The sequence below is a fragment of the Paenibacillus pasadenensis genome (assembly GCF_023715725.1).
GTDB lineage: Bacteria > Bacillota > Bacilli > Paenibacillales > Paenibacillaceae > Paenibacillus_O > Paenibacillus_O pasadenensis_A.
Genome location: NZ_JAMBOT010000001.1, coordinates 230,686 through 288,356 on the forward strand (window position 1 = coordinate 230,686; position 57,671 = coordinate 288,356).

General features: G+C 54.3%; 56 protein-coding genes (2 of these 56 only partly in view). All 56 read right to left on the bottom strand.

The genetic code is table 11. From position 1 onward, the window contains the following. Positions 1–244, bottom strand: the 5' end (the start) of a protein-coding gene (locus tag M3223_RS01060; protein ID WP_251558089.1) for a TIGR00282 family metallophosphoesterase. The gene continues 551 nt to the left of window position 1, outside the view; 244 of the gene's 795 nt are visible here — the first part of the coding sequence; its start codon is at positions 242–244; the stop codon falls past the left edge of the window. Positions 245–315: 71 nt separating this feature from the next. Then, positions 316–1,857: a ribonuclease Y gene (gene rny / locus M3223_RS01065; protein ID WP_251558090.1), complete on the bottom strand. Its 1,542-nt coding sequence runs from the start codon at positions 1,855–1,857 to the stop codon at positions 316–318. Positions 1,858–2,037: 180 nt separating this feature from the next. Next, entirely contained in the window at positions 2,038–2,715 is a 678-nt protein-coding gene (locus tag M3223_RS01070; RefSeq protein WP_251558091.1) for a regulatory protein RecX, read from the bottom strand. 164 nt (positions 2,716–2,879) lie between these two features. After that, positions 2,880–3,947 carry a recombinase RecA gene (gene recA, locus M3223_RS01075; protein WP_353057658.1) on the bottom strand — a complete coding sequence of 356 codons (1,068 nt, stop codon included), beginning with the start codon at positions 3,945–3,947 and terminating at the stop codon, positions 2,880–2,882. 261 nt (positions 3,948–4,208) lie between these two features. Further along, positions 4,209–5,459, bottom strand: coding sequence for a competence/damage-inducible protein A (locus tag M3223_RS01080; protein ID WP_251558093.1), 1,251 nt, complete (start codon positions 5,457–5,459; stop codon positions 4,209–4,211). 106 nt (positions 5,460–5,565) lie between these two features. Continuing rightward, complete coding sequence (pgsA, locus tag M3223_RS01085; protein WP_251558094.1) at positions 5,566–6,141, bottom strand: CDP-diacylglycerol--glycerol-3-phosphate 3-phosphatidyltransferase; 576 nt, start codon at positions 6,139–6,141, stop codon at positions 5,566–5,568. An 82-nt stretch (positions 6,142–6,223) separates the two neighbouring features. Next, complete coding sequence (locus M3223_RS01090) at positions 6,224–6,715, bottom strand: YajQ family cyclic di-GMP-binding protein (protein WP_251558095.1); 492 nt, start codon at positions 6,713–6,715, stop codon at positions 6,224–6,226. 148 nt (positions 6,716–6,863) lie between these two features. Beyond that, complete coding sequence (locus M3223_RS01095; protein WP_251558096.1) at positions 6,864–7,787, bottom strand: helix-turn-helix domain-containing protein; 924 nt, start codon at positions 7,785–7,787, stop codon at positions 6,864–6,866. Positions 7,788–7,810: 23 nt separating this feature from the next. After that, entirely contained in the window at positions 7,811–8,575 is a 765-nt protein-coding gene (locus M3223_RS01100) for a YmfK family protein (RefSeq protein ID WP_251558097.1), read from the bottom strand. 182 nt (positions 8,576–8,757) lie between these two features. Further along, entirely contained in the window at positions 8,758–9,009 is a 252-nt protein-coding gene (locus tag M3223_RS01105; protein ID WP_251558100.1) for a DUF3243 domain-containing protein, read from the bottom strand. 109 nt (positions 9,010–9,118) lie between these two features. Continuing rightward, complete coding sequence (gene ymfI / locus M3223_RS01110) at positions 9,119–9,850, bottom strand: elongation factor P 5-aminopentanone reductase (protein ID WP_251558102.1); 732 nt, start codon at positions 9,848–9,850, stop codon at positions 9,119–9,121. Between the two features lie 14 nt (positions 9,851–9,864). Continuing rightward, entirely contained in the window at positions 9,865–11,169 is a 1,305-nt protein-coding gene (gene yfmH, locus M3223_RS01115; RefSeq protein WP_251558104.1) for an EF-P 5-aminopentanol modification-associated protein YfmH, read from the bottom strand. 3 nt (positions 11,170–11,172) lie between these two features. Next, positions 11,173–12,444, bottom strand: coding sequence for an EF-P 5-aminopentanol modification-associated protein YfmF (yfmF, locus tag M3223_RS01120; RefSeq protein ID WP_251558107.1), 1,272 nt, complete (start codon positions 12,442–12,444; stop codon positions 11,173–11,175). Positions 12,445–12,627: 183 nt separating this feature from the next. Next, positions 12,628–13,446, bottom strand: coding sequence for a spore cortex-lytic enzyme (gene sleB / locus M3223_RS01125; protein ID WP_251558108.1), 819 nt, complete (start codon positions 13,444–13,446; stop codon positions 12,628–12,630). Positions 13,447–13,509: 63 nt separating this feature from the next. Further along, entirely contained in the window at positions 13,510–16,218 is a 2,709-nt protein-coding gene (locus M3223_RS01130; RefSeq protein WP_251558110.1) for an FtsK/SpoIIIE family DNA translocase, read from the bottom strand. A gap of 80 nt (positions 16,219–16,298) precedes the next feature. Then, a complete protein-coding gene (locus tag M3223_RS01135; RefSeq protein ID WP_251558112.1) occupies positions 16,299–16,511 on the bottom strand; it encodes a YlzJ-like family protein in 213 nt (70 codons plus the stop codon). Then, positions 16,508–17,305: a ClpP family protease gene (locus M3223_RS01140; protein ID WP_251559766.1), complete on the bottom strand. Its 798-nt coding sequence runs from the start codon at positions 17,303–17,305 to the stop codon at positions 16,508–16,510. Before M3223_RS01140 ends, M3223_RS01135 begins: the two co-directional genes overlap by 4 nt. A gap of 234 nt (positions 17,306–17,539) precedes the next feature. Then, complete coding sequence (locus tag M3223_RS01145) at positions 17,540–19,219, bottom strand: ribonuclease J (protein ID WP_251558114.1); 1,680 nt, start codon at positions 19,217–19,219, stop codon at positions 17,540–17,542. Positions 19,220–19,518: 299 nt separating this feature from the next. Next, positions 19,519–20,391: a 4-hydroxy-tetrahydrodipicolinate synthase gene (dapA, locus tag M3223_RS01150; protein ID WP_251558116.1), complete on the bottom strand. Its 873-nt coding sequence runs from the start codon at positions 20,389–20,391 to the stop codon at positions 19,519–19,521. A 120-nt stretch (positions 20,392–20,511) separates the two neighbouring features. Then, a complete protein-coding gene (dapG, locus tag M3223_RS01155; RefSeq protein ID WP_251558118.1) occupies positions 20,512–21,729 on the bottom strand; it encodes an aspartate kinase in 1,218 nt (405 codons plus the stop codon). 195 nt (positions 21,730–21,924) lie between these two features. Next, positions 21,925–22,512 carry a dipicolinate synthase subunit B gene (locus tag M3223_RS01160; RefSeq protein ID WP_251558120.1) on the bottom strand — a complete coding sequence of 196 codons (588 nt, stop codon included), beginning with the start codon at positions 22,510–22,512 and terminating at the stop codon, positions 21,925–21,927. After that, the gene (dpsA, locus tag M3223_RS01165; protein WP_251558122.1) at positions 22,509–23,408 is read right to left on the bottom strand and encodes a dipicolinate synthase subunit DpsA; all 900 of its coding nucleotides are present in this window, start codon (positions 23,406–23,408) and stop codon (positions 22,509–22,511) included. Before dpsA ends, M3223_RS01160 begins: the two co-directional genes overlap by 4 nt. Before the next feature lie 425 nt (positions 23,409–23,833). Continuing rightward, complete coding sequence (dut, locus tag M3223_RS01170; RefSeq protein WP_251558124.1) at positions 23,834–24,277, bottom strand: dUTP diphosphatase; 444 nt, start codon at positions 24,275–24,277, stop codon at positions 23,834–23,836. Then, positions 24,258–25,523 (bottom strand): M16 family metallopeptidase, encoded by a 1,266-nt coding sequence (locus M3223_RS01175; RefSeq protein ID WP_251558125.1) that lies wholly within the window; start codon positions 25,521–25,523, stop codon positions 24,258–24,260. The genes dut and M3223_RS01175 overlap by 20 nt, the downstream gene beginning before the upstream one ends. A gap of 40 nt (positions 25,524–25,563) precedes the next feature. Further along, positions 25,564–26,550, bottom strand: coding sequence for a polysaccharide deacetylase family protein (locus M3223_RS01180; RefSeq protein WP_251558126.1), 987 nt, complete (start codon positions 26,548–26,550; stop codon positions 25,564–25,566). A gap of 181 nt (positions 26,551–26,731) precedes the next feature. Then, positions 26,732–28,831 carry a polyribonucleotide nucleotidyltransferase gene (gene pnp / locus M3223_RS01185; RefSeq protein WP_285891085.1) on the bottom strand — a complete coding sequence of 700 codons (2,100 nt, stop codon included), beginning with the start codon at positions 28,829–28,831 and terminating at the stop codon, positions 26,732–26,734. Positions 28,832–29,029: 198 nt separating this feature from the next. Continuing rightward, positions 29,030–29,299, bottom strand: a complete 270-nt coding sequence (gene rpsO / locus M3223_RS01190) for a 30S ribosomal protein S15 (RefSeq protein WP_251558127.1) — start codon at positions 29,297–29,299, stop codon at positions 29,030–29,032. A 166-nt stretch (positions 29,300–29,465) separates the two neighbouring features. Beyond that, positions 29,466–30,422 (bottom strand): bifunctional riboflavin kinase/FAD synthetase, encoded by a 957-nt coding sequence (locus tag M3223_RS01195; protein WP_251558129.1) that lies wholly within the window; start codon positions 30,420–30,422, stop codon positions 29,466–29,468. A 39-nt stretch (positions 30,423–30,461) separates the two neighbouring features. Next, positions 30,462–31,385: a tRNA pseudouridine(55) synthase TruB gene (gene truB / locus M3223_RS01200; protein ID WP_251558131.1), complete on the bottom strand. Its 924-nt coding sequence runs from the start codon at positions 31,383–31,385 to the stop codon at positions 30,462–30,464. Next, positions 31,382–32,365 carry a DHH family phosphoesterase gene (locus M3223_RS01205; RefSeq protein WP_251558133.1) on the bottom strand — a complete coding sequence of 328 codons (984 nt, stop codon included), beginning with the start codon at positions 32,363–32,365 and terminating at the stop codon, positions 31,382–31,384. Before M3223_RS01205 ends, truB begins: the two co-directional genes overlap by 4 nt. After that, positions 32,362–32,718 (bottom strand): 30S ribosome-binding factor RbfA, encoded by a 357-nt coding sequence (gene rbfA, locus M3223_RS01210; protein WP_028597391.1) that lies wholly within the window; start codon positions 32,716–32,718, stop codon positions 32,362–32,364. Before rbfA ends, M3223_RS01205 begins: the two co-directional genes overlap by 4 nt. 15 nt (positions 32,719–32,733) lie before the next feature. After that, positions 32,734–35,511 carry a translation initiation factor IF-2 gene (gene infB, locus M3223_RS01215; RefSeq protein ID WP_251558135.1) on the bottom strand — a complete coding sequence of 926 codons (2,778 nt, stop codon included), beginning with the start codon at positions 35,509–35,511 and terminating at the stop codon, positions 32,734–32,736. Continuing rightward, positions 35,504–35,830: a L7Ae/L30e/S12e/Gadd45 family ribosomal protein gene (locus M3223_RS01220; RefSeq protein ID WP_251558137.1), complete on the bottom strand. Its 327-nt coding sequence runs from the start codon at positions 35,828–35,830 to the stop codon at positions 35,504–35,506. Before M3223_RS01220 ends, infB begins: the two co-directional genes overlap by 8 nt. Beyond that, on the bottom strand, positions 35,820–36,137 hold the full coding sequence (gene rnpM / locus M3223_RS01225; protein WP_251558139.1) for an RNase P modulator RnpM: 318 nt from the start codon (positions 36,135–36,137) through the stop codon (positions 35,820–35,822). The genes M3223_RS01220 and rnpM overlap by 11 nt, the downstream gene beginning before the upstream one ends. Positions 36,138–36,154: 17 nt before the next feature. Next, the gene (nusA, locus tag M3223_RS01230) at positions 36,155–37,252 is read right to left on the bottom strand and encodes a transcription termination factor NusA (protein WP_251558141.1); all 1,098 of its coding nucleotides are present in this window, start codon (positions 37,250–37,252) and stop codon (positions 36,155–36,157) included. A 26-nt stretch (positions 37,253–37,278) separates the two neighbouring features. After that, the gene (gene rimP, locus M3223_RS01235) at positions 37,279–37,740 is read right to left on the bottom strand and encodes a ribosome maturation factor RimP (RefSeq protein ID WP_251558143.1); all 462 of its coding nucleotides are present in this window, start codon (positions 37,738–37,740) and stop codon (positions 37,279–37,281) included. A gap of 203 nt (positions 37,741–37,943) precedes the next feature. Next, positions 37,944–42,248 carry a PolC-type DNA polymerase III gene (locus M3223_RS01240; RefSeq protein ID WP_251558145.1) on the bottom strand — a complete coding sequence of 1,435 codons (4,305 nt, stop codon included), beginning with the start codon at positions 42,246–42,248 and terminating at the stop codon, positions 37,944–37,946. A gap of 147 nt (positions 42,249–42,395) precedes the next feature. After that, positions 42,396–43,844: a proline--tRNA ligase gene (gene proS, locus M3223_RS01245; protein ID WP_251558147.1), complete on the bottom strand. Its 1,449-nt coding sequence runs from the start codon at positions 43,842–43,844 to the stop codon at positions 42,396–42,398. Positions 43,845–43,865: 21 nt separating this feature from the next. After that, the gene (gene rseP / locus M3223_RS01250; protein ID WP_251558150.1) at positions 43,866–45,140 is read right to left on the bottom strand and encodes an RIP metalloprotease RseP; all 1,275 of its coding nucleotides are present in this window, start codon (positions 45,138–45,140) and stop codon (positions 43,866–43,868) included. A gap of 75 nt (positions 45,141–45,215) precedes the next feature. Further along, on the bottom strand, positions 45,216–46,355 hold the full coding sequence (locus tag M3223_RS01255) for a 1-deoxy-D-xylulose-5-phosphate reductoisomerase (RefSeq protein ID WP_251558152.1): 1,140 nt from the start codon (positions 46,353–46,355) through the stop codon (positions 45,216–45,218). A 47-nt stretch (positions 46,356–46,402) separates the two neighbouring features. Beyond that, a complete protein-coding gene (locus tag M3223_RS01260; RefSeq protein ID WP_251558155.1) occupies positions 46,403–47,197 on the bottom strand; it encodes a phosphatidate cytidylyltransferase in 795 nt (264 codons plus the stop codon). 32 nt (positions 47,198–47,229) lie between these two features. Then, complete coding sequence (locus M3223_RS01265; RefSeq protein WP_435367986.1) at positions 47,230–47,994, bottom strand: isoprenyl transferase; 765 nt, start codon at positions 47,992–47,994, stop codon at positions 47,230–47,232. Between the two features lie 138 nt (positions 47,995–48,132). Further along, complete coding sequence (frr, locus tag M3223_RS01270; protein WP_251558157.1) at positions 48,133–48,687, bottom strand: ribosome recycling factor; 555 nt, start codon at positions 48,685–48,687, stop codon at positions 48,133–48,135. 1 nt (position 48,688) lies between these two features. After that, positions 48,689–49,417, bottom strand: a complete 729-nt coding sequence (gene pyrH, locus M3223_RS01275) for a UMP kinase (RefSeq protein WP_251558159.1) — start codon at positions 49,415–49,417, stop codon at positions 48,689–48,691. A gap of 136 nt (positions 49,418–49,553) precedes the next feature. Beyond that, a complete protein-coding gene (gene tsf / locus M3223_RS01280; protein WP_251558161.1) occupies positions 49,554–50,204 on the bottom strand; it encodes a translation elongation factor Ts in 651 nt (216 codons plus the stop codon). 154 nt (positions 50,205–50,358) lie between these two features. After that, positions 50,359–51,057 (bottom strand): 30S ribosomal protein S2, encoded by a 699-nt coding sequence (gene rpsB / locus M3223_RS01285; RefSeq protein ID WP_251558163.1) that lies wholly within the window; start codon positions 51,055–51,057, stop codon positions 50,359–50,361. A 182-nt stretch (positions 51,058–51,239) separates the two neighbouring features. After that, positions 51,240–51,878 carry a hypothetical protein gene (locus M3223_RS01290; protein WP_251558165.1) on the bottom strand — a complete coding sequence of 213 codons (639 nt, stop codon included), beginning with the start codon at positions 51,876–51,878 and terminating at the stop codon, positions 51,240–51,242. After that, positions 51,865–52,455, bottom strand: a complete 591-nt coding sequence (locus tag M3223_RS01295; protein ID WP_251558167.1) for a hypothetical protein — start codon at positions 52,453–52,455, stop codon at positions 51,865–51,867. Before M3223_RS01295 ends, M3223_RS01290 begins: the two co-directional genes overlap by 14 nt. A gap of 53 nt (positions 52,456–52,508) precedes the next feature. Next, a complete protein-coding gene (locus M3223_RS01300; RefSeq protein ID WP_251558169.1) occupies positions 52,509–52,826 on the bottom strand; it encodes a hypothetical protein in 318 nt (105 codons plus the stop codon). An 18-nt stretch (positions 52,827–52,844) separates the two neighbouring features. After that, positions 52,845–54,248: a DUF342 domain-containing protein gene (locus M3223_RS01305; RefSeq protein ID WP_251558170.1), complete on the bottom strand. Its 1,404-nt coding sequence runs from the start codon at positions 54,246–54,248 to the stop codon at positions 52,845–52,847. Between the two features lie 15 nt (positions 54,249–54,263). Then, complete coding sequence (locus M3223_RS01310) at positions 54,264–55,052, bottom strand: FliA/WhiG family RNA polymerase sigma factor (protein WP_251558172.1); 789 nt, start codon at positions 55,050–55,052, stop codon at positions 54,264–54,266. Positions 55,053–55,158: 106 nt separating this feature from the next. Continuing rightward, positions 55,159–55,614, bottom strand: a complete 456-nt coding sequence (locus M3223_RS01315) for a hypothetical protein (RefSeq protein WP_251558174.1) — start codon at positions 55,612–55,614, stop codon at positions 55,159–55,161. Positions 55,615–55,619: 5 nt separating this feature from the next. Next, positions 55,620–56,114 carry a chemotaxis protein CheD gene (locus M3223_RS01320; protein WP_251558176.1) on the bottom strand — a complete coding sequence of 165 codons (495 nt, stop codon included), beginning with the start codon at positions 56,112–56,114 and terminating at the stop codon, positions 55,620–55,622. Further along, entirely contained in the window at positions 56,111–56,731 is a 621-nt protein-coding gene (locus M3223_RS01325; RefSeq protein WP_251558178.1) for a chemotaxis protein CheC, read from the bottom strand. Before M3223_RS01325 ends, M3223_RS01320 begins: the two co-directional genes overlap by 4 nt. A gap of 2 nt (positions 56,732–56,733) precedes the next feature. Then, entirely contained in the window at positions 56,734–57,195 is a 462-nt protein-coding gene (locus M3223_RS01330; protein ID WP_251558180.1) for a chemotaxis protein CheW, read from the bottom strand. 23 nt (positions 57,196–57,218) lie between these two features. After that, on the bottom strand, positions 57,219–57,671 hold the 3' end of the coding sequence (locus M3223_RS01335; RefSeq protein WP_251558182.1) for a chemotaxis protein CheA. Its footprint extends 1,599 nt past the window's final position; the window shows 453 of its 2,052 coding nt (coding positions 1,600–2,052); the start codon falls outside the window, past its right edge; its stop codon occupies positions 57,219–57,221.

Consider the following 57,671-nt stretch of genomic DNA (forward strand, 5'->3'; position numbering starts at 1 on the left):
CATCATCGATCCACTCGAACAAGTCCCGGTTATCCCACGTGTGGTTGCCCATTGTAATTCCGTTTACGCCCAGGTCAAAAAACTCCTTGGCGATAGCTGCTGTAATGCCGCGTCCCGCCGCAGCGTTCTCACCGTTAACAATAATGATGTCGGGATTGTATTTGCCGCGCAAAGCCGGCAGCGCTTTGCGAAGCGCGGAACGGCCCACGGAGCCGACTATGTCTCCAATAAACATTACTTTCATAACCAAATATCCTCCTGAATGACAAAATCCCGCTCCAGCGGGAGCGGGATCTGCCTGGCTTGCTTATGCCGTTACTTGGCGTATTCCACTGCACGGGTTTCCCGGATGACCGTGACCTTAATATGTCCCGGATAATCCAGCTCCGCTTCGATCTTTTTCGTGATGTCGCGTGCAAGCCGGAACGATTCCGTATCGTCGATCTTCTCCGGCTGTACCATAACGCGCACCTCGCGTCCGGCCTGAATGGCGTACGATTTCTCGACGCCGTCGAACGACTCCGAAATGGCTTCGAGCTTCTCCAAGCGCTTGATATACGTCTCCAGCGTCTCGCGGCGTGCGCCAGGGCGTGCGGCAGACAATGCATCTGCTGCGCCAACGAGCATCGCGATAACCGAAGTCGCTTCACAGTCGCCGTGATGGGAAGCGATACTGTTGATAACAACAGGATGCTCCTTGTACTTGCGGGCCAGTTCTACGCCAATCTCGACATGTGAGCCTTCGACCTCATGGTCAAGTGCTTTGCCGATATCATGCAGCAGACCTGCGCGTTTGGCAAGCGTTACATCCTCGCCAAGCTCCGCAGCCATCAGTCCGGTCAAATAAGCGACCTCCATGGAATGCTTCAGCACATTCTGGCCATAGCTTGTCCGATATCTCAGACGGCCCAAAATTTTGATCAGATCCGGATGAATCGCGTGCACGCCTACCTCGAAGGTCGCCTGCTCGCCATATTCCCGAATCCGTTCGTCCACCTCGCGGCGGGACTTCTCCACCATCTCTTCGATTCGAGCGGGATGGATGCGTCCGTCGGCAACCAGCTTCTCCAGTGCCGTACGGGCAATCTCGCGGCGAATCGGATCGAATCCGGACAAGATGACCGCTTCCGGGGTATCGTCGATGATCAGATCGATGCCGGTGAGAGTCTCCAGAGCACGGATATTGCGGCCTTCGCGGCCGATAATCCGTCCCTTCATCTCTTCGTTTGGCAGAGTGACCACGGATACCGTCGTCTCTGCAACGTGGTCCGCCGCGCAGCGCTGAATCGCAAGAGAGATAATGTCGCGGGCTTTTTTGTCCGCTTCCTCCTTGGCCTGCTGCTCCAGCTCCTTGATCATCTGAGCCGTTTCGTGGCGAACCTCCTGCTCCACGTTCGTGAAGATAATCGTCTTCGCGTCTTCTGTGGTCAGCCCGGAGATCCGTTCAAGCTCGCTTTGCTGCTGCCTGTAGATAGAATCAATTTGTTCCTGCGTTTCCTCGATTCGTTTCTCCTTGTTGGCCACCAATTCTTCTTTGCGTTCGAGTGCTTCTAATTTCTTATCCAATGACTCCTCTTTTTGCAGCAAACGTCTTTCAAGACGCTGATTCTCATTGCGTCTCTCCCGAATGTCCTTGTCCGCCTCAGAACGGAGTTTATGGATTTCGTCTTTCGCTTCCAGCACCGTTTCCTTTTTCAGCGCATCCGCTTCTTTTTTCGCCTGCTCGACGATTTGAACGGCGGCCTGCTCCGCACTGGAAATCTTAGCCTCGGCAATCGACTTTCGGACGAAGTAACCTATCCCAAAGGAAATCGCGCCAACAACGAGAACGATCAAGACCCACCAAATGGCGCTCATCTTGTTCACCTCCTCGTTGCATTCACCAAGGCATTAGCCGGGAATGATATTCAATTGTTGCAGTCGGTTCCATACCGTTTAACTAGTGTAGAATGGAGACAAAAAAACCTGAAACCATTTACGGAAGGAAAGGGCATCCTTAACCATAGTGATGCTCTATTATTGTAGCTTTCAGCAATTTCAATTGTCAAGCCAGGCTCCTTCTTCCAGCTCCTCAGCCGCAGACTCGGAAACCTGGCGCACTATGTCGCGCACTAGCCCTCCCGGGAACCCTCTTCGCAGCAGAAAACCGGTCAGTTTCATCCTTCGTTCCCGATCTTCTCCCTTCAGGCTGCGCCACTTCTTCTCCGCCACCTTGAGCGCTGCGCTGCGTTCCTCGTCTTCACTCAATCCTTGAACGGTCGATCCTGCCGTTTCCTTGTGAATTCCTCTGCGCTCCAGCTCCTGCCGAATCAGCATCCGGCCTTTCCCGCTGCTGCGAAGCCGCTGCGCGGCAAACATGCGGGCATAGTCGCTGTCGTCAATAATCCGCTCCTGCTGCAGTCTCTCAATCGCATATCGAATCTCCGCTTCTTCGAACTCCTTACGCTTCAAGTAAGCGGTCATTTCCTTGGAGGTGCGCATTTTAAAGCCTGCGTAAAATACTGCTGACGCATAAGCCCTGTAACGGCTGTTCTCGGCCGCAATCGCCTTCATCTCATTCGGCTCAATCATGCTGCCTTTAAGCAGACGGTATTTAATCAGAATATCTTCATGAAGCGATAACTCCGCTTCTTCCTGTCCGTCGAGGTATATCCAATAGTAGGAGCGTTTTTTTGCATGCTGCTCCACCCGCGTAATTTGGCGAGTAACCTCCATCCTCTAGTCATCCTCCTTTACGGCCAACTGCTTCCGGCGGCTATCCGCTCTTAGCACTGCTTGCAGCTGAGCTGAAAAAGCCTGTTTAACCTGAAAAAAAGCATCTCTGACCGCAATCAGAGATGCTTCCTGTCTATTCTATCCTAACCCCGGACGTTGCCGGATTAAACATCCAGCTCCAGCTCTTCGAGTTCATCTTCCTCGTCCTGAGAGGCGTTGATGCCGGCAGCAGCACGTTCCGCAGCTGCAGTCAGGTTATGAGCTTCACGAATCTTGCCTTCGATTACACTAGCCACATGCTCATTGTCTTTCAAGAATTGTTTTGCATTCTCGCGGCCTTGGCCTAAGCGGTCGCCGTTATAGCTAAACCAGGCTCCGCTCTTCTGTACGATGTCCATATCAACACCGATGTCGACGATGCTGCCGACGCGGGAGATGCCTTCGCCGTACATAATATCCAGCTCGGCCTGCCGGAACGGAGGCGCAACCTTATTTTTAACGACCTTGATGCGGGTACGGTTGCCCACAACATCATTGCCCTGTTTGATGCTCTCGATACGGCGCACATCCAAACGCACGCTGCTATAGAACTTGAGCGCGCGTCCGCCCGGCGTCGTCTCCGGATTGCCGAACATAACGCCAACCTTTTCGCGGAGCTGGTTAATGAAGATTGCAATCGTCTTGGACTTGCTGATAGCGCCGGACAGCTTACGGAGCGCTTGGGACATCAGGCGCGCCTGCAGGCCGACGTGGGAATCGCCCATCTCGCCCTCGATCTCCGCCTTCGGTACGAGCGCTGCAACGGAGTCAATAACAATAATGTCTACCGCGCCGCTGCGCACAAGCGCCTCGGCAATCTCCAGCGCCTGCTCGCCAGTATCCGGCTGGGAGAGCAGAAGCTCGTCGATGTTAACGCCAAGCTTGCTGGCGTACAGCGGATCAAGCGCATGCTCCGCATCGATGAAAGCGGCTTGTCCGCCCGTGCGTTGAACTTCAGCAATTGCGTGGAGGGCAACCGTCGTTTTACCGGAGGATTCCGGTCCGTACACCTCGATAATCCGGCCGCGCGGGAACCCGCCAATGCCAAGGGCAATATCTAATGCGAGGGCGCCAGTGGAGACCGTCTCAACGGTCAGCTGGGCGTTCTCGCCTAACTTCATAATAGAACCTTTTCCGAACTGTTTCTCAATCTGGCGAAGCGCCATATCTAAAGCTGCGCGGCGATCTGACAAGAGATCCACATCCTTCATTCGTCGATTTATAACTCTATTCTAGTCTAGTTCCAGCCGTTTGCCAAGCTTTTTTTCGAACATACATTCGCTTTTTTCGCGACGCCGCATCTGCCCCCTCTCAAGCGGCCGCGGCGCCGAAAAAAACAAAGAACCGCAGCTCGCCAAACTCGCTGCGGTTCTTCCGTCAACTGCTTTTATTGTACTGCAACCCCCGCCCAGCCGGCAACTGTGCCAATATCAGGTCTGCCGAAGGCCGGGCCGTCAGCAGTCAGCCAGCTTGAGCCACAGCCGGTACAGCGCAAGCTTTGCCGCCCGGATGCGGATCATATCCCTGCTGCCGCCGGTATTCAGCGTAAACACGTCAGCTTCGCCGCCTTTACGGGCCACGCCGATGTGCACGAGCCCTACCGGCTTGCCCTCCGAGGTGCCCGGGCCTGCAACGCCGGTAATGGACACGCCCCAATCGCTGCCCGTTGTCTCGGCAATGCGCCGCGCCATCAGAGCCGCCGTCGATTCGCTGACCGCTCCCGGCGCGCCAGCCCCTTCCAGCTGCTCCATCGGAATGCCGAGCAGCTTGTTCTTCATCGTATTCGTATAGGTTACGATGCCTCCCAAAAACTCGCCGCTGCTGCCGGGAACACCGGTAATCAGCTCCGCCAGCAAGCCCCCCGTGCAGCTTTCGGCAACGCTCACTCTCATGCGCCGGACGCGAAGCTGGCGAAGCACCGCTTCCTCCAGCGATATATCCTCTTCGGCATAGAGATGCGCGCCAACTCTTGCACGAATCAGCTCAGCCGTATTTTCAATCCGTTCCAAGGCCGCTGCTTCGTCCGCTGATTTGCTGGACAGGCGAATCGCCACTTCTCCCTCCTTGGCATAAGGCGCAATCGTCGGATCGCTCTGGGATTCGATCAGATCCATCAGCTCTTTCTCCAGCCTCGACTCGCCGATGCCGGCAAAGCGCAAAATGCGGGAGTGCAGAGGCTCGCCCTCGCCAAGCTCCGCCATCAGCCAGCGGGTTGCCGCTCCCTCGAACATCGCCGTCATCTCCATTGGCGGCCCCGGCAGCAGCACGTAACGGGTTCCGTCTTGAAGAATGGCGCAGCCTACGGCGCTGCCGACCGTATTTTCAAGGGGCGCACTGCCCTCAATCAAATTTGCCATTCTGCGGTTGCTTTCGACCATCGCGCTTCCCCGCGAGAGATGCATTTCCTCAATCGTACGCAGCGTCGGCTCGTGTACAACCATGCCCCGTCCCAAATAATCGGCCAGTACGTCTTTGGTCAAGTCATCCATAGTCGGACCAAGGCCGCCGGTGAACAGCAGCAGATCCGCTCTGGAGCGGGCCGTGTCAATCGACTGGCGGATGCGAGCCGTATTGTCCCCGACCACCGTTTGAAAAAACACGTCGATGCCAAGCGCAGCAAGCCCTTGAGACAAATAACGGGCATTCGTATTGACGATCTGTCCGAGCAAAAGCTCCGTTCCAACAGCGATAATTTCGGCTTTCATTCCAATCCTCTCCAGTCCGATAAGCTGATTGGCCCCCGACGCGGGAAGCCGGATGAAGCCACAGAGAAGACAAGGCTCTCGTTCCGGCGGGAAAGAGAGCCTTGTCCTATTCTACAGGTATCAAATTGCGATTCTTGACGAAATAGTCGATGCCCGACCAGATCGTAATCAGGGCTGCGCCCCAGCTCAGCACGAGATCCATGCGGAAGTCAAAAAACGCGAAGGGGAAGTTGTTCAGCAGCAGAACGATAATCATCGCAATCTGAATGCCGGTTTTCCATTTGCCCCAGACGCTGGCGGCGAGCACCGAGCCTTCGAGCAAAGCAACCTGGCGAAGTCCCGTAACGGCGAACTCACGGCTAATAATAATGATCGCAATCAGCGCGCTCAGCTTGTCCATTTCAACGAGCGAGATGAGCACCGCGGCTACGAGCAGCTTGTCCGCCAAAGGATCCAGCAGTTTGCCGAGATTCGTGACCATCTTGTTCTTCCGGGCCAAGTACCCGTCAAGACCGTCCGTGCTGGCTGCAATAATGAAAATCAGAACCGCGATAATCTGGGTGTATGTAAGCTCAAAATCTTCAAACTTGACCGACCCCAAATCAAGTCGAATCAATAGAAAAAACAGGATGACAGGCACTAAAAAGATGCGCGCAAGCGTAATCTTGTTGGCCAGGTTCACGCGGTTCCCCTCCCTGACATATCAAACTTCACAAGTATAATCGAACCAAAAGCAGCATGTCAAAAACATGCCGCTAGGCTAATTAGCGGTAATTCGTAAATTGCAGCTCCAGCTCAAGATTCGCGCCGCGCAGCAGCGAGATGACCGCCTGCAGATCGTCGCGGCTTTTGCCGGTCACCCGGAGCTGATCGCCTTGAATCTGGCTTTTTACCTTCAGCTTGGAATCACGGATGAGCACATTGATCTTTTTCGCCTCATCCTGGCCGATGCCCTGCTTCAGCTTGACCCGCTGGCGGACCGTTCCGAGCGAGGCCGCCTCGATTTTGCCAAAGTCCATGTTTTTGATCGGCACATCGCGCTTGATCATTTTTGTCTGAAGGATGTCGATTACGCTTTTAAGCTTATATTCGTCATCCGAAGAGATGACAAGCTCTTCTTTCTCCAGCTTGATGCTGCTTTTGCTTCCTTTGAAGTCAAACCGGTTTTCAATTTCGCGCTCCGCCTGAACAATGGCGTTGTTCAACTCCTGCATATCCACCTTGGACACAATATCAAACGAACTTTCCGAACTCATATGTATTTCCTCCTTGCCTATGATTCCTTTTATTATAAAACATCCAATGACGAAAGTATAACTCGTACGAAAACCGCCCGCCATGCATGAAAAAAGGAGCCCCTTCGCCATAACTTGACGATCGGGGCACCCTCCTGTCCACTGCCGGTTACTGATTGTCCGTTTCCTCGTCGGAGTTGGACTGCACGTCGTCTCCACCTGTGGCAGGCTCGAACTGAATGCGCTTCGGTCCTGGACGGTCGCCATCATCCAGCGCCGTGCCGTCGATGATGATCTCCGTATTATCCGCGCGGCCGGTATTCATGTAAATAACCGAATCCAGCGGAACTTCAATCACTTCATCCGCTTCGGCGTTTTTGTTGTGCAGCAGCTCGCCGCTGCGTCCGCCTTTGCGCACCTCAATCCAGGCGCCGCCTGAAAACTTGATCTGCATCATCGGCGTGCCCGTAACGGAGTAATAATCCGTGCTTCCCGACTTGCGGTCAAACGTAACCGCGCCGGAGCCTGGTGTCGGGCTCGGAGATGGAGTAGGCGAAGTGCTTGCCGAAGGAGTCGGCGTCGCCGATGCGCCTGGAGACGACTTGTCGTTCCCCAGCGTGGACGGGCCGGGCGTTGCCGTCGTAAACGGCGTATTGTCGGTTTGCTGGGTGTTGGTCTCATCATTGTCGCGAATGACAAACATCCACAGCAGAAACACGATCAAGCCAAGAAACGCCCACATAAGCACCGAGAAGCCAAGCTTGCCGAATCGCTCCGAGGTATTGCGGGAAGTGGAGGCTTTGCGCGGCGGCTGGGGAGAAGCAGCAGCCGGTTCCGCAGAAGCGGACGACTGCGGAGCCGCTGGAAGTTCGGTTTTATAGTAGCTAAGAACCTCCTCCGCATTAAGGCCGACCGCCTCCGCGTAGTTTTTTACGAAAGCGCGGGCATAAAAGCTGCCCGGGAGCGCTTTGTAGTTGCCCTCCTCGATTGCCACAAGATAATGTTTGCGGATCTTTGTCATCTCCTGCAGCTGGTCAAGGGATAAGCCCATCTCCTCCCTTGCGGTCCGCAGAGTTTGGCCCAGTTCAGACATAGCTGGCGCCGCCTCCTTTCATGCTAGAAATCGTTATAATTAACCGTGAAGGAATCGTAGGAGATCTCTTCATCAGGTGTATTGCGAAGCTCTATGATGGTTGTAAAAGTGCTGTAATCGTAGTTCGATTCACGGATAAAAATATCCGGATGCTCAATTACTTTGGTTGACGGCATCTCCATAATCTCTTGCAGCAGAGCATGGTGGCGCTCATTGGAACGGATAGTGCTGACGATTCCGTCGATGATAAAGATATTGTTCGGGTCCATCTCTTCGCTGGAAAGCTGGCTGCGCACCGTCTGGCGGAGCAGCGTGGAAGAAACAAAGGCCCACCGTTTATTGGAGCATACGCTGCCTGCAATAATCGACTCCGTTTTGCCGACGCGGGGCATGCCCCTTAATCCGATGACCTGATTGCCGTCGCGCTTGAAAATTTCGCCAAGAAAATCAACGAGCAAGCCAAGTTCGTCGCGCGTAAAGCGGAAAGTTTTGCGGTCGTCGGAATCGCGCTCAATATAACGGCCGTGGCGAACGGCAAGACGATCGACCAAACTAGGCGGCCGAAGCTTGTTGACGGTGATGTTTTCGACCTTTTGCAACATTTTACCCAAAATTTCGATTTTTTCATCATCATTCGTTTGCAGCAGCATGCCGCGCGTGCGGTCTTCAACGCCGTTGATCGTAATAATATTTACGTTAAGCATGCCCAGTAGAGAAGCGATATCGCCCAGCAAACCCGGGCGGTTCTTATGTATTTTGTACTCCATATACCACTGTTTGGATTCCATTAATCACACCGTCCTGAGTGAAAAGGCCGTCCCATCAGCCTTCATTATAAGCCTACATTCTACATGATTCGCCACGTTTCAGCAACGAGCACACTCGTTCTCCACATAGCGCTGTCACGTACAGAAAAGCTCCCGTAACCGGGAGCTTAACGAGCACGTCGTGGCAGTACGTGCAATTATCCTTAGTGGTGATTAACCAGCTTAACCATCAGCCGGGCAATCGTTTTGCGCTCATTCTCGTCTCCGACGTCCCAAATTTCCTTCAGCATACGCTGCTCGTCATTTTTGGGATCGACTTTTTCATCCAGAAAAGAGCCGATTTCATAAGCAAGGTTGCCGATTGCTTCCTCGTCCAAACCGAGCCTTTTACCCTGCTCCAGCCGCTCAGCGAGGAATTCCTTCCACGAATCAAAATTCGAAAGTACAGATGACATGCTTGGTCGCCTCCTTAAGCTAATTGAGAAAATGATCAACAGCTTTATTGTGCACGGCGGCTAAGGCAACTATACGACGAATTGGATTGGCAAAAGGTTTCACTGCCGATTAAGTTATCCATCCCCCGTTGGGGCTGATCACCTGGCCGGTAATATAAGAAGATTCGGGCAGCGACAAAAAATAAACAAGCGACGCGATTTCATCAGGCTCTCCAAGCCGACCTGCCGGAATATCATCCTCAAGCTGCCTCAGCTCCTGAGGCTCAAACCCGTCAAGCATGGACGTGTTTACCGCTCCGGGAGCTACAGCGTTTACCGTAACTCCGGAAGGAGCAAGCTCCTTGGCCAATGCTTTAGTAAACGCGTTAACTCCGCCCTTGGCGGCGGAATAGGCCACTTCGCATGCTGCCCCTGAAATTCCCCAGATGGAAGAGATATTAATAATTCTTCCCCAGCGCGTGCGGATCATATCCGGCATGAACAGCTGTGTGCAAAGAAATACGCCTTTCAGATTGACCGCCATCACATCGTCCCAATCCGCATCCGATACATCGGAAAGCAAGCCGTAATGGGCAACGCCTGCATTGTTGACTAAAATATCGGGCATTAACTCGGCCGCTTGAAGCTTCTCCCGCATACGCTCCAAGCTTTCTCTAGAACGCAGGTCAGCGCTGACTGTCATAATCTGCCCGCCGCCAAGCGACATGCACTCCCGCGCCGTTTCGTTGGCTTGTTCATGAGAGTTCACATAATGAATGACAACGTTCATCCCTTCCGCGGCAAAACGCCGCGCAATCGCGGCGCCAATGCCCCGGCTCCCCCCGGTGATGAGCACATTCATTTGATGCAGCGGTTTCAGGACGCTGGCGCCTCCTGCTTGGCCGTTGGGTTAACGACAGAGATAGCCAGCTGCCCAAAGTCAAAATGCTCTCTTAGGCGGGCGTTGGCCTCCTCCAGCGTAATGCTCTCATAAGCGGGAAGCAGCTCAAACAGATCCTGGCCGCGGAATTTATACCGAGTAAACTCGCTGGCAATGGATTCAGGGGAGTTAAGCATGCGCAAATAACTTCCGATGCGTTTTTTCTTAATACGGTCAAAAGCAGCTGCATCCAGCCCCGTGTTTAACACGCCGCCGATATGCTCTTTAATACGGTTCACCAGCTCTTCGGGATTTTGCGTATCCCCGCCGATAATGGAAAAGCCATAATCTTTGCTGCATGTGTACTCGTAACCAAAGGAATCGGAAATCAGATTATCGTCGTAGAGGCTTTGATATAACGGCGAGCTGGAGCCGAGCAGCGTTTCCAGCATCAGCTTTGTTGTTACATCGCGTCGAAGCAGCGCCTCGTTGTCCAAGCCGTTGCTTTTCTCCTTGAAACCGAACAGGCATTTAGGCTGAGAAACTTGCAGCTGAATCGATTTGAGCGGAGTACGAACAGCTGCGGGCTCTGCCTCGAAATAACGTTCGATTTTGCCGATATCCGGGAATGACTTCGCCGCCTGGTTGCTGCGAATCAGCTCCATGATTGTTTCCGCATCGATGCCTCCGACGACAAACAGCAGCATGTTTGAAGGATGATAAAACGTTTCGTAACAGCGGTAGAGCATTTCCTTGTTGATTTTGTAAATCGATTCCACCGTTCCGGCGATGTCGATATGAACCGGATGCACCTGATACAGCGCCTCAATTAAACCGTAATAGACACGCCAATCCGGATTGTCGCTGTACATATTGATCTCTTGAGCGATAATGCCCTTTTCTTTGTCCACGTTTTGATCCGTAAAATACGGATGCTGAACAAAATCGATCAAGGTGCTCAAATTAGCTTCAATTTGTTCGGTAGCGGAAAACAGATATACCGTCCGGTCAAAGCTGGTAAACGCATTAGCAGAAGCCCCTTGTGAGGCAAAGGTGGCAAAAATGTCTCCGGTCGGCTCCTCGAACATTTTGTGCTCCAGAAAATGCGCGATGCCGTCTGGAACCTGTGTCAGCGGCTCGCTGCCGACGCGAAAGTGGTTATCAATAGAGCCGTAACAGGTCGAAAACGTCGCATACGTTTTTTGAAAGCCTTCCTTTGGCAGCAAATATACGCTCAAGCCGTTTGGAAGCTTTTCAAAATAAAGCGTCTCCTCGACGCCTGGATAGTTAAGCTTTTCCATCGGTTAGGCCTCCTTTCTGTCGCGCAAGAAGTACACGGTATCAAGCTTCACGTTTTCCGCCACTTGAACGATCTGCTCCGGCGTTACGGCGCTTACAGCTTCGAGCAGCTCTACTGCGGTGCGTCTGCGGCCGGAAATAACGCTGTTGAAATCATAAGCAATCATTTCGTATGCGGAATCCTGCAGCTCGCGCAGAGAGTTCATCAGCATAGCCTTTGTCTGGGTCATCTCAAGCTCGGACAGCTGGCCCTGGCGCATGCTTTCAAGCTGTTCCTTAATAATGACAACCGCCTTCTCGTAATTGCCGATCTCGATGCCGGACTGGATGGTGAGCAGTCCTTTATGGCCGTCCATACGCGAGGAGGCGTAATATGCTAGGCTTTCCTTTTCCCGTACGTTCATAAACAGCTTGGAATGCGGGAAGCCGCCCAAAATGCCGTTGTACATCAAAGCCGCGGCATACAGGTCATCGCTATAGGCAATGTTGGTTCTCAATCCAAGATTGAGCTTGCCTTGAGCAACATCCAGCTTTTCCACGACTGTTTTAACTTCGCCGCGCTGATCGCGGATATCAGGTGAGCCATAGTCGGTTGTTCCGGTGTCCGGCAGCCGGAAGGACGCTTCGGCCAGCGCTTGCACCTCTTCTAATGTCGTGTCGCCGACAACATACAAATCCAGCACGGATTGTGCCAGCCAAGCTTGATAGGAAGCATACAGCGATTCCGGCGTTAAGCCCGGAAGGTCATCAAGCCGGCCCAAGGCGTGCAGCCGATACGGTTCGCCTTCGCACATAATTTCCAGACAGCGCTCGGCTGCATAACGGATTTTGTCGTTAATGATGCTTTCCAGCTTTTTGGCTAATGTGCGCTTCTCGCTGTCGACGTATTTTGCCCGGAAAGCGCCGTTCTCCAAAGCAGGTGCGGTTACCGCCTCGCCCAAAAATTTCAAGGATCGGCTAAGCAGCGACTCTTCACCCTTTACAAAACGATCGTTAATTACATCCATGCGGAACTGAACAATTTGCGCATCGCTGCGTTTGTACACATCAAAGCCAAATCCAGCTCCGTACATGTTGTCGAGCTGCTCCCGGAACGCAATTGTTTCCGGCGTGGACTCCGTTCCACGACGCAGAATAAAGGGAGTAAGCGCCGCAGAAGTTACCGTAGACTCCTGCAATGGAATTCCCGCAAAAAGTGAGATTGCAAAGGTTTTGAACCGCTTAGTCGGAAGCACATGCAGCCGGATGCGGCCAATTGTAGCTTGCTGAAATGCCATAGGGTTTAGCTCCTCCCGCTTTCAGGATGGTTGTAATGTATTCCAAGCTGCCTGTTGTCATTCCATTCTATCCCAACGCCGGCAGCGCCCGCAAACAGAAGAAGCAACCGGGATTCATCCCGGCTGCTTCTCCGCAGCTTGCCGATCCGGCATGCATGGTTGTTATGGCAGCCAAACCGCTGCTTACATGCAGAAAATATGCTTTCCGATCGTTTTTACTTGCGGGCGGGTCCAAATCCACTTGGAGGTTGCCGTCTCTGGATTAAAGTAATACAGACATCCGTCCGACGGGTCCCAGCCGTTAATCGCGTCTTGAACCGCCTGTTTCGCTCTTTCGTTGGGGGTGAGCCAAATTTGGCCGTCCGCTACGGCGGTGAAAGCAAGGTTCTGGAAAATAACGCCCGTGATAGAGTTCGGGAACTCTGGCGACTTGAGCCGGTTCAGAATGACAGCGGCAACCGCTACTTGTCCTTCATACGGCTCGCCCCTCGCTTCGCCGTAAACGGCGTTCGCCATTATTTTGATATCGCTGGCGGAAAGACCGAGCTTGTTGGATTTATCGACATCGGAGCCGGCGTTGGTGTTTTTGCTGCCCCCGCTGCCTCCGCCTCCGCCGCTTGTCGACCCTCCGCTTGACTTGCCTGACTCGCCGCCTGGAAAATCGGCTGCGGTTGGCTTCCAATTTTTTGTCGCTTCCCAAAGCTTAAGCTTTGTTGAAGCTCCAACAACACCGTCGGATTTCATACCGAATTTCCATTGAAACCAGGTGACCGCATTTTTTGTTTTTGGTCCGAATTCTCCGTCAATTTTGCCTTCGTAATAACCCAAAAACCGAAGGCGTCCTTGCAGCTCTACGACATCCTTGCCGGAAGAGCCCTGCTGAATCGTCGCTTTGCTGAACGTGGCTTCCGACTTGGACGGCCAGCCGCCCTGCAGCGTATAAAGGCTTAGCAACAGCAGCGTGGCTGCCACCGACATGACAATCAAGCGCATTTTTTTCATGGGGATCTGCCTTTCTGCTACGGGATGTTTAACCGTCCCTAGTATGAGAAAGGCAGCCATCTTCTATGCATGTTTTTGGTTGGCCTGGAACTGGTCGAGCGTCATTAACACCTCGCGCGGCTTGCTGCCCTCGTACGGGCCGACAATTCCTTTTGACTCCAGCTGGTCCACGAGCCGTGCCGCCCGCGTATAACCGACGCGCATACGCCGCTGAAGCAGAGATACGGACGCCTGTTGGGCCTCCACGACGATTTGCACCGCCTGATCAAACAGCTCATCCAGATCTTCCCCCTCATTGGACGCGCTTGTGTCATCCAGCTCGGGCACCAGATCTTCCTTGTATTCCGCCTCGCCTTGAGAGCGGGCGTATTCCACAACCGCCTCAACCTCGCTGTCGGAAAGAAACGCGCCTTGCACACGAATCGGCTTGGACATGCCGACAGGCAGGAATAACATATCGCCGCGTCCAAGCAGCTTTTCCGCTCCAACCATATCAAGAATGGTCCGTGAGTCCACCTGCGACGATACGCCAAAAGCGATCCGGGAAGGAATATTCGCTTTAATGACGCCGGTAATAACGTCAACGGAAGGGCGCTGGGTCGCAATGATAAGATGAATTCCCGCCGCACGCGCCATCTGAGCCAGCCTCGTAATGGAATCCTCCACGTCCTTTGCCGCTACCATCATCAGATCGGCCAGCTCGTCCACGATGACGACGATATAGGGGAGCACAGCGGCAGGATTGTCCTTCATCAGGCCGTTGTACCCCTCAATATTGCGTGTGCCGGACTTGGAAAACAGCTCGTAGCGCTTTTCCATCTCAACGACGATCTTTTTGAGCGCAAGCGAGGCCCGGCGAGGATCCGTAACAACCGGCGCGAGCAGATGCGGAATGCCGTTATACATGTTCAATTCGACCATCTTGGGGTCGATCATCATAAATTTAACTTCATCCGGCGCCGCTTTGTACAAAATGCTCGTAATAATACCGTTAATACAAACGGACTTACCGGAGCCGGTAGCTCCCGCAACGAGCAAATGGGGCATCTTCGCCAAATTGCCGACGATCGACTGGCCGGCGATATCACGCCCGAAAGCAATCGACAGCTTGGACGACGCGCTGGCAAAAGTCGGTGTTTCCATCACCTCGCGCATGGTCACTACAGCGACCTCGGCGTTAGGCACCTCAATGCCGATCGCTGACTTGCCCGGAATAGGCGCTTCCATACGGATATCCTTGGCGGCGAGCGCCAAAGCGATATCGTCGGTTAAACCGACGATGCGGCTCACTTTTACCCCGGTTGCCGGCTGCACCTCATAACGGGTTACCGCAGGCCCAGGCACCACATCAAGCACTTTCGCCTTTACGCCGAAGCTTTCCAGGGTTGCTTCCAGCTTGCGCCGGGAATCGTTGTTGATGTCGCTCATATCTCCGCTGCGTGCAGACACGGCAGGCTTCGCAAGCAGCGATAACGAAGGAAGCTTGTACGGTTTGACGGATTTAACTGTCGGGGCCGCAACACCGTTGTCGCCCTCCGGCCCGGCCAAAGCCTCGGACTGCTCAGCAGGGTGCAGGCTCGGTGCGGCTGGAGGAAAATCTTGACCTTCTTCCAAGCCTGTATCGTCCGAGTCAGCGCCGGCCGGTTCGCTCCAGCCCGCAGCCGTGTCGGCCGCAGGCAGAACGTCCGCATTATTGCTGGTCCCGGCAGCACGGGCTGCCGAAGTATGTTGGGCAAGCGCAGAGTCCTCCCAATCATCGCCTTCCTCATCCTCTTCCCAAGGGGCTTTGTCTTGTTGCGGCAGCGGTGTATCGGCGCTCCTACCTCGCAAGCTGACGAGAGGCGCTTGGCGTGAGGTCCGGGCCGCTTGACGCAGCGCAGATTCCTCCATCATCCAATCCGATTCCTCCGTCTCCGTCTCTTCCTCCTGCTCCTGTTCCCCCTGTTTATTTCCCCAAGAGAAAAACAGAGATTTCGCTTTTGGCCGCACAGGTGTTATCGTGCTTCCGTAATCGTCGTCATCCGTATCTCCATTAAGCCCGTACGAAAGATGATCCTGATTCCCGCCAGCTGCTGCAGCCGCTGCCGCAGCTCCTTTTTGCGGCGGCAGCTTCGGAGCCCTCGGCTTGCGCGGCCTCGCAGTTGCTTTGGCCTGAAGCAGCTTCAGCAAATTCGCCGTCCTCGTTCGGATAACGCGTCCGAGATCGACATAAGATTTGCCGGTTATAAGCATCGCAGATATAGCCAACATGACAATTAAAAGCAGCTTAGCTCCAAAATACCCGAACAACGTATAGAGGAGAGTGTACTGAATGGCTCCTAAATAACCTCCGCTGACAGACTGCTGAATCGGACTGCCGGGATTGTCCGGGGTGCCGCTTGTAAGCAAGCCGTCCCTAATATCCTGTCCAAGCTGCTGCAAAATGGCTGAGCCATTGATGCTGTCGGTCGGTCCTAACTTGCGGTCGATCTCCCCGATTGAGCTCATTAGCGTGAGCGCCATCACAAGCAGCAAAAAACCGGTTCTACGGTAAGTCCAGCCTGTAGGCCACAATCGCAATATCATCACATATAGACCAACGGCGATTCCGACAAGGGCCAGCACAAAATGAAACTTGCCCAAAACGAGCGCGAAAAGCTTAGTCAGCGACCTCCCGACCGTAGCCTCGCCTGACAAGGCGATTACCGACACTGTTATGAGCAAGATTCCATAAACTTCATATTTTAGATTCTCTCCGAACGTGCGTTTTTTGCGCCGCCTTTTCTTGGCCAATCCTCTCACCTCTGGTTCAGTATTATACCATAGGTGGGGAAATGTTCCTATCCTGTTCCTATTCTGTTCTTATTTTGTTCTTATCCGAGAGAAAGTATCGAGCCCGGCTCAAAGTTTGGATCCAGGTAACTTTCCAGCGGCCCGTCCAAAATTCGCACCACCTTGCCGCGTCCCGGCGCAATTGGCTCCAGCTGCAGCAGGACATCCCCTACACGAGCCTCGATCCAAGGGTCCCGTTCAGCGTTAAGTCCTTCTAGAACAAGCTCCAAAGGCATTACGGTGTGCAGGGTCATTGCGTCAAGCCTCCCTCCGGCGATGGGGTGATAACGCTTGGCAGCGCCGCGTCTGCTGCAGCCGTAATGACATAAGGCTGCGCTTGGCTTTTGCCCATTGCCAGCTTCCGCTCTTGAATAAGTTCATTCAGCTTGCGTATCGCTTGGCCGAGCCCCCCGACCTCATCAATTAATCCATGCTTGACGGCATCTTCGCCGATTACAGTTGTTCCGATATCGCGGGTCAGCTCGCCGGTTTTGAACATAAGCTCTTTAAAGGTTTCTTCCTTGACGCGGGAATGCGAGGTGACAAAGCGGACAACCCGCTCCTGCATCTTTTCTAGATATTCAAATGTTTGGGGTACTCCGATGACAAGCCCGTTCATGCGAATCGGATGAATGGTCATCGTTGCTGTCTCCGCTATAAAAGACCGGTTGCCGGATACGGCGATTGGAACGCCAATGGAATGCCCTCCTCCTAACACAAGCGTGACGGAAGGTTTGCTAAGCGAGCTGATCATTTCCGCAATTGCAAGCCCTGCTTCAACGTCTCCGCCTACTGTGTTGAGCACAATAAGAATACCTTCAATTTTGCTATTTTGCTCCGCTGCCACGAGCTGAGGAATCAGATGCTCGTATTTAGTCGTTTTGTTTTGCGGCGGCAGCACCATATGACCTTCAATCTGGCCGATAATCGTTAAACAAAACGTATTGGAAGGCTCTACTGCCGGAACCGCAATTTGTCCAAGCTGCTGGATGGCGTCAAGCTTTGCTTTTTCCAGACCGGCAGCCGTTTCCGCCGTTTCGGCTTTCACTCCGCCTGTCGCAGTTGTGATCTGATCCACAATCCGTCCCTCCTCTTTTTCTCTAAAAGTCCGCTGAAAATTGCGCTAGGGGCTTGACGCGCGCATTTTCAACGACTTCTAAAGCTGCAAAGGTAGTATGACGATGGAAAGACAATCCCATACCCGGTACCAAAAGCGGCGGAATGCAAAAAAGACCGTCCCCAGCGTCATTATTGACGCTAGAAACGGCCTTTAGAGATCGAATTATACTTCCATAATAATCGGCAAAATCATTGGGCGGCGGCGCGTTTGCTCGTACAGGAAGCGACCCAGCGCATCCTTAACGTTTGTTTTGAGCGAAGCCCATTCGTTGACCTTGTCGTTCATCAGCTTGTTCAGCGTTGTCGTTACGATACGGTTCGCTTCGTCCAGCAATCCTTCGGATTCACGCACATACACAAAACCGCGCGAAATAATGTCCGGACCCGACTTGATCGTGCCGTCCTGCTTGCTCAGCGTTACAACGACGACCAGAATGCCGTCCTGCGAAAGCAGCTTGCGGTCGCGAAGCACGATGTTGCCTACGTCGCCAACGCCAAGTCCGTCAATTAGCACGTTGCCGGAAGGCACCTTGGAGCCTTTGCGTCCGACGCCGTTCTGGAATTCAACGGTATCGCCGATATCGCAGAGGAAAATGTTCTCGGGATCAACGCCTACGGCCTCTCCTAGCTTAGCGTGCTGGCGGAGCATCCGGTATTCACCGTGAATCGGGATGAAATATTGCGGCTTGATCAGGTTGAGCATCAGCTTCAGCTCTTCCTGGCTGCCGTGACCCGATACGTGAACGCCAGACACGGAGCCTGGGCCGTAAATAACGTTAGCTCCAAGACGGAACAGCTCGTCTACCGTGCGGCCTACATCCCGTTCATTGCCCGGAATAGGCGTTGCAGCGATAATGACGGTGTCGCCTGGCAGGATGTCGATTTTGCGGTGCGTGGAGCGGGCCATGCGCGTCAATGCCGACATCGGCTCGCCCTGGCTGCCTGTGCAAAGCACCGCTACGCGGTCGGCCGCCATTTTGTTCACTTCCTCCGGCTCGATAATCATGCCTTCCGGAATGTTCAAATATCCGAGCTCGCCGGCAATCGTCACTACATTCACCATGCTGCGTCCAACAATCGCGACTTTACGCTTAGTAGCCATTGCCGCGTTGAACACCTGCTGAATCCGGTGAACGTTGGAAGCAAACGTCGCGACGACGACGCGCTGCTGGGATTTGCGGAAAATTTCCGTCAGCTCTATGCCGACATTGCTTTCGGACGGAGTCATGCCAGGGCGTTCAGCGTTCGTGCTGTCGGACAGCAATGCAAGCACGCCGCGTTTGCCGATCTCGGCAATGCGCTGCAGATCCGCGAACTGATCGTTCACCGGTGTGAAATCAAACTTGAAGTCGCCGGTATGTACGACTGTTCCTTCTGGAGTCTCAAGGCATACGCCGACGGAATCCGGAATACTGTGGTTCGTCTTGAAGAAGCTTGCCGTAATCGTTCCAAGCTCAAGCACGGAGTCGGCATTGATCAGAATGCGCTTCGTCTCGCCAAGCAGACCGGCTTCCTTCAGCTTGCCCTCGATCAGGCCAAGCGTAAGCTTGGTGGCATATACGGGAACATTCAGATGACGCAGCACATAAGGCAAACCGCCAATGTGATCCTCATGTCCGTGGGTAATAATGATGCCGCGAACTTTGTCCTTGTTTTCGGTCAAGTAGGTGATATCGGGGATGACGATGTCGATTCCGAGCATGTCCTCCTCCGGGAATTTTAGGCCGGAGTCAACAACGACAATGTCATTCCCATACTGGATGACATACATATTTTTGCCGATCTCTCCTACGCCGCCAAGGGCGAAGATGAGCAGCTTGTCCTGGATATTCTTTTTTGACAAGGGAAATCTTACCTCCTATATATTGTGAGAAATTATCGATGGCTGTGAAAATAACCGCTTCCATGCGAATTCGACCAAATACATGCAATGCACGGATTCACCCATCCGCCGCCGCGCGTTGGGCTTGAAGCCATATTAACTTTGCCGCACCAGTCACTTAGGAATATTATACATGATGCAAAAGATGGAACACAAGCTACCGCTTCAAGTCAACTTAACGATAAATGCAAGGCGGACGATTACCATATAAAAACCGGCCCCCCTGCGAGGAGCCGGCGCTTTTGAATATATAACCGAGCTTATAGCTCTTTAAGCAGTTCTTTTAGAGCGGCAGTTTCCGCCTCGTCTGCCTCAACAAGCGGCAGGCGAACGCCGCCGACAGGCAGCCCTTTAAGCGCCAGCGCTTTTTTGACGAGCACGGGGTTAGGAGCCGCGAACAATCCGTTAAAAATCGGCAGCAGCTTGCGATGCAGCGCGGCAGCCTCCGCATTGCGACCTTCCAAATGGAATTGGATCATGTCCTTCATCTGCGGACCGACGATGTGGGCAGCTACGCTTACGATTCCGTACCCGCCGACGGCAAGCGTCGCCAGCCCGACGCTGTCGTCGCCTGTGTAAACGCGGAAGCTTTCCGGCGCTCCGCTGACAATCATTGCGATATGGTCGAGGGAGTGGCACTCCTTCGTCGCTACAATATTAGGCACATCCTGAGCCAGCCGGACCGTTGTAGCCGCATTCATGCTGGCTACTGTACGGGTCGGCACGTTGTAAAGCATAACCGGGAGCGAAGTCGACTCGGCGATTGCTTTGAAATGCTGGTACATGCCCTCTTGGCTCGGTTTGTTGTAATAAGGAACGACAAGCAAAACTCCGTCAACGCCCGCTTTTTGAGCGATAGCCGTCAGATGAATGGAATGCGCGGTATCGTTGCTGCCGGTGCCGGCAATGATGCGGGCGCGGCCTGAGCTGCGCTCCATCGCGAAGCGGAACAGCCGATCCTTCTCGTCATCCGTAAGCGTCGGCGATTCGCCGGTGGTTCCGCTGACAACGATTGAGTCGTTGAGCTGATCTTCGATCAGATAGTCGATCAGCTTCCCTGCCGTCTCCCAATCCACCGCGCCATCGGGAGTGAAAGGTGTAACCATTGCTGTAATCAGTCTGCCAAAATCCATCCGGTTTCCCTCCTCGGCAGGTACGGCGCCATCGCTAACGCACACTGCCTCATTAGTTGAACTGCCAACTTCCATAAAGTCCGGTAAATAATAAGCGATGCTCTCTATCTTATAAATATATTATAAGTGCAGTTCAAACTTGGCATGAAGCGCCCGAAGCGCATTGCCCATATGCTCCTCGCGGACAAGCACCCATATCGTCGTATTGGAGTCTGCCGATTGTAAAATCGGGATGCCCTGCTCCGCAAGAGCTTCCACAATGCGGGCCATAACTCCCGGCACGCGGTGCATGCCGCCTCCGATGACCGATACTTTAGCACAGCCGCTGACCGTCTCCGGCTCGAAGCCCAAATCCCTCAGCACCCGGACCGCTTTGTCCGCATCAGCGTCCATGACGGTGTAAAGAGCTCCCGCCAGCGTAACATTGATAAGGTCGACGCTTATATGGTGGCGGGCCATCGACTGGAACACCTTCAGCTGCGTGTCGCCAATGCCCTCAACCGCGCGTACAGATATTTGCGTTACCCCCTGCACATGCGCGATGCCGGTAACATGTCGGTCTTTAAGCGGCGCAGCCAGACTGAGAGCGGTGGGCAGATCGGTGACGAGCGTGCCCTCCTCGTCGGAAAAAGTCGAGCGCACACGCAGCGGAATGCGGGCCTGCTGCGCAATTTCCACGGCGCGGGGATGAATAACCTTTGCCCCTAAACGCGCCATATTGCAAATCTCCGCATAACCGACCACGGTGAGCGGTTTGGCGTCCTTGACGATTCTCGGATCGGCTGTCAAAATCCCGTTGACATCGGTATAGATATCAACAATTTGCGCCTGCAGAGCGGCGCCAAGCGCCGTAGCTGAAGTATCGCTGCCGCCGCGTCCCAGCGTCGTCAGATCACCTCGGCTGTCCTGGCCTTGAAAGCCTGTTACGACGACCACCTCGCCCTGGTCAAGATGATGCTTCATCCGGTCGGTACGGATTTCTTCAATCCGCGCCTCCCCGAACTGGCTGCTCGTCAATATGCCTGCGCCGCCGCCGGTAAGAGCGACCGCCGGAATAGAGCGGGCCTGGAGAGCGCCGCAGAGAACTACAGCGGAAATAATCTCGCCGCAGCCCATCAGCAAATCCTTCTCGCGCGAAGGCAATTCGCCGCCTTCCTCGCTTGCCAGCGACAACAGCGTGTCCGTAGCGTAAGGATCGCCGGAGCGTCCCATTGCAGACACGACAACAACCAGCTGATGCCCCTCTTTAAGCTCCCGCTCGATATGGTGGATAACCAATTCCCGCGTCTGTTTCGTCGCCACCGATGTGCCGCCGAATTTTAAAACCCGTACCCCCATAGATGACATCCCTTCTGCCGCTTCAATTAATGCAGCTATATGCATTAGCGTCGCAATCATTTCTACATTTCGCTTGTTAGGTTCAAAAAAAGCCGCCAGCGTATCGCTCGCTGCCGGCTGACGTATATCCGCCGCCCGGCTTCAAATCCGGACATGACGCTCAAGTCCGGGCTGCCGCCAAGCGCGCAGGTTGATTTAAGCTCTCTGAATCAATACAGGCTGGATCTGGCGGCCCTGCAGCGCATGCTCGCAAGCTTCCATCACCATATCCATCTTGGCGACAAGCGAATTCGGCTTGTTGACGGGATCGTCCTGGCCGAAGGGAACAAAATAAATGTTCTTCGCTACCATCAGCTTGGCGATATTCGCCATATTGAGCCCGAGACCGTCGTTGGTGGAAATGGCGAGTACAACTGGCCTTCCGTTGCGCATCTGGGCTTTAGCGGCCATCAGCACAGCGCCATCCGTCAGCGCGTTGGCCAGCTTGCTCGTCGTATTGCCGGTGCATGGCGCGATCAGCATCACATTCAACAGCTTGGATGGACCAAGCGGTTCGGCCTGAACGACCGTGGATATGATCTCATTGCCGGTAATATCCCGCAGCTGACGCCTCCACTCCTCGGCCGTACCGAATCTGGTATCCGTCGTCATAAGACTCTGGGTTACAATTGGCACGACATTGGCGCCCGCGTCGACAAACTTCTGAATCTGAGGCATTACCTCGGCAAAGGTGCAGTGGGAGCCCGAAAGGGCGTATCCGACCGTAAGTCCGTTCCAGTTCATTGTTCATTCCCCCGCGTGCTGATGTCATCCAGAATCAGCTGAGTGACACAATCCGCTATGATTCGTCCAGCGGTTACGGGGGCCACGATACCGGGCAGTCCGGGAGCCAAAATCGCCTTCAATCCCCGTTTCTCCGCGAAGCGGAAATCGGTTCCTCCAGGTTTGGAGGCCAGGTCGATAATAACGGCCCGGGAAGGCATTCCGGCTATCATTTGCGCTGTGACTATCATAGTAGGAATTGTGTTAAAAAGCAAGTCAATATTGGCAGCGTAATCCTGCAAATCCCGCGTGTAGAAAGGCTTTGCGCCCATCTCGGCCGCCCTTGCGTAATGCTCTGGACGATGCACTCCGGCATAAACTTGAGCGCCGAGCGCAAGCAGCGTCCGGACAAGCGTAAGCCCCGTCCGTCCCAATCCAAGCACCATGCAGGCCGAGCCGTGCAGCGTAATATCCGTATGTTCGATCGCCATCTTGACCGCCCCTTCGGCAGTCGGGATGGAATTCAATATCGCTACGTCATCTCTCTCAAATAATTCGACAAGAGCAATACCGTGCTTTTGGCAAAGCTCTTTTAAATACGGCCGGGCCATGCCAGCGTATACCGTGCCGTATTTCGGGATCCGGCTAAACATGCCGTCTGTCAGCAGCAGCTCGCTATCGCTGAAAGCAGCCGGTATCAGGCCGGCGTCATCCGTTCCGACTGCCGGAAGGATGACGGCATCTGCCTTGTCGAACAATTCCTCCCGCAGCTCGCTGTTCGAGATATCCCCGGGAAGGGTACGGAGCCCGTCGAAGCCTGAAACCGTCAGCGAAGCATTCAGCTCCGAGAGCCTGCGGATGACCTCTAGCTGCCTTGCGTCGCCGCCGATCAGCAGCACTTGAACGCCGGTCAGCATGCTGGCGTCACATCCTCTCACCATATTCGAACTAAAACGGCAGCCTACCGGGGGTACGCCAGTCGGTACGCCGTTTTTCCACTTCGTCCAGCCGCCAAGGCAATTGGCATAACCGGCGGCGGCTTTGCTCTACTACTAAGAAATTAATTCCTGACCGGAATAACTCCCGTAAATTCCATCGCACACGGACACCTCCGCAGGCGCGGCGGGGCTGTGTTGCTTGGTATAGTGCATTTTATGCGGCAGAAGCGGAGTGGGTTACACGCTGACGGTTAAGGCTTCGCAATGGGCTTAAGGCGCATGCAAAAACAAGCCGTCCTTCGCTGCCATGAAGCGGGTAGCGAAAAACGGCTTGTTTGTTCTGTTAATGACTTATTGTTCCTAAGCGCGGCAGTCCAGTCTTGCCGATGCCGCAACATAACGGCTTATTTGCCGGTATGACCAAAGCCTCCGGCTCCGCGCAGCGTCTCCGGAAGCTCTTCCGCCTCCTGAATGCTGATCGCAGGCACGGTTTGGAACACCATCTGGGCAATCCGCTCGCCTCTCGCAATTGCAAAAGGCTCCTGCCCCAGATTGATGAGCAGCACCTTCACTTCACCCCGGTAATCGGCGTCGATTGTCCCGGGTGAATTCAGGCAGGTGATGCCGTGTTTGTAAGCCAGGCCACTGCGCGGACGAATCTGCGCCTCCAGCTCCGGCGGCATTGCCATCGCAAAGCCGGTTGGAATAAGCTGGCGCTCGCCGGGCTGCAGCACAACGGTCTCGCCAACAGCTGCATGCAGGTCGAATCCGGCAGCAGCCTCAGACATGCGAGCCGGGAGCAGTACGTCCTCGTTGCCCGGCAGTCGTTTAAACAATACTTGATGCAAAACGGTCCCTCCTCAAAGCTGCGGCAGGGCCTTCCTCCGTGCCAACCATAGCAACGGCGAACGGCACAGCCAGCATCCGGGCCGTAACGGCGCGAATGTCGTCCATTTTTACCGCTTCGATGCGTTCAATAATTTCATCCATTGTATAATGCTTGCCAAGCATCAGCTCGTTTTTGCCGTTGCGGTTCATCCGGCTGCTCGTGCTTTCAAGGCTCAGAATCAGGCTGCCCTTAAGCTGTTCCTTGCCGCGGTGGAGCTCGGCGTCCGTCAATCCGTTAGCCGATAGATCGGCCAGCAGCTCCATCGTCAAATCAAGCACGTCCGACGTTTGCTTCGGCGCTGTTCCCGCATATACGGTAAACAGGCCGGAGTCCGCATAAGACGTATGATAGGAGTAGACGGAATAAGCCAGTCCGCGCTTCTCGCGAATTTCCTGGAACAGCCGGGAGCTCATGCCTCCGCCAAGCGCGTTGTTCAGGAGCACCATCGCATAAAGCTTGTCATCGTCAATGGAGCAGCCTGGGAACGTGAGGCAAATATGATTTTGCTCCGTTTGTTTCGGACGGAAAATATACTGTCCATTGAATTGAGGCGCCTCCAGGCTTTTGCCTGCGCCTCTTGCGCTCATGCGGCCAAACTTCTGCTCCAGAAGTTCCAGCAGCGCTTTTTCTTCAATGTTGCCAGCCACGCTAATGACGGTATTCTCAATCGTGTATTGCTCATTCATATATGTCCGCAGCGTATCCGGCCCCATCTCGGCAAGCCGTTCTTCAAGTCCAAGAATGGAGTAAGCCAATGGATGATTGCCGTAAGATGCGCGTGAAGCCTCGTCATGGACTTTGTCATCAGGAGTATCCTCATACATGGATATTTCTTCCAAAATGACGTTTTTCTCCTTGGCCAGCTCCCCCTCGTCAAAACGGGAGTCAAAAAACATATCCGCCAATGCGTCCACCGCAAGCGGCAGATGCTGGTCCAGCACTTTGGCAAAATAACACGTATATTCTTTCGCTGTAAAAGCGTTCACGTTGCCGCCGATTCCGTCGAACAGATCCGCGATATCCTTGGCGCTGCGGGTAGCAGTGCCTTTAAAGAGCATGTGCTCAATAAAATGGGAGATGCCGTTGTTGGCCGGGGTTTCGCTGCGCGAGCCCGTCTTCACCCAAATGCCGAACGAGACAGATCGGCAGGTCGGAATCGGTTCCGCTACAACGCGAAGGCCATTGCTGAGTCGATATAAGTTCACCGGTTCTCCTCCTAGAAGTTTAATTATCATCATATCAAAATCAGCGCCCGCTCTCAACCGCTGCCTCCAAACGCCGCTCGGATAAAGTCTCGCTGACCGTTCCGAGCTGCAGCCCTTTTCGTTTCGCTACGTTAATCATGCCCTGCAGCGCATCCCGCGAGCTGGCGGTTGGATGCATAAGAATAAGCGTGCCCGGCTTGATGCCTTTGGCTATCTTGGTTACGACCGCTCCCGGATCGGGCTTCGTCCAATCAACCGTATCAAGCGTCCAGAGCACCGTCGACATGCCCTGCTCGCGGGCGGCTTTGACCGTTAAGGAGTTGAAGCTGCCTGAAGGCGGCGCGAACCAGACGCTTTTAACGCCGAGCGTTTGCTCAATGAGCTGGCTTGTACGTTGAATTTGGCTGCGCTGCTGCTCCATGCCAAGCTTGCTCATATCAGGGTGGGTGTAGGCGTGATTGCCGATTTCATGGCCGCCGTCGCGGATTTTCCGCGCTTCTTCAGGATATTTTTTCAGCCAGGAGCCGTCCAGAAAAAAGGTCGCTTTTACCCCGTTTCGCTTCAGCGTGTCAAGCATCACATCCAGATATTCATTGCCCCAAGCCACGTTTATCATAAACGAAGCAGCAGGTTTAGCCGGATTGCCCATATAGATCGGCTCCAGCGGATAGCTCTCCAGCGATTTGGCCGGTTTAACCGGCTTATACTGGAACGGAATGTCCGCGCCTGGAGCTTGAAGCGCCTTTTTGTAGGTCGCTTCCACGTCAACCTCTCTGCCGTCGTAAGCGGGGATCGCCCTGAACCAGCGGTCAACCGAAGCATCAACCGGAGGGATGTACCGTTGCTTCGCTTCCTTGCGAATCTCCTCAAGCAGGGAACGATCCGCATCCTGATCCGCCATCGCGGCGCGTATTTCCCCGCTGCCGAGCGAGCTTATGTAGTCGCCTGCCGGACTCCAGGACGCAGCCGCCAGCACAACAAACGCTCCGCAGACGACCGCTGCGCTCCAAGCACGGACATTCATCATCTCTCACCCTCCACCTTTTCTCCCCCCAATGTATGAGCAGCAGAGGACAAATATGCGGCTTGGCCGATAGCGGCAAACGGGGTGAAAATAAAAAAAGAATCAGAGAAACTCTGACTCTTCGGGTCAATCAGCGGGCTGAAGTCAGGGCAGCTGCTTGTACTGCCTGACTTCGCCTCAGCAATTAGGATTGGGCTGGAGCTTCGGCGGTCAGCACCGCTTTACGGGACAGGTTAATCCGTCCTTGTCCGTCGATTTCGGTAACCTTAACCGTAATAACGTCGCCAATGCTGACGGCATCCTCGGTTTTAGCTACGCGGTCGGTGGACAGCTGCGAAATGTGCACAAGACCGTCTTTGTTCGGAAGAATTTCGACGAACGCGCCGAACTTCTCAATCCGTTTTACGGTGCCTGTGTAAATTTCGCCGACGACAACCTCTTTCACGATGCCTTCGATAATCTGTCTGGCGCGCTGGTTCATCGCTTCGTTGGAAGATGCGATGTATACCATGCCGTCCTGCTCGATATCGATTTTCACGCCGGTTTCTTCGATGATTTTGTTGATGATTTTGCCGCCCGCGCCGATAACGTCGCGGATTTTGTCCGGATTGATGCGCAGCGTCATGATTTTAGGCGCATATTGGGACAGGCTTTCGCGCGGTTTGTTCATCACAGCGTTCATCTGATCCAGAATGTGGAGACGGCCTACGCGTGCTTGCTCCAGCGCCTGGGTCAAAATGCTGCGGTCGATGCCGTCGATTTTGATATCCATCTGAATCGCCGTAACGCCTTCAGCCGTACCGGCTACTTTGAAGTCCATGTCGCCGAGATGATCTTCCATGCCTTGAATGTCGGTCAGGATGGAGAAATGATCGCCGTCCTTGATCAGACCCATTGCCACACCGGCAACCGGCGCTTTGATCGGAACACCGGCATCCATCATGGCCAGCGAGCTGGCGCAAATACTTGCCTGGGAAGTGGAACCGTTGGACTCCAGAACCTCCGACACAAGACGAATCGTGTACGGGAAGTCCGATTCCGGTGGAATAACCTTCGAAAGAGCACGCTCGCCAAGAGCGCCGTGACCGATCTCACGACGGCCTGGAGCACGCAGCGGACGAGCTTCGCCGACGCTGAACGGCGGGAAGTTATAGTGATGCATGAAACGTTTCGTCTCTTCCGGGCTGATGCCGTCGAGAATTTGCACATCACCAAGAGCGCCGAGCGTACAGATGCTAAGCGCTTGGGTTTGTCCGCGTGTGAACAAGCCGGAGCCGTGCGTGCGCGGCAGCAGAGAAACGTCGCATTCAATTGGACGGACTACGTCAAGGCCGCGGCCGTCAGGACGCACTTTATCATGCGTAATGAGGCGGCGCACTTCCTCTTTAACGATGTCGTACAGCGTTTCTTTCACATCGCTCATCAGCTCAGGCGTTTCGGCATAAACCGTTTCGAAATGAGCTACCGTTTCGCTATTGACAGCGTCAATCGCTTCCTGGCGGGCATGTTTCTCCTCGATACGGATTGCCTCCACAAGGCGTGCGGAAGCATAAGCGCGAACGGCTGCGCTGACTTCGGCGTCTACCGCATGAAGCACAACGTCCATCTTTGCTTTGCCGCATTGCTCTCTGAGCTGCTCAATTACCGCGCAGATGTTTTTGATTTCGTCATGGCCGAACATAATCGCTTCCAGCATGACTTCCTCGGAAACCTCGTTCGCTTCCGCCTCAACCATCATAATCGCGTCTTTTGTGCCGGAAACAACGACATGAATATCGCTCTTCTCTTCCTGCTCAACAGTCGGATTGATGATGAACTGTCCATCTATGCGGCCAACGATAACGCCGCCGATTGGTCCGTTAAAAGGAACGTCGGATACGCTGAGCGCAGCGCCTGTTCCGATCATCGCCGCAATTTCCGGCGGGCAGTTCTGATCCACGCTCATCACAAGGTTGAGCACCTGCACGTCGTTGCGGAAACCTTCAGGGAACAGCGGGCGAATCGGGCGGTCCGTCAAGCGGCTTGACAAAATCGCTTTTTCGCTTGGGCGTCCTTCGCGTTTAATAAATCCTCCGGGAATTTTGCCCACGGCGTACAATCTTTCCTCGTAGTTAACGGTGAGCGGGAAAAAATCCAGATCTTTCGGACCTGAAGAAGCCGTTACCGTACATAAAATAACGGTATCGCCGTAGCGTACCGTTACGGCTGCGTTAGCCTGTTTAGCTAGACGCCCGGTTTCAAGGATGAGTTCCCGGCCGCCGAGTGTCATTTGAACCTGATGCATGATATCCCTCCTATTCTTGAATCCATTCGACAGTTCATCTCCGAATCCTCCGCCTGTCCTTAACAAGGGGGCCGGATGGAGTATGTATAACGATAATACCGAAAACTTCTCTTTTATTATAAAAAGCAACCCGGCTGCGGCGTTTCCGGTAGTCCCGGACAGCTGGCAACCAGGTTGCTTCATTTACAGCGGCATTTCCTAGCGGCGAAGGCCAAGCTTCTCGATCAGAGCGCTGTAACGTTTAACATCATTGTTCTTCAGGTAAGCCAGCAGTTTGCGGCGCTGACCGACCATTTTCAGAAGACCGCGACGCGAGTGGTGATCTTTCTTGTGCGTGCGCAGGTGGTCTGTCAAGTTCACGATGTTCTGAGTCAGGATAGCGACCTGAACTTCGGGGGAACCCGTGTCAGTTGCATGCGTTTTGTGCTCAGCGATGAGCTCTTGCTTGCGTTCTTGTGTAAGTGCCATCCTCGTTCACCTCCATTAGCTATAATTTCTTAAGTCGCCGTCAGCCTCGCCGCCGCCGGTGAGAGCGGCCGGCCAAGCCGGGGCCAGCGTGTCCAAAAGGATAAATCCCTGGACAACATTACGTAGTATACCACTATCGAATGACAAAGTAAACCTGCGTGCCTGTCTATGCGTTGAGCAGCTCCGCGGCTCGGTCGCGGTCTTTGCCCAGCTGCTCGACAAGCTCCGCAATCCCGTTGAACTTCCGCTCTGCCCGCAGAAAATGAAGGAACTCGATTCGCACTCTATTTCCATAAAGATCACCTTCAAAATCAAGCAGATGCGCCTCAAGCACCGGCACGATCTTCTCTTTATTAAAGGTAGGCTTCATGCCGTGATTGAGCACGGCGGCGCGAACCTGCGCCTCCCGTCCATCCGCAGCAGGAAGATGTACCCGCACCGCATAAACGCCGAGCCGCGGAACGACATACGATTCATCCTGCTGCACATTGGCAGTAGGGAAGCCGATTGTCCGGCCTCTGGCATCTCCGTGAACGACAACTCCGCTAACGGAATAAGGCCGGCCAAGCAGCTCAGCGGCCAGCTCCACCTGTCCGTTTTCCAGTGCCTCCCGGACGTAGGTGCTGCTGACTTTAAGGCCTTCGCGGCTTTGGGCTGGAATAACGTCAACGCCAAAGTCATCGGCGCCTAGCTCGCGCAGTCCATCGGCAGTCCCTTCGCCAAACCGTCCGAAACGGAAATCGAAGCCGACCACCGCATGTTTGACGCCAAGGCGCAGCAGCACCTCATCCACAAAGGTGCGAGGGCTTATCTCGGCAAAAGCCGGATCGAAGCGCATGACATATACCGTGTCCGCTCCCGCCTCGCGGAAAAGCTCCAGCTTATCCTGAAGCGGGGTCAGGCTGGCCGCATAACCGCCGCCTCTTCCCAGCACCTCGCGCGGGTGCGGATTGAAGGTCATTACTGCTGCCCGCAGACCGCTCTCGCGCGCCTTGGCTACCGCACGATCGATAACTGAACGGTGGCCAAGATGAACGCCATCAAAATGCCCGATGGCCAGAGCGCATGGAGAGGCGCTGGCGGTATCGTTCTCCAACGGATAGCTTACAACATGTATCTCCACTTCCACCCACCTGCATTTCTCTTTTACTTCGGCGCGAAATTAGAGTTCTTCCGGCCGGGCAAATACCTTGACTGGAACGAGCATTCCCGTTTCAGCGTCCGGTTCGTATAAACCGGCAAACAGCCCGGAATGACTGTAGAGACGAACCATTCCAAATCCACTTGGGGATGGAGCTTCATCAAGCCACTCTAGAGGGATATGCCGCCCCTGCAGCGCTTGGCGAATAGCTGGGACAGCCGCAGTAAATTGCGGCAGATGAGCTAACGCACGGTCCGCAGCAATCAGGCACTGCTCGGCCGTCCCCTGCGCTGCCAGCTGCTCCAGCTGTTCCAGCGTTACGCAGTCCTCCCTATGGAATCCTGCGGACAACGTACGCTTCAGCTCAGCCATCGCCGCAGGCACGCCTAGCCGCTCGCCGATATCGACGCATAACGTGCGAATATAGGTTCCTTTGGAGCAAAGAACCCGAAAGCGGATAATCGGATGGGGCTGGTCCAGCTCCATGCCGGTGATCTCAAGCTCATGAATAAAAGCTTGCCTTGGCTTGCGTTCGACGGTTTTACCCTCGCGCGCCAACTCGTACAGCCGTTTACCATCGACCTTTACCGCCGAGAACATCGGAGGCAGCTGCTCGATCTCCCCGACAAAGTGCAGCAGAGCTTCACGAATGGCCGATTCAGTAATAACAACAGTATCAACGCGATTTAACACCTCGCCGGTTAAATCCTGGGTATCCGTCGAGACGCCGAGCTGCAGCACCGCTTCGTATTCCTTGGGCAATTCCTGTAAATATTCCACCACACGGGTAGCAGGGCCGATACACAGCGGAAGAACTCCTGTAACCATCGGGTCCAGCGTACCGGCATGGCCGATTCTTTTGGTGCGGAGCAGCCTGCGGCATTTAGCTACGACATCGTGAGAGGTCCAGCCCGCAGGCTTCCACACCGCGATAATTCCATTCATAGAGACTCAAGCGCCTCCCCGATTGCCGCCAAGAGCAGAGGCATCGCTTCCGGCCCGTCCAGCCGGCAGCCGGCCGCGCGAACATGTCCGCCGCCGCCAAAAGAAGCGGCGATAGCCGATACATCAAGCGTAGTGCCTGAGCGCAGGCTGGCTTTAACGCTGCCGTCCCGCATTCCTTTGAACAGCACGCCGGCCTCTACGCCCTCTACGTTGCGGGCATAGTTGACCAGCCCTTCCAAGTCCTCCGGAGCCGCCCCGGTATCCGCCATATCCTCCGGCGTAATCAACATGGAGCATACACGGTCGCCATACTGGAACTGCATCCGGTTGAGGCCGAGCCGCAGCAGCTTAAGCTGCGGGAGCGACATCGCTTCCAGCAGACGGTCAGCAATAGCGTGCCCGTTGACGCCTGCTTCAAGCAGCTTGGCGGCTGTTGTCATGACCCGGGTGTCCGTATTGGAATAACGGAACCCTCCGGTATCGGTGAGCAAGCCGGTATAAAGCATTTCCGCCGCTTCAACGTCCAGCTTCAGGCCATGTGCCGCAATCAGCTCATACAAAATCTGAGCGGTTGCAGCCGCATCCGGAACGACTAGGTTGGCAACGCCATATAAATTGTTGGTCGGATGATGATCGATATTTAAAAGTTCATATCCTTCCGCGAAACGCTCCGACACACGGCCGATGCGTTTAAAATCGGCGCAATCCACCGCAACAATACGGCTAAAGCGCAGGTCGGAGGACAAGCCGCCAAGCGGCTGAATCAGCTCGCTCCCGTTCATAAAACGGAGCCGGTCTGGAACTGTATCTTCATTGACGAGCGTTACCCGCTTGCCGAGTTTTCTTAGCAGCCAAGCCGTGGCCAGCGTTGAGCTGATTGCATCCCCGTCAGGCTGAACATGGGAGACAACTAAGTAGTCGTCCCCCTCGTTCATAAACTTTATTGCGGCTTCATATTCGCGAAGCAACTGCCCGCTCATTCGCCGCCATTCTCCCGGTTGATCTTCGTCAGAAGCGATTCAATCCTGCTGCCGTACTCGATGCTGCCGTCGAATTTGAACAGCAGCTCTGGAGTATGGCGAAGGCGGATACGCTTGCCAAGCTCGGAGCGGATGAAGCCGGTTCCCCGCGCCAGAGCCTTAAGCGTCTCTTCCTTCTGATCGTCGTTCCCGAGCACGCTCAAGTAAACCCGCGCCTGGGACATATCGTTTGTGACATCCACGCCGGTTACCGTTATAAAGCCGATGCGGGGATCTTTGAGCTCAGTCTGGATAATCTGGCTGAGCTCTTTTTTGATCTGTTCCCCCACGCGGCCGACACGGATTTTAGCCATGCTGGACCACCTCTTTTAACGTTCTACCTTTTCCTGGACAAAAGCTTCAATGATGTCGCCTTCTTGAATGTCATTGAATTTCTCCAGGGTAATACCGCATTCATAACCTTGCGAAACTTCTTTAACGTCATCCTTGAAGCGTTTGAGCGTGTCGATCTTGCCCTGATGCAGAACAATTCCGCCACGAATGACGCGGGCTTCAGCCGAACGCGAGATTTTGCCGTCCGTAATCATACAACCGGCGATTGTGCCTACCTTGCTCACTTTGAACAGGTTGCGCACTTCCGCATGTCCAGTGACAACTTCCTTGAACACTGGATCCAGCATGCCCTTCATCGCCTGCTCGATCTCTTCAATTACGTTGTAGATGATGTTGTGCAGACGAACGTCCACTTTTTCCTGCTCGGCTGCAACCGCAGCCTGAGATTCAGGACGAACGTTGAAGCCGATAACGATCGCGTTGGAAGCCGATGCCAGAGCGATGTCGGATTCCGTAATCGCGCCGACGCCGTTGTGAATGCTCTTCACGCGCACGCCTTCAACTTCAATTTTCTCCAGGGAGCCTTTGAGAGCTTCCAAGGAGCCTTGCACGTCGGCTTTAATAATGACGTTGAGATCCTTGATCTCTCCGTCTTTAATGTGTTTGTACAGATCATCCAGCGTTACGCGGGAGTTCGCGCCCATTTCGGACTGGCGCTGCTTGATGGAGCGGCGCTCGGAAATAGCGCGGGCTTTGCGCTCGTCCTCGAACACCATGAACGGATCGCCAGCCTGAGGCACCTCGGTGAGACCGGTAATCTCAACCGGAGTGGACGGATCGGCTTCCTTCAAGCGGCGGCCTTTGTCGTTAATCATCGCGCGAACGCGGCCGAATGTGTTGCCGGCTACAAACGCATCACCGATTTTTAGCGTTCCGTGCTGTACGAGGACACGAGCGACTGGGCCTTTGCCTTTATCCAGCTCTGCCTCAAGAACGGTACCGCGGGCGCGTTTGTTCGGGTTCGCTTTATAATCGTTAACTTCCGCTACGAGCAGAATCATCTCCAGCAGCTCTTCCAGGTTGATGCGCTGTTTGGCGGATACGTTGACAAAAATCGTATCGCCGCCCCACTCTTCCGGCACGAGCTCGTATTTGGTGAGCTCTTGCTTGATCGTATCGGGATTCGCATCCGGCTTATCAATTTTGTTGACCGCTACGATAATCGGCACCTTGGCTGCTTTTGCATGGTTGATTGCTTCCACCGTTTGCGGCATGACGCCGTCATCGGCAGCCACAACGATAATGGTAATGTCCGTAACCTCGGCTCCGCGTGCGCGCATCATTGTGAACGCTTCGTGGCCCGGGGTATCCAGGAACGTGATTTTTTTGCTGTTGATTTCGACTTGGTAAGCACCGATATGCTGCGTAATGCCGCCAGCCTCGCCGCCCGTAACGTTCGTGGAACGGATGGCGTCGAGCAACGTCGTTTTACCGTGGTCAACGTGACCCATAATAGTCACAACCGGTGGACGGGATTCCAGAGTCTCTTCTTCGTCCTTCTCTTCCACCGTTTCGAAATCGTCTTCCTCAACCGGAATCTTGATTTCTACTTCTTCAACCTTGAACTCGGAAGCGACCAGTTGGATCGTTTCGATATCCAGCTCTTGGTTGATCGTAGCCATCACGCCGAGGAAAATAAGCTTTTTGATAACTTCGGAAGCGTCCTTATGGAGCAGCTTCGCCAGCTCGCCAACGGTCATGCTGCCGCGAACGATAATTTTCTTTGGCGTGTTGTCGATTTTCTCGCGCTGTGGCTGTTGGCTTCTGCCGCCGCGTCCGTTTTTGCCGCGGTTTTTGAAGCTGCCGCCGCGATCGTCAAAACGGCCGTTCTGTCCGCCTGGCTTGCCGCCCCCGCGACGGTTGTTGCTGCCTGGGCCGCCGCCACGGTTAAAGTCGTTACGGCCGCCTCCGGCAGGTTTGTTCTCGCCGAATGTGCGCGTAGCCGGAGCCGTGCTGCGGCTTTCACCGCGCGGAGCGGAGCCTGCAGTCGCACCGCCTTGACCTTGCGGACGGCTGCCTGCGTATCCGCCGCCTTGGCCCGGTGGACGGCCTTGGCCTCCGCCTTGACCTTGCGGACGGCTGCCTGCATATCCGCCGCCTTGGCCCGGTGGACGGCTTTGGCCTCCGCCTTGACCTTGCGGACGGCTGCCTGCGTATCCGCCGCCGCCTTGGCCTTGCGGACGGCCCTGGCCTCCGCCTTGACCTTGCGGGCGGCTGCCTGCGTATCCGCCGCCTTGGCCCGGTGGACGGCCTTGGCCTCCGCCTTGACCTTGCGGACGGCTGCCTTGACCGCCGCCTTGGCCGCCTCTATTGTTGCCGCCCTGGCTAGGGCCGCGTCCTTGACCGCCGCCTTGGGACGGCCGCTGCTGAGTTCCGTTGCTACCTTGGTTGTTCGTTGTCGTGTTCATAGTCACCTGTCGATCCTGTTGATTTGGTTGTTGGGTTTGCTCTTGACGTGGAATAGTATGCACTCCTTGTTGCTCCGGCCGCTTCTCGGCTTGGCGGGTCGCGGCTGTGTTGGCCTGCGGGCTGCCTTGCGCTCTCTTGGCTGCGGCGTTCGCTTTGATGTCGCGGAAGAATCCTTCCACCTTGCTCACCATGTCATGCTCCATCACGCTCATGTGATTGTTGACAGGCGTATCCAGCCGCTTAAGAATCGTAATAATTTCTTTGCTGCTCATGTTTAGGGACTTCGCATATTCATATACGCGAAGTTTATCTTTGCCTTCTTTACCGTCTTGTGGTTTAGTCAATATTCTCCACCTCCGTATTCTGGCTCAATCGACCCCGAATCATGTTGGCGAATCCCGCATCCGTAACTGCGATGACAACCCTCTCTTCCTTGCCGAGGGCATGGCCAAGCGCATCGCGGGAAAAGGCTTCAGCCAAAAATACGCCGTATGTCGCGCATTTGTCACGGTATTTCTTCTTGGTGTTGTCGGAGGCGTCAGCCGCCACCAGAACAAGGGCTGCCTTGCCCTGGCGGACCGTCTTCAGCACCGTATCGTCGCCAGTCACGACTTTGCCGGCGCGCATTGCCATTCCGAGACTGGAAAGAGCTTTATTCGTCATCCCCATCCGCCTCCTGCTCCTTGGCGGCGAGGAACTGCTCCTCCACGGAAATGAACTCGCGCTCCAGCTGGTCGTAAATTTCCGGCGGCACGGTTTGTTTCAGCGCACGGTCGAGCGCACGTGTCTTTTTGGCCAAGCGGAAATTGTCCGCCGTTCCTTTCAGATAAGCGCCCCTCCCGGATTTTTTGCCGGTCAGATCGATCGTAATCGCGCCGTCCGGCGTGCGGACGACCCGGATCAGTTCTTTTTTGGGGAGCATCTCCTGGCTGGCCACGCATTTGCGCAGCGGGATTTTTCTAGGTTTCATGAGATCCCCCCTTCAGCCTAGTCGATGGAAATGGAATCCTGATGCATTGCTGCCGATTGCGTACGCTCACGTCCGTACTCCTGCTCCGCTTGCGTTTCGCTTTTGATGTCGATTTTCCAGCCGGTCAGCTTGGCCGCTAAACGAGCGTTCTGGCCCTTGATGCCGATTGCCAGAGAAAGCTGGTAGTCCGGCACAATTACGCGGGCCATCTTTTCCTGCTCAAACACGATGACCTCAAGCACTTTGGAAGGGCTGAGCGCGTTGGCAACGTACTCCTCAATGTTGTCGGACCAACGGACGATATCGATCTTTTCGCCCTTCAGTTCAGCAACAATCGTTTGCACGCGCATTCCCTTCTGACCGACGCAGGATCCGACTGGATCAACCTCGTCATTGCGGGAATGAACCGCAATTTTGGAGCGGAAGCCAGCTTCGCGGGCTACGGAGCGAATTTCAACAACGCCGTCGTAGATTTCAGGAACCTCCAGCTCGAAGAGACGTTTGAGCAAGCCCGGATGCGTGCGCGAAAGAATGATTTGCGGCCCCTTGGTCGTATTCTCAACCTTGGTTATAAAGGATTTGACGCGATCGCCGTGTTTAAACTTGTCAGTCGGCATCAGCTCGGTCAGAGGAAGCACAGCCTCTACCTTGCCAAGATCAATGAACAGATTGCGCGTATCCTGGCGCTGCACGATACCGTTAACGATATCTTCTTCTTTATCGATATAAGCGTTATAAATCAGTCCACGCTCGGCTTCACGGATGCGCTGCGTTACGACCTGCTTCGCTGTTTGGGCAGCGATACGGCCAAAATCACGAGGCGTCACTTCAATTTCCGCCACGTCGTCAAGCTGATAATGCGGATTTATTTCGCGCGACGCTTCCACGCTAATTTCCAGACGCGGATCAAGAACTTCCTCCACGACATTTTTGCGAGCGTATACTTTAATGACGCCCGTGTGCCGGTTAATATCCACCCGCACGTTCTGCGCCGTGTTAAAGTTGCGCTTATAGCTGGAAATTAGCGCCGCTTCGATCGCTTCAAGAAGGACGTCTTTGGCTATCCCCTTTTCACGCTCGATCTCATTAAGAGCTTCAATAAAATCCATACTCATTGAACCGTGAATCCCCCTTTCGCTATTTAGAAAACGATAGCCAGCCTGGCGCTGGCCACCTTGGCATATGGAATCGAATGACTTTTGCGGCCAACTTGGACGGACACAGTCTCTCCGTCGAATGACAGCAAAGGACCCTCGAATTCTTTCAATCCGTCAATCGGCTCGTACGTGGTCACACAGACCTGCTTGCCGACTGCTTTGCTCACGTCCTCGGGCTTTTTCAGCGGACGCTCCGCACCCGGAGAGGAGACCTCCAGAAAATAAGCGTCTGAGACGGGATCATTCTCGTCCAGGCGCTCGCTCAGATATTCGCTGATCCGGCCGCACTCGTCGATGTCGATTCCGCCGTCTTTATCCACAAATACGCGCAGGAACCAGTTGCTGCCTTCCTTCACGTACTCGATATCTACAAGCTCGAACCCGTTCTCGCTAAGAAACGGCGTGATCATCTCTTCGACGACCGCCTTGATTCTGGATGTGCTCAAATCCGATAGACCTCCTGATTCCAACGAAAAAAGTAGTGGACAAAACGTGAAGAGTGGGTTTCCCCACTCTTCAGAAAGTTAGTTCTATCCTCATGATTACCAAAAAAATTATATCATAACCCATATGCACTGACAAGAATTGTTTTCCTCTGAAGCTATTGGCAGGAAAAGAGACTTCCCGCATTATGACGCGTCTTCTGCCTTTAGAACAGCGACAGCTGGTTGGATTCCGGCAGTCCTCTGAAGCAGCCCATGCCGCCAAGCACCTCGATAATAGTCTTGGAAGCTTTGGAGCGCTGCTGGAAGTCTTCCACCGAGAGGAACTCTCCGCCGTCTCGCGAAGCGGCGATGTTGCGCGCTGCATTTTCGCCGATGCCGGCAATGGCCGAGAAAGGCGGAATCAGGCTGTCCCCGTCAATAATCCAGCGGTTCGCCTCCGAGCGGTACAGATCGATCGGTTTAAACGAGAAGCCGCGCGCGGTCATTTCCAGCGCCATCTCCAAAATTGACACGGAGGATTTCTCCTTCGGCGTTGCCGCAAAGCCCTTCTGCTCTATTTCGACCAGACGTTTGAGAATGCTGTCGTAGCCCTGGCAAAGCAGCTCAAGATCGAAGTCCTCCGCGCGCACTGTATAATAGGTAGCGTAATAGGCGATCGGATGGTAGAGCTTGAAAAAAGCCGTCCGCACAGCCGAGATAACGTATGCGGCGGCATGCGCTTTCGGGAACATGTACTCGATGCGCAGACAGGAATCGATATACCATTGCGGCACCTTGCAGCGCTTCATCTCTTCAATCCACTCCGGCGTAAGCCCCTTGCCCTTCCGCACGCTCTCCGTAATTTTAAAGGCGAGTCCGGCGTCCATGCCGGCTTTATAGATGAGGAAAAGCATAATCTCGTCGCGGCAGCCAATTACGGTTTTAATCGTACAGGTGCCGTTTTTGATAAGCTCTTGCGCATTGCCAAGCCATACACCCGTGCCGTGCGACAGACCGGAGATTTGCAGCAGGTCGGCAAAAGAGCTCGGCTGCGTCTCCTCCAGCATCTGGCGGACAAACTTCGTTCCCATTTCCGGAACGCCGTAGGTGGCGACCGCAGAGCGGATCTGCGCCGGGGTTACGCCGAGCGAAGTGGTGGAGTTAAACATGCTCATGACTTTCGGATCGTTCATCGGAATCGTTGTCGGATCAACGCCGGTTAAATCCTGCAGCATCCTCATCATTGTCGGATCGTCATGCCCCAGAATATCGAGCTTCAGCAGGTTGGCATCGAATGCGTGATAGTCAAAATGCGTCGTTTTCCACTCCGCATTGACATCGTCGGCCGGGAATTGAACCGGCGTAATATCCTCAACTTCCATATAATCCGGCACAACGACGATACCGCCGGGATGCTGTCCGGTGCTGCGCTTAACGCCCGTACACCCGGATGCGAGACGGCTCAGCTCGGCGCCGCGCCATTTGCGGCCTTTTTCTTCCTCATACTTTTTGGCGAAGCCGTAGGCGGTTTTCTCCGCAACCGTGCCGATTGTGCCGGCGCGGAACACGCATTTTTCACCAAAAATCTCCTTGGTAAAGTTATGCGCGATAGGCTGATACTCGCCGGAGAAGTTAAGGTCGATATCGGGGACTTTGTCCCCTTTAAAACCAAGGAAAGTTTCAAACGGAATGTCCTGGCCTTCCCCTTTCATCATCTCTCCGCATTTCGGGCAGGCTTTGTCCGCCAGATTAAATCCGGAGCTTACGCTGCCGTCCAAAATCCAATCGCTATGGCAGCAGCCATCCGTTTTGCACAGATAGTGCGGCGGCAGCGGATTGACCTCGGAAATACCAAGGAAGGTAGCGACAATCGAGCTTCCGACGGAACCCCTGGAGCCTACGAGATAACCGTCCGCATTGGACTTTTTGACCAAACGCTCCGAGATGAGATAGTTGGCGGAGAAGCCGAACTTAATAATCGGCACAAGCTCCTTCTCCAGCCGGTCGATCACGACCTGCGGCAGCTCTTCGCCGTACATGCGGCGGGCCGTCGCATAACAGGTTTCGCGGATTTCGTCGTCCGCGCCTTCCATGATCGGAGTGAACAGCTTATCCGGAAACATCTCATAGGCTTCAAAACGCTCCGCCAGCTCAACGGTGTTCGTGACAACAACCCGGTAAGCCAGCTCTTCGCCGAGGAAACGGAATTCCTGCAGCATCTCGTCCGTTGTGCGCAGATGCGCGTCCGGCAGACGCTGCGACTTCAGCGGACTGAAGCCGGTAATGCCCATAATCGTAATCTCGCGGTACATCTTATCCCGGGGATTGAGATAATGGACGTTGCCGGTAGCGATGACCGGTTTGCCGAGTTTATCGCCGATAGCGCAAATTTTGCGCATCGCATCTTCGATCTCCGCGCGGCTGCCAACGAGTCCCTTATCAACGAGATGCATATAAAAATCGATCGGCTGAATTTCCAGCGCGTCATAAAATTCCGCTACATCCTCAGCTTCCTCAACCGTTTTGTTCATGACCGTCTCAAAAAACTCGCCTTTCTCACAGCCGGATATGACAAGCAAGCCATCCCGCAGCTCTTTCAGCTTGCTTTTCGGAATACAGGCGACACGCTTGAAATATTCTGTGTGCGACAGCGAAATCAGCTTGAACAGATTTTTTTTGCCTACTGCGTTGAGCGCGTAGATATTGCAGTGGAAAGGACGGCTGTTGGACAAATCCATGCCGACGTAATCGTTCAGCTGATGCAATCCGGTAATGCTGCGTTCTGCAGCGTCGTTGATCAGCCCGTACAGGACGCCGGCCAGCGCCACGGAATCATCCACAGCGCGGTGATGGCTTTCCAGCGCAACCTTGTACTTGTCGGACAGCGTGTTCAGACGGTGATTTTTCATCGTTGGATGCAAAAATCTCGCTAGTTCCAATGTATCCAGCACGGGATTGGTCAGATCGGGAACTCCGATCATTTTGCAGGAGGCCTGAATAAAACCGATATCAAATCGCGCATTATGCGCAACGAGCACACAGTCGCCGATAAAATCAATAAACTCGCGCAGCTTGGGCTCCAGCTCCGGCGCACCGCGCACCATGTCGTCGGTAATGTTCGTCAGCTGCTGAATATGGTAAGGAATTTTCTCATGCGGATCGATGAACGTCGCAAACCGGTCAATCTCCTGACCGTCCTTGTACTTCACGCCCGCAAGCTCGATAATTTTACAATTAGTAATGGACAGGCCCGTCGTCTCGATGTCAAATACGACGTACTCGGCGTCCTTCAGCGACTCCTGGCGCGGATTAAGCACCATCGGAACCGCATCGTTCACGACATTGGCTTCTACGCCGAACATAACTTTAATGTTGTTCTTTTTGCCGTGTTTAAAAGCATCCGGGTAACACTGGACGTTGCCGTGATCCGTAACCGCAATCGCGGAATGTCCCCATTTAGCAGCCGTTTTAATGTACGTATCCACGGAAGTGACCGCGTCCATCGTGCTCATTGTCGTGTGCAGATGGAACTCTATCCTTTTCACCTCGGCGGTATCCGTACGCTCCTTCGGCGCCAGCACCTCATGCATATCGTTTGGCATCATGACCAGCTCCGGCTCCTGCATGAAACGGTCGTATTCCACACGTCCGCGCGCCTTGATCCACTTGCCGTTGGAGAGCTTGGAGAGCACCTTCACGTCTTCCTTCGTTTTGGCAAACATCTTCATCGCCATGGAATCTGTAAAATCGGTCACGTTAAAAGTAAACAGCGTGCTGCCGTTGCGCAGCTCCTTCACCTCAAGGCCGAATACGGTGCCCTGCACCGTGATTTTTTTCTCCTCTTCGACGATATTCATCAACGGGACTGGCTCCTCGCGGATGTCGTAGCCTACGGCCAGCTTCACATCTCCGTCTTCCGGCTCCGGCACCGCTTCGGAAGCTACACTGGTCATAATTTGCTGCACTTGCTCGCTATTCTCCTGCACAACCCGCTTTTCAAACTGCTCGTACAGCTCGCGGGCGTTCTCACCGGCAGCCAGCTTGACGCGAAGAGTGCGGGAAAAACGGTCTTCATAAAAGCGGACGATTGCCTCGTCAATTTTTTTGCGTTTCGCCAGCTCTAGCCCAGCCCGGTCCATCAGCATAATTTGCAGCATGCCGTTGCTGCAAGAAGGAGCGGCTTTGGCCAGCCAACCGTTGACCGAAGCCATCTCCTGCTGTGCCCACTCGACAAAAAGCGGCCAGTATTCCAGCGCCAAATCATCGGTTGAAATACTATCCTCATACGTAAAACAAAACGTAACGTCCGCTAAATGGCTGAACTTCTGGCGGATCGTCCGGCAAAATATCGTATAAAAATCCCTTTTGACCAGGGTGCTTTTTGTAATGCAAAACGTCCATTCGCGGTTGCTGGGACTAACCAGAACCTTCTCGATATGCCCGTCTGTAAAATGGGTCCCGATCAGCTCCGGCGGCAGCTCCGCTTGCTTCATCAACAGCTCGAAGCGCTGTCGTTTGCCCTCGCTCATGTGATCCCTCCCGATTAACGCTAAAAATCCCAATAGACTCTATTATATCGTCGAAAAAAAGAGAAAGACAGACTTGATTGTCGACGGACTCATCTCCGCTGGAAAAAAACAAAGCCCCCGAAGGGGCTTTGCAAGTTAAACGACCAATTAATATGCGCGGGCAAAAACAACGGTATGTTCGGCCTTTTCGCCGCAGCATAGGCAGGTTGCTTTGCGCTCCGCAGGCTCGAACGGAATGTTGCGGCTCGTTGCGCCGGTTTCTTCCTTGACCTGTTTTTCGCAGGCAGCGGACCCGCACCAGCCGGCAGTTACAAAGCCGCGTTTCTGCTCCAGCAGCCCTTTCATCTCATCAAGCGTATCGACGACATAGGTGTTCTCCTGGCGGAACGACTTCGCCTTTTCGAACATCTCGTGGTGAACTTCCTCCAGCATGCGGGAAATCTCGGACACGAGATCAGCCTGTGCAACAACACGCTTCTCACCGCTGACGCGGGACACGAGCACACAAACGCCGTTGTCCATATCGCGAGGGCCGAGCTCCAGGCGAATCGGCACGCCGCGCATTTCGTACTCGTTGAACTTCCAGCCCGGACTCATGTCGGAGCGGTCGTCTACACGCACGCGCACGCCGGCTTTTTTGAGCTGTCCGTACAGCTCGTCCACGCGGGCAATAACGGCATCGCGGGTTTTAGGAGGGCCGATCGGAATCATAATGACTTGGGTCGGCGCTACCTTAGGCGGAAGCACAAGGCCGCGGTCGTCGCCGTGCACCATGATCAGCGAGCCGATCAGGCGCGTGCTGACGCCCCAAGAGGTCGTATGCGCATACTGCTGCTGGTTCTCGCGGTCAAGGAACTTAATGTCAAACGCAACAGCGAACTTATTGCCAAGGTAATGCGAAGTACCAGCCTGAACAGCGCGGCCGTCCTTCATCATTGCCTCTATGGAATAAGTGTCCACTGCGCCCGCAAAACGCTCGGAAGGCGTTTTTTCGCCGCTGATGACCGGAATAGCCAAGTAGTCCTCGACGAAGCTGCGGTATGTTTCCAGCATACGCATCGTTTCCTCGCGTGCTTCCACTTCCGTTTCATGCGCCGTATGGCCTTCCTGCCACAAGAACTCGCTTGTGCGCAGGAACGGCAGTGTGCGTTTTTCCCAACGGACCACGTTCGCCCACTGATTGATCAGTACAGGCAGATCGCGGTAGGAGTGAATCCACTTGCTGTACATATGGCCGATCATCGTTTCGGACGTCGGACGAATGGCCAGCTTCTCCTCCAGCTGCTCCCCGCCGGCTTCCGTCACCCATGGCAGCTCCGGATTAAAGCCTTCGACATGTTCCTTTTCCTTCTGGAAAAAGCTCTCCGGAATGAACAGAGGGAAGTATGCGTTGCGGTGGCCCGTCTCTTTAAAGCGGCGGTCAAGCTCTTCCTTCATATGCTCCCAGATTTCATAGCCTTCCGGACGGAATACGATACAGCCGCGAACCGGCGAATAATCCATCAGCTCGGCTTTTTTGATGACATCAATATACCAGCGGGAGAAGTCTTCTCCCTGCGGGGTAATTTCGGTTACGAATTGTTTCTCCTTCGACATAGCTGAAACGACAGCTCCCCTCTACCCTTTAACAAGTCGCAAAATATCATTATAGGTTACAGCCAGCATGAGCAGCATTAACATCATGAACCCGACGACATGCACCATGCTTTCACGCGCCGGATCGATCGGTCTGCCGCGCAGCGCCTCGATTCCGATGAATACAAGACGGCTTCCATCCAGCGCCGGAATCGGCAGCAGGTTGAAAATGCCCAAGTACAGGCTGAGCAAAGCCGCCCAGCTTGTCAGCTGCGTGATGCCCTGGCGGGCAATTTGGCCGGTTACTTCGGCTGTGCGGACCGGGCCGCCCAGATCATCCAGCTTGAAATCGCCGGTAATCAGCTTTCCGAAGCTTTGGAATATGCTGACCGTCATATCCTTCATCAAAGTAAACGTGCCGCTAACGGTTTCGGTAAACGTCGCTGCGCGCCTTGGGTAACCTGCCGTAACCCCGATTTTACCCATCTTTGATTCGGTATCCAGCTTCGGCGTCACCTTAATGACAACAGGCTGGCCGTCGCGGGTCACATTAATCTCGATTTCTTTGCCTGCGGACTGTCCGATTAATTGAATCATCCGGTCATAATCCGTGCCGACAGCCGTTCCGGCTACAACGTCCACGATATCGCCTTTTTGCAGGCCCGCTTGCTCCGCAGGCATTCCGTCAACAACGCTGTTAATTTTCAAGTACTGCGGATTCTCGATCGAAACGCCGGTCATTTGAATGTACGTGGCGAACAGCACGATCGCGAGAATAAAGTTCATGAACGGGCCAGCGGCAATCGCCAGCGCACGCTGCCCGACTGTTTTGCTCGCGAACTGGCGGTCGATCGGGGCAATCTGCGTCTCGCGGCCTTTGGCGATGAGCAGAGCCTGAGGGTGTACCTTGTAACGCTCCGCTTCGTCTCCTACAAGCAGCTGAATAAACAGCTTATGCTCCAGATCGAGCTCTTCCACCTCGCCCCGAACGACGCCGCTTCTTTCATCCAGCTTATCCAGGTAAACCCGCGTGACCTTGCCGTTTTTGACGCGGACGGCGACGGTCTGACCCGGCTGCACTTCCACCAGCTCCGGGTCTTCGCCCGCCATGCGGACAAAACCGCCCGCTGGAATAAGGCGCAGCGTAAAGCGGGTTTCGCCGCGTTTGACCGAGAACAGCTTCGGCCCGAAGCCGATTGCAAATTCCCGAACCAGAATGCCTGCGCGTTTGGCAAAAAAATAATGTCCCCATTCATGAATGGTGACAATGACAAAAAAGACTAAAACGGTCATAAAAATGACCTGTAATGTACCCATCGATGTGGCGCCTCCTGTCCTAACGGCCTGTACCTAGATTATCATTATTCTCCAGCCCGGCACAAGAGAACCGCCTTACAGGGATGCAGCCGTCCTTCGAGCCCAGGAATCCGCGCCGGCGATCGCTTCAAGATCCGGATTTGCGATGATTTCATGCTTTTCCATCACTTTTTCCAAGATCGATTCAATCGCCAAAAACTCAATCTCTCCGCGCAGGAACCGGTCAACAGCTACCTCATTGGCCGCGTTAAACACCGTAGTCGCCGTCCCGCCTGCCCGGCCGCTCGCAAAAGCAAGCGCCAGACAGCGGTACCGGTCAAAGTCCATTTCACGGAAGGTAAGCTTGCCGTACTCCGCCAGGCTAAGCCGTCCAGACGGATTATGCAGCCGCTCCGGATAAGAAAGCGCATATTGGATCGGTACTCTCATATCCGGAAGACCGAGCTGAGCGATGACGCTGTTGTCGTTAAATTCCACAAAGGAGTGTATAATGCTTTCCGGGTGAATGAGCACATCAATTTCGTCGTAGTGGAGCCCGAACAGCCATTTGGCCTCAATGACCTCAAGACCTTTATTAACCATCGTCGCGGAATCGATCGTTATTTTGGCTCCCATCGACCAGTTGGGATGGTTGAGCGCCTGCTCCACCGTTACCCCCTGCAGCTGATCGCGGGTCCGGTCGCGAAACGATCCGCCGGATGCCGTAAGCGTAATGCCTCTGACATCTTCGCGGCGCTCGCCGTTTAAACATTGAAAGATAGCGGAATGCTCGCTGTCCACCGGCAAAATGGAAACGCCTTTGCGCTTGGCCGCCTCCATGACGAGATGCCCCGCCGTAACGAGTGTTTCTTTGTTCGCCAGAGCGATGCTCTTCCCCGCCTCGATTGCAGCAAGCGTAGCAGGAAGCCCTCGGCTGCCCACAAGCGCGGTAACGACCGTATCGGCATCGCCGCCTCCGGCGAGCTCCACCAGTCCAGCTTCTCCTTGAAGCACCTCAATATGAGCCGGCAAAGCTTCTTTGGCCTGACGGGCCGCAGCTTCGGTTGCCAGACACACCCGCTTCGGTCGGAAGCGCAGCGCCTGCTCAATGAGCAAGGCTGCATTGCTGCCGGCAGCAAGCCCGTCCAGCTCATAACGGTCGGCATGATGCTCCATCACCTGGAGCGTTTGTGTGCCTATGGAACCGGTTGAGCCCAGCACGGTTATTTTTTTCACCGGAGCCTCTCCCCTTATCTAAATATGTAGGCTTTCGTAATCCCCCGTTATATCGGCAGAAGCCCGGTCAATACAAGCAGCGGGAATACGATAATCCAGCTGTCGCAGCGGTCCAGCACGCCGCCATGTCCAGGCAGCAGCTTACCGCTGTCCTTAACGCCGCGGAACCGTTTGTAGGCTGATTGAATTAAATCGCCAAACTGGCCCGCTACCGCTGCCACCGCTCCGATTGCCACCGCATGGCCAAGGCCGATCAGTTCAGGCTGGAACAGCTGGAATACAACTGCAACAATGATGGAAGCAGCGATTCCTCCCAGCGAGCCCTCTACCGTTTTGTTCGGGCTGATTGCAGGCCAGAGCTTCCTGCGTCCGATTGCTTTGCCGATAAAATAGGCGCCGATATCGGAAGACCATATACAGGCGAAGCTAAGAAAGGATAAATACAGGCCGCTGCTTTCCGACATGCGGACGTCGTACATGGACGAGAATCCATACCCGACATACACAGCCCCGAGCAGCAGCAGCGCCGCCCCGTCCAACGCCGTTTTGTTTTTGGACAACACCGTCACGGCGAGCAGCAGCAGCATGAGCAGCCAGATTACCGTTCCGTCAGGAGGCGGCCGGACGCCGATATCTTCCCAAGGAACCATAAAAAAAAGCACCCCGGCATAGCCAATTAGCCCCGCCGGGTGAAAGGGATTAAACCCGTTCAGTCGCAGATATTCATAAAACCCGATTAGAGCAAGCAGCAGTAGTAGCGTGTAATAGAAGCCGCCGCCAACGACGAGCAGCAGCAAAAACAGCGCTCCAGCCCCCAATCCCGTCACTATACGTTGTTTCATCGCTTCGTCCTCGCTTGGATCGCAGACTTAGGTCAGACCCCGCCGAACCGTCTGGCTCGCCGCTGGTATTCCATTATAGCTTCCTGGAACAGCTCTTCCGTAAAAGCCGGCCAGTATACATCGGTAAACCACAATTCACTATATGCAAGCTGCCAAAGCATGAAATTGCTGAGCCGAAGCTCTCCGCTTGTGCGAATCAACAGATCCGGATCGGGCAGCTCGCTGCTCAGCAGACGGCTCGAAAACAACTGCTCGTCAATGTCATCCGGATTGAGTCGGCCGTCTGCTGCTTCCTTGGCGATTGAGCGTACCGCATCCGCCATCTCAGCTCTGCTGCCGTAGTTAAGGGCAAAATTAAGCACAAGCCCTGTGTTGTTCTTGGTTTTGTGGATTGCCTCTTCAAGCGCGTCAATGGTGTAGGATGGCAAATTCTCTCTGTAACCCATCATACGCACCTGGACGTTGTTCTCGATCAGCTCATCCAGCTCAAGAGCAAGAAATTCCTGGGGCAAACGCATCAGAAAGTCGACCTCAGGTTTGGGGCGCTTCCAGTTTTCCGTTGAAAACGCATATAAGGTCAGATACTTGACTCCGATCCGGTCGGCGGCTTTGGTAACTCGCTTGACCGCCTTCATTCCGGAATGGTGGCCGGCAATTCTTGGCAAGCCGCGGTTTTGCGCCCATCTGCCATTGCCGTCCATAATAATGGCGACATGCTGAGGAACGTTGTCCCCAAGCGGCAGATCAGCCTCCTGCGGAGATGTTTTGCCGCGTCTTGACCATAGTCTGTCGATCACTCTACTCCCTCCCCGCAGGCATCGATCGTTCGTTGCCTTTAAATAAGGCCAAGATGCAGTCAAACCCCACCTGGCAGGAGGGGCCGCTCATGCAAACGCGATCCGGATAGATCACGCAGCCGTATTGCTTAGACTGCATTACACTTCCATGATTTCTTTTTCTTTAGATGCAAGCACTTTATCCACTTCAGCAACGAATTTATCCGTTGTTTTCTGAATGTCGTCCTGGTGGCGCTTGGACTCGTCCTCAGAGATATCGCTTTTCTCCAGTTTTTTGATGGAGTCGTTAGCATCCCGGCGAATGTTGCGAATAGCAACCTTAGCTTCCTCGCCGAATTTTTTGGTCATTTTGACCAGCTCCGTGCGGCGTTCTTCCGTCAGCATCGGAACTTGAATCCGAATGGAGGCGCCATCGTTGGAAGGTGTCAGTCCAAGATCGGATTTCATAATTGCGCGCTCGATGTCGCTAAGCGAGGATTTGTCCCATGGCTGAATGAACAGCGTGCGGGAATCCGGCGTATTAATGTTAGCCAGCTGGTTAAGCGGCGTAAGGGCTCCGTAATATTCCACTTGAATGCGGTCCAGCAGAGCCGGAGTCGCGCGTCCTGCGCGCAGCGTTGCGAGGTCGCGCTTCAGCGCGCCAATCGCTTTTTCCATCCGCTCGGATGCGTCTGCTTTAATGGATTGCGGCATATTATTTGGCACTTCCTTTCACAATGGTTCCGATCTTCTCGCCGAGCACGACCCGCTTAATATTGCCAGGGATCGTAATTGCAAATACGACAAGCGGAATATTATTGTCCATGCAGAGCGATGTGGAGGTAGAATCCATAACGCCAAGGTTTCGGTTCAGCACATCCAGATAAGTGAGTGTTTCGAACTTCTCGGCCGTATCATCCTTAAATGGATCTGCGGAATACACGCCGTCAACTTTGTTTTTAGCCATCAGAATGACTTCAGCTTCGATCTCGGCTGCGCGAAGCGCTGCCGTTGTATCCGTGGAGAAAAACGGATTGCCCGTTCCGGCCGCAAAAATAACGACGCGTCCCTTCTCCAGATGGCGAATCGCCCGGCGGCGAATGTAAGGCTCTGCAATTTGCTGCATAGCAATGGAGGTTTGAACGCGGGTTGGAACGTCGATGGATTCCAGCGCATCCTGAAGGGCGAGGGAGTTCATTACTGTGGCCAGCATACCCATGTAGTCAGCCGTGGCACGATCGATTCCTTTGGCCGTGCCGGCGATACCGCGCCAAATGTTGCCGCCGCCGACGACAATTGCTACCTCGACGCCGAGTTCGACAACTTCCTTGATCTGTTCCGCAATGGAAGAAATCATGTCTGCCTCAATGCCGTATCCGGCCTGGCCCGACAGCGACTCTCCGCTCACCTTCAGTACGATGCGTTTATAGACGGGGCTCTCCAACGTAAATACCTCCATGTTCAAGACAGATTTCGATGCAAAAAAGATTTAAGTGACAACCTCAAAAAATTTATGAAAAAAATAGGCGGGGCGGACGCCCCGCCCCGCCTGTACTCGCGTTCGGTAATCGAAAGAAGAATTACAGCTTCGCTTGCGACATTACTTCTTCAACGAAGTTGTCGACTTTTTTCTCCAGGCCTTCGCCCAGCTCAAAGCGGGCAAAACGACGAATGGAGATGTTCTCGCCGATCGTGCTGATTCTTTCGTTCAGCAGCGTCGTGATTGTTTTGTCCGGGTCTTTGATGAACGATTGCTCCATCAGACAGAACTCTTCGTAGTATTTGCCGATGCGGCCTTCAACCATTTTGTCCACGATGTGAGCCGGTTTGCCTTCGTTCAGAGCTTGAGCTTTCAGAATCTCGCGCTCTTTCTCCAGCTCGGTAGCGTCAACTTCTTCGCGGCGAACGTATTTAGGACCTGCTGCAGCGATTTGCATCGCGATGTCTTTGCAAAAGTCGCGGAATTGATCCGTTTTGGCAACAAAGTCGGTTTCGCAGTTGATTTCTACGAGAACGCCGATGCGTCCGCCAGCGTGGATGTAGGATTCTACAACGCCTTCGGTTGCAACGCGGCCCGCTTTGTTAGCTGCTGCAGCAAGACCTTTCTCGCGAAGCAGCTCAGCCGCTTTAGTCAGATCGCCGTTTGCTTCTTCCAGCGCTTTTTTGCAATCGAGCATGCCCGCTCCGGTTCTTGCACGCAATTCTTTAACATCACTCGCATTAACTGCCATGTTATAATCCTCCCGAATTGCCCTATATTAGGCTAGTTTGTCCGCAAATCGCGGCAATTGATGTATGCTTCCTCAAAAAAAGGGCGGCGAGGAGGCTTTCACCTTCTGACCACCCTTATCGTTCTCATTCTTATGTTGCTAATGCGGCAACAGCTTAAGCAGTCGTTTGCTCGCCTTGGTTGGCTTCAACGATAGCGTCGGCCATTTTGCCCGTCAGCAGCTTAACGGCGCGGATAGCGTCGTCATTGCCTGGGATAACATAATCGATTTCGTCTGGATCGCAGTTCGTGTCAACGATGCCCACGATTGGGATACCAAGCTTGCGAGCTTCAGCAACCGCGATGCGCTCTTTACGAGGATCGATGATGAACAGGGCGCTAGGCAGTTTAGTCATGCCTTTGATGCCGCCGAGGAATTTTTCAAGACGATCTTTCTCTTTGCGGAGAATGATAACTTCTTTTTTAGGCAGGACATCGAACGTGCCGTCGCCTTCCCATTTCTCCAGTTGGCGCAGACGTTGAATACGCTTTTGGATCGTGGAGAAGTTGGTCAGCGTGCCGCCGAGCCAGCGTTGGTTGATGTAGAAGTTGCCGCAACGCTCTGCTTCTTCTTTCACAGAGTCTTGGGCTTGTTTTTTCGTGCCGACAAACAGGATCGAGCCGCCGTCTTCAGCTACGGAGCGGACGAAGTTATAAGCCTCTTCCACTTTTTTCACTGTTTTTTGCAGGTCGATAATGTAAATGCCGTTACGTTCGGTGAAGATATAGCGATCCATTTTTGGGTTCCAGCGACGAGTTTGGTGACCGAAGTGTACACCAGCCTCAAGAAGCTGTTTCATGGAAATCACTGCCATCTCCAACACCTCCTAATTGGTTTTTATTTGTGCCCTCCGCCAATGTCATCTTTCGGCAAGACTTCCCAATTTGGAAGCACCCTTGACGAAATTAATCGGCGTGTGTTTTTAACACCGTCAATTACTATAGCATATTGGTCAACTGGGCGCAACTATATTGAAGCAGGATTGAACATGCTATTTCAGCCGGAATGCTGCTCCAGCCACCGTTTCCCTTCCTCCGGGTCCATCGGCTGGCCGGTGATAACGTCTTTAATAGCTGCGAGATCAGGCTGACCTATAAACTTGAAATATCCAGCGCGAATTGTGGCGGCGGGTTTTTGTTTCTCCATATACCGGATGAAACCTTCCTCGCTCTCAATTAAGCCATACTGAAGCAGCAGCGCGGCTGCATCGGTCAAATTGCTGCCCGGAACAATTCGCACAACCTGCTCCTTGAGCGGCTTAGCGGTTGCGCTAGGGGGAGTGGAAGGCTTTGGTGACGATTTAGGCGTGGCGGACGGCTTGACGGAACCAACAGGTTTGTTATCCGTTTTATCCGGGGAAGCAGACGGCTTAACGGACTGTTTTGCAGATTCGGTTCCCTCTTTTTGCATCACTGCTTTGTCCCCGGACTTTTGCTGCTCCGCTAAAGCGCGGGAAACAGCTGCCTGGGCGAGCACCTCGGCTTCTTCAACCGTGTACACAAGAGCCTCCCCGTCATCCTCCGCCGTCTGTAGTGCCGGTACCTGCTGGCCGGTCAGCAGCAGCTGCAGAAGCAGCGCCCCGACGATTATGCCGATACCAAGGCCGGTCCAGAAGGAACGATCAGGACGCTTCATTGCCGCCCTCCTCTTGTCTGGCGAGCTGCTGAATGAGCATCACTTCGCCTTTGTTCATGCCGAGACGTTTGGCAATTTGTTCAATGGAACGCCCCTCATCGTAAAGCTCAAACAGCTGTTTGTACCGCTCCCGGATTCCCGGCATTTGAGCTGCTGACGCCGGAGGTTCGGGGGCAGCCAACGCTGGATGCAGCTGGGCTGTTGATGATTCGGCTAACGGGGCCGAATATTCCACAGCGAGAGCTTCAACAGCTGGAGCGGCTGCTGCAGCCTGCTTCTGTAATTCTTCGTGAAGCGACTGGCACTGCTTCTCCAGCTCAGCAATCCGCTGTTCTCTGCGTTCGGCTTCGGCTCGCTCCTGCTCCTTGGAGACCGATACCATGTCCGCCAAGCTCCGCTGGCTCTCCTCCATGTTTTCCATGAACTGCTCAAGAGCCAGCTCCATTTGCTGCAGCCCGGCTGCCGGAGCCTGCTCTGCGGAAGCATTGCCGCTTTTGCGTCTGCGCGAGAGCAGATTCGCCCACACGAGCACTAACGCTCCAATGAGAACGATATAATGCCAGGGCTGTAAATCCATTATTGCTCCTCCTTCAAAATGCCTCTATCCTCGTCCAAGCCGCATGCCGGCTGTCATAATCGAATATCGAGACGTCGTCCTTTGAACGGATGCTCGGCCTGTGGAACATCGGGCTCGGAATCATGGTCAGCCGGGCGTTCGCGCCCGCCGGAGGTTCCGTCTCCCGGTTCTTTTTCCCGATGTCCAATCCTGGCATCGCCGCTCCGCTCCAGCTCGGTGCTGCGGCCCCGGTCCAGTTCGGTCTGTTTGGCCGCCTGTTCTGCCTGCATCCGGGCTTCCGCAGCTTGCCTTCCCTGCAAATAGCTTTGCTGATTGCCGGTTTCTTGAGTTCTTGGTATAGATACCTGAAGATCAATGGGCCGATACGGCATATCGGTTCCCTCCCGCTATTAATAGGAAGCGCTCATTGTAATCTCGCCGTCGATATAGCGGAACTGCACTCTGGAGGCCGCTTCTTTAATAAAGCGGGTATAACGACCGATTACAACCTTTGTCCCGCCATAAACCGTTGATTGTATCTCGACTTTTGCCAAGCTCGAATCCTCAAGCGACCGTTCAATTTCAAAAATTCGTTCGCGGGTCTCATCCATTTCCTGAGCCGCTTGTTTTTTGGTGGCGCTAAGCTTAACGCGCAGCGCAAGCTTGTCTGCTGCAATTGTGCCCGCTGCCGCCATTCCATCCAGAATGACCAGCGCCTTATCGGTTTTTTCCAGCGCTTCGCCCTGAGCCCGGAGCGATTTGCGCAGCTCCTTAAGCTCCTCGCGCAGCTCGGGCTGAACGCCAACCTCAATTGATGTGGCGGTGGACATGCTGTTTCCGACCGTGCGTGCTTGAACGCTTTCCCCGGCCTGCACGGCCCCGCCTACAATTAATCCCTTGGCTCCACTGCAAACGACGCTGCGTCCGGCACGCACCTGGGAGTGCATTATGCTTTGGCTGACTAAAATGTTTTCTCCAGCCTGCACAAAGCCGTCCTGAATGAACGAGCAGCGAATGGAGTGGCCCGCTTTGACCAAACCTTTACCGCCTGCCATGATGCCTCCGGAGATTTCGATGGAACCGTCTGTCTCCAGTTCTGCACCTTCTACGCCTCCGACAATGCGGATATCGCCGGCAGCACGCACTTTAAATCCGGTGAGCACATTGCCGCGAATAACAACGGTTCCTACAAAATCGATGTTGCCGGTCCGATAATCCACATCGCCGTTTACCTCGTACACCGGAAACACATTGATGACATCGCTGCCTGTCAGCGTAAAAAGCCCGTCGATGGCCGCATAGATTAGCGTACGCTCCGCATTGCAAACGACGTTTTTGCCCGCTTTGATACGAGCCTCACGGCCTCTTTTGCCAATAAAGTCTACGCCGGTGACCGTTTTGCCGGCCTCCCCCTCTGTCGGAGGCAGCTTGCGGGCGATGAGCTGGCCTTTCTGCACGTTCAGCAAGCGGTTGATCTCTTTAAAATCGACCTTCCCGCTTTCATTCTCCTCCGGACGCGATTCCTGATTGAACTCAAGCGCGTAGACGATCCGGCCGTCTCTGCCAGGCTTGCCCGGCAGTCCCTGTGCGACGAGCGTTTGCTTCAGACAGTATGCTGCGGGTTCTTGGCTGATCAATTGAAGCACGTCATACTTGATGCCATATGTAATTCCGGCTGCACGAAGCAGGGCCTCCAGCTCGCCGACGGTACAGGAAAATTGTTCGTCACAGCGGTTGAACTGAAGGATCCCGGTCATTTTATCTGGCGACACGGTTACCTTCACATGCTGCTGCAAATCAAGCTGCTCCATCATCCCATGATCCTCCCTCTAGGAGTTCTGCATCAACTGGTCCTTCTGTTTAGACAACGCGCCTCTCAGCCTCAAAATCGCTTTGGAATGAAGCTGCGAGATGCGAGACGGAGATAGAGACATGACCTCGGCAATTTCGCTGAGAGACAGCTCTTCATAATAGAAGAGAGAAACGACGATGCGCTCTTTCTCGGTAAGCTTCTCGATTCCTTTCACAAGTGATTCCTTGAGATAGAATTCATGAACCTTATGATCCGGGTTTTTCGCTTTCTCGTCTACGAGCAGCGATAAACGAGTCTCACTTTCCTCCTCGCGGATCGGATCTTCAAGCGAGCATACCGTCGTAACTGCAATCTCTTGAAGCATAACGGTAAACTCTTTTTCCGACACCTGCAAATAAGAGCTGATCTCCGCATCGCTGACCGATCTCAAATACTGCTGCTCCAGGTGCTGGTAAGCTTCCTCGATGCGCTTCGCTTTTTCGCGCACGGAGCGGGGCACCCAGTCGCCCTGCCTCAACCCGTCTATGATGGCTCCGCGAATTCGCCACGAAGCGTACGTTTCAAATTGAAGACCGCGTTTATAGTCGAACTTGTCGATGGCATCGATAAGCCCCATCACGCCGTTGCTGGCCAGATCGTCCTTGGACACGTTTTTCGGCAATCCAATCGCCATCCGGTTCGTGACATAATCAACAAGCGGCAAATATTGTTCAATAAGAGCTTTTTTTGCATCGAGATTCTGCTCTTCTTTCCATTTCTCCCACATCTCCATGTTGGATAAATGAGGCGCCTTGGGCTCTATCATCGTCCTCAAGCCTCCTTAAGCTTTCGCCTGACGGTTCTTACGACTGACCTGTGCGAGACTTTCCCGCCTCCTGCGCTCCGTTCCGGGCGCTTCCGACACTGCTTCACTACTCTTCCCGGTTCAAATGACGAACGGCCTGCACCAGATCCTGTTCTTGCAGTTCGGGTCTCGATGCCCGAAGCTGCGGGGGGGACAGCGGCTGAAAAGCGCTTGAGGCCGCTGCCGTCCGAGCCGTCTCCGGCTGCGGGTTATCCTCTGCGGACAATGCCGGAGGCTTCCAGCCTTCCCGGATCAATGCTTCCAGATTTTCTCCGCCGTCCGCCTGTAAGTCCAGCGTGGAACCCGGTGCGGCTTCCTCATCCGACGGCTGTTCCAGCGGGCGCTCCGGCAGCGTGAACGTCAGTAAAAATCTAAGCGCATACGCCAACAGCCAAAACGCGGCAGCAGCCGCAAGCAAACGCATGCCGGCAACCGGCCACGGATTGCGTCCGGCGTTGAGCAGAAGCGTTAATAGCGCTCCTCCTGCCGCCAGCCAAGCATTGATTCGCCAATTGCCAACCATGGCATCTACAACTCCTTCGTTCCTTGCTGTACGGAGCGGACATATAAAATGCCCGTCTCCGAATCCAATTCAATCGTGCGGCCGTGGCTGCCGCCCGTATCCTCGCCGATTAGAGGAATTCCGTAGCGATCCAGCATTTGCATGCAGCTCTCCACGTTTCTCGGTCCGATGCGCAGCGAATCGCTCTTTCCGAGCGAGGCGAACATTTGGGAGCCTCCCGCCATCTTGGCGAGGAGTCGGCCTATTTTAGCACCGGCCTTCTCCAGTTCCTCAATCAGCAGCGGCAGTGCGGTATCGGCGTACTTGGCCCGATTAAACGTCTCTTCCCTGGCAATCGCCGAATCCGGAAGCATGACATGGGCCATTCCAGCTACTTTGCGGTCAGGATCGTATAAAGTCAGTCCAACGCAGGAGCCAAGCCCGGAAGTGCGGATGCATTCTCCACGGGTTGCCACGTTCAGATCCGCCATTCCGACTTTGACGACATTTTGCTGAATCATGACTCTCGCACTCCCAGCGCCTGAAACAAGATTGCGAACGAATCCGGGTCTGGAATAAGGAAAAATTGCCCGTCAAGCTGCTCTCCAGCGTCCAGAAACTTCGTCTCGATCAGCAGCGCCGCGTCTCCCATTTCGCCATATTGCATCAGCCCGTAGGAGAGTACGGCTCCAGCCATATCAAGAGCAACTGCGGGCACGCTCGGAGATAGGCCAAGTCCGGTCAGGTCGGCAAGCGAGGAGAGGTAGGAACCGGCCAAAATGTTGCCGATCTCGCTTAATGCGGACAGCTCCATCTCGGAATATTCCAAGTCCTCCTCCACCTCCATCGCTGCCAGCCGGCCAAGCAGCCGTTTGGCGGCGACGGGATGCATAATATAGAAGAGATTGCCGGGCGCCTCACCCTCTACTCTTAAAAAGACGGCCATTACGAGCTCTTCAGCGCCGCCGACCCGCTCCGCCACCTCTTCAAAAGGCACAACGCTTACTTTAGGGACGGCCATATCAACCGGCTTGTCCAGCAGCGTCGAGAGCGCGGTAGCCGCATTGCCCGAGCCGATGTTGCCGACCTCCTTGAGCACATCAAGCTCGAACTCCTCCAGCCTGTGCAATGAGCTCACGGTCAAGCCTCCATCTGTTCAAGCTGCACAAGCTCGGCTTTGTTCAGCACCTCGGAAAGATTCAGCATGACGAGCAGTCTGCCCCCGTCGGTTTTGGCAATGCCCCGCAAATATTTCGCTTGAATGCCTCCGACCACTTCCGGCGGAAGCTCGATGTTGTCGCTGTTAATATCCGTTACGTCGCTGGCTTGATCCACGATGAAGCCAACCTCCAGCTCGCCGGAGTTGACGATAATAATACGGGTGGCGTCGGTCGTTTCAACCTCAGCCAGTCCGAACCGTCCGCGCAGATCGATGACAGGAACAACAACGCCGCGCAAATTAACGACTCCCTTTACAAACGGCGGCGTTTTAGGCACGCGGGTAATCGGCATTATTCGCTCCACCGTTTTGACCTTGTCGACCTCGATGCCGTACTCCTCTTCGCCAAGCGCGAATACGATAACCTTGATTTCTTCTCCCATGGCCATTTCCTCCCTAGCTAGTCTTATTTGAAGAGCGCGTTCGGATCGATAATAAGTGCGACCTGGCCGTCCCCGAGAATCGTTGCCCCGGATACCGCAGGTGTTGGGCCGAGATATGCGCCCATCGACTTGAGCACGATGTCGCTTTGTCCGATAAAGTCGTCCACGATAACGGCCGCCCATTTTTCTCCTTTGCGGATGACGATGTACTCGCTCTCTTCCTCGACCTCCTCATGGAAATCAGGAGCTTCCAACACTTTGCTCAGCGACACAATTGGAATAACTGCATTGCGGTAGGTCATCATCCGGTTGCCGTGAACGCTCAAAATCGCATCCCGCTTCAAAATGCCGGTTTCAACGATCGAGGTCAGCGGAATCGCATATTTTTCGGAGCCAAGGCGCACAAGCATAGCCGTAATAATGGAAAGCGTCAGCGGCAGCTGAATGCTGAACTTGGAACCAAAGCCTTCTTTGCT

Coding starts and splice junctions, on each gene's coding strand:
- rny (WP_251558090.1), bottom strand. CDS start 1,857: ATGAGCGCCATTTGGTGGGTCTTGATCGTTCTCGTTGTTGGCGCGATT.
- M3223_RS01070 (WP_251558091.1), bottom strand. CDS start 2,715: ATGGAGGTTACTCGCCAAATTACGCGGGTGGAGCAGCATGCAAAAAAA.
- M3223_RS01080 (WP_251558093.1), bottom strand. CDS start 5,459: ATGAAAGCCGAAATTATCGCTGTTGGAACGGAGCTTTTGCTCGGACAG.
- M3223_RS01090 (WP_251558095.1), bottom strand. CDS start 6,715: ATGAGTTCGGAAAGTTCGTTTGATATTGTGTCCAAGGTGGATATGCAG.
- M3223_RS01095 (WP_251558096.1), bottom strand. CDS start 7,787: ATGTCTGAACTGGGCCAAACTCTGCGGACCGCAAGGGAGGAGATGGGC.
- M3223_RS01100 (WP_251558097.1), bottom strand. CDS start 8,575: ATGGAATCCAAACAGTGGTATATGGAGTACAAAATACATAAGAACCGC.
- M3223_RS01105 (WP_251558100.1), bottom strand. CDS start 9,009: ATGTCATCTGTACTTTCGAATTTTGATTCGTGGAAGGAATTCCTCGCT.
- ymfI (WP_251558102.1), bottom strand. CDS start 9,850: ATGAATGTGCTCATCACCGGGGGGAGCCGGGGCATTGGCGCCGCGATT.
- yfmH (WP_251558104.1), bottom strand. CDS start 11,169: ATGGAAAAGCTTAACTATCCAGGCGTCGAGGAGACGCTTTATTTTGAA.
- yfmF (WP_251558107.1), bottom strand. CDS start 12,444: ATGGCATTTCAGCAAGCTACAATTGGCCGCATCCGGCTGCATGTGCTT.
- sleB (WP_251558108.1), bottom strand. CDS start 13,446: ATGAAAAAAATGCGCTTGATTGTCATGTCGGTGGCAGCCACGCTGCTG.
- M3223_RS01135 (WP_251558112.1), bottom strand. CDS start 16,511: ATGACCCTGCACACCGTAATGCCTTTGGAGCTTGTTCTAGAAGGACTT.
- dapA (WP_251558116.1), bottom strand. CDS start 20,391: ATGGATTTTGGCAGACTGATTACAGCAATGGTTACACCTTTCACTCCC.
- dapG (WP_251558118.1), bottom strand. CDS start 21,729: ATGGGGGTACGGGTTTTAAAATTCGGCGGCACATCGGTGGCGACGAAA.
- M3223_RS01160 (WP_251558120.1), bottom strand. CDS start 22,512: ATGAACTGGAACGGACTTACGGTCGGATACGCCCTTTCGGGCTCCCAC.
- dpsA (WP_251558122.1), bottom strand. CDS start 23,408: ATGCTGACCGGCGTTCAAGTGCTGCTGATCGGCGGCGACGCAAGGCAG.
- M3223_RS01180 (WP_251558126.1), bottom strand. CDS start 26,550: ATGATGAATGTCCGTGCTTGGAGCGCAGCGGTCGTCTGCGGAGCGTTT.
- pnp (WP_285891085.1), bottom strand. CDS start 28,831: ATGCATCAGGTTCAAATGACACTCGGCGGCCGGGAACTCATCCTTGAA.
- rpsO (WP_251558127.1), bottom strand. CDS start 29,299: ATGGCACTTACACAAGAACGCAAGCAAGAGCTCATCGCTGAGCACAAA.
- truB (WP_251558131.1), bottom strand. CDS start 31,385: ATGAATGGAATTATCGCGGTGTGGAAGCCTGCGGGCTGGACCTCTCAC.
- M3223_RS01205 (WP_251558133.1), bottom strand. CDS start 32,365: ATGAGCGGGCAGTTGCTTCGCGAATATGAAGCCGCAATAAAGTTTATG.
- rbfA (WP_028597391.1), bottom strand. CDS start 32,718: ATGGCTAAAATCCGTGTCGGCCGCGTGGGGGAACAGATCAAAAAAGAG.
- M3223_RS01220 (WP_251558137.1), bottom strand. CDS start 35,830: ATGACGAATAAAGCTCTTTCCAGTCTCGGAATGGCAATGCGCGCCGGC.
- rnpM (WP_251558139.1), bottom strand. CDS start 36,137: ATGAAACCTAGAAAAATCCCGCTGCGCAAATGCGTGGCCAGCCAGGAG.
- nusA (WP_251558141.1), bottom strand. CDS start 37,252: ATGAGTATGGATTTTATTGAAGCTCTTAATGAGATCGAGCGTGAAAAG.
- M3223_RS01240 (WP_251558145.1), bottom strand. CDS start 42,248: ATGAGCGAGGGCAAACGACAGCGCTTCGAGCTGTTGATGAAGCAAGCG.
- proS (WP_251558147.1), bottom strand. CDS start 43,844: ATGTCGAAGGAGAAACAATTCGTAACCGAAATTACCCCGCAGGGAGAA.
- rseP (WP_251558150.1), bottom strand. CDS start 45,140: ATGGGTACATTACAGGTCATTTTTATGACCGTTTTAGTCTTTTTTGTC.
- M3223_RS01260 (WP_251558155.1), bottom strand. CDS start 47,197: ATGAAACAACGTATAGTGACGGGATTGGGGGCTGGAGCGCTGTTTTTG.
- frr (WP_251558157.1), bottom strand. CDS start 48,687: ATGCCGCAATCCATTAAAGCAGACGCATCCGAGCGGATGGAAAAAGCG.
- tsf (WP_251558161.1), bottom strand. CDS start 50,204: ATGGCAGTTAATGCGAGTGATGTTAAAGAATTGCGTGCAAGAACCGGA.
- rpsB (WP_251558163.1), bottom strand. CDS start 51,057: ATGGCAGTGATTTCCATGAAACAGCTTCTTGAGGCTGGTGTACACTTC.
- M3223_RS01290 (WP_251558165.1), bottom strand. CDS start 51,878: ATGAAGCGTCCTGATCGTTCCTTCTGGACCGGCCTTGGTATCGGCATA.
- M3223_RS01295 (WP_251558167.1), bottom strand. CDS start 52,455: ATGGATTTACAGCCCTGGCATTATATCGTTCTCATTGGAGCGTTAGTG.
- M3223_RS01300 (WP_251558169.1), bottom strand. CDS start 52,826: ATGCCGTATCGGCCCATTGATCTTCAGGTATCTATACCAAGAACTCAA.
- M3223_RS01305 (WP_251558170.1), bottom strand. CDS start 54,248: ATGATGGAGCAGCTTGATTTGCAGCAGCATGTGAAGGTAACCGTGTCG.
- M3223_RS01310 (WP_251558172.1), bottom strand. CDS start 55,052: ATGATAGAGCCCAAGGCGCCTCATTTATCCAACATGGAGATGTGGGAG.
- M3223_RS01315 (WP_251558174.1), bottom strand. CDS start 55,614: ATGGTTGGCAATTGGCGAATCAATGCTTGGCTGGCGGCAGGAGGAGCG.
- M3223_RS01320 (WP_251558176.1), bottom strand. CDS start 56,114: ATGATTCAGCAAAATGTCGTCAAAGTCGGAATGGCGGATCTGAACGTG.
- M3223_RS01330 (WP_251558180.1), bottom strand. CDS start 57,195: ATGGGAGAAGAAATCAAGGTTATCGTATTCGCGCTTGGCGAAGAGGAG.